The following is a 43,538-nucleotide window of genomic DNA, read 5'->3' as shown; positions in this document are numbered from 1 at the left end:
CAGGACGGTCAGCGCCTGCTGGTATGTGCGGGCGACTCGCGCATGGGTGAGCCCGATACCCAGCAGGAGCAGAACTATGGCGATGCGGGCGGAGCGCTGGTGGTCGGGACCGACGGGGTACTGGCCGAGGTGGTCGGGACGTATACCATGGGCCAGGAGTTTCTCGGCACCTGGCGCACCGAAGAGCAGGACTACCTGCGCTCCTTCCCGGGCGGGTTTGAGAACAAGTTTGGCTACAACCGTTTTGTCGCCGCCGCAGTCACGGGGGTGCTGGACAGGTGTGGGCTGAGCGCCCGGGATATCACCAGCGCGGCCATTGCCGGTCCGAGCCAGCGCGCCATGCAGGCGGCCCTGCGCAGCCTGGAACTGGATGTCAAGTCTCAGGTTCAGGATACGTTCTGGACCACGCTCGGCGATTCGGGTACGGCCCAGCCCCTGGTGTTGCTGGCCGCAGTTCTGGAACGGTCCAAGCCAGGCGATCTGATTCTGGTCGCCGGCTATGGCGACGGCGGGGACGCGGCCGTCTTCCGCGTGACCGAAGCCATGGCCGACTACCAACTGGTGCGTAGCGTCTACTCGCAGATTGAGCGCAAACGCACTATGTCGTCGTACGGCAAATACGCCCGCTTCCGCAAGCTGATGAAAAAGGATTACTCGACCCCGGACGAATCGACCCCGGTTGTTTTGCTGCGGGATAAAAACGAGATTTTGCCGCTCCACGGCGGGAAATGCCCCAACTGCGACACGATTCAGTTTCCCATCCACCGGATCTGTGTCGAGTGCGGCCATCGTGACGGTCTTGACGAGGTGAAGCTGGCCCGGACCGGCAAGCTGTTCACCTTCACCCATGACTATCTGACCGAAACGCCCGATCCGCCGACCACGCATGCGGTGGTTGACCTCGACGGCGGCGGTCGGGTCTTTGTGCAGCTGACCGACTGCGAATCCGACCGGGTGGCCATCGGCATGCCGGTTGAACTCACGTTTAGAAAGTACCACGAGGGGTCTGGCATCAAGAACTATTTCTGGAAGGCCAGACCGGTCAGCAGCTGAGCAACACACTCCAGGAAGGAGGAGACAGATGAATATTCGTGACAAGGTGTCGGTGATTGGGGCGGGCTGCAGCAAATTCGGCGAGAACTACGACATGAGCGCGGAAGATATGGTCGTCACGGCAGCCCTGGAAGCCTACGCCGACGCCGGTATTGACCCCGGCCAGATTCAGGCCGCCTGGGTCGGCACCCTGAGTTCGGCCAGCGCCGGCAACGCCCTGGCCGACCCCCTGAAGCTGTACAATATCCCGATTACCCGGGTTGAGAACTACTGTGCTTCAGGGATGGACGCCTTCCGCAACGCCTGCATGGCGGTGGCCTCGGGCATGTACGATGTGGTCCTGGCGCTCGGCTTCGAGAAGCTGCGCGACTCCGGCCAGCGCGGCCTGGGCACCTTTGGCAATCATCCCGTTGTCGGCTACGGCACGACCGCGCCGTCGCTGTTCGCGATGGCCGCCAACCGCTACTTCGAGACCTACGGCATCGACAAACACGCCCTGGCTCAGGTAGCGATCAAAAATCATCACAACGGCACCATGAGCCCCAAGGCGCACTTTCGGATGGAGGTGACCGAAGAGCAGGTCGTCAACGCGCCGCTGATCTGTAGCCCGCTGGGCCTGTTCGACTGCTGTCCGACCACGGATGGGGCGGCCGCGGTGATCATCTGCAAGTCCGAGCTGGCCACATCCTTCCGGCCCGATCCGCTGAAGGTCAAAGGCATCGGCCTGTCGGTCACCTCGGGCGAGCCGTATATGAAACCGGGTTTCGCCTATACCGGCTTCCCGGCCACGGCCCAGGCCGCGCAGTCGGCCTACGAGCAGGCCGGCATGACGGTCAAGGACATTGATCTGGTCGAGTGCCACGACTGCTTCACGATCACCGAAATCCTCAACTACGAAGACCTCGGGCTGTGCCAAAAGGGCGAGGGCTGGAAGTACGTGGAAGAGGGCCGGGCGGCAATCGGCGGCGAGATTCCGGTCAATCCGTCGGGCGGTCTCAAATCGTTCGGCCATCCCATTGGCGCGACCGGTATCCGCATGATCTACGAGGTCGGTCAGCACCTGTGGAACAAGGCCGGGGAACGCCAAGTCAAGGATGCCCAAGTCGGGCTGGCGCACAATCTAGGCGGCCCGGGTTCGGTCGGCTGCGTGTCGATTCTGGCCAATAGTTAAAGAGAAATATAGGGGAACGCTAGCGTTCCCCTCGAAAGGGAAACGATAATCTTTTCTCATCCGACTTGGGCATTATCGTTCCCCTTTTCCGGAGCACTGCATGGATTTTGGCTTCACCGAGGAGCAGGAGTTGCTGCGCCAGTCTGCGGCAGATTTCTTGAACAACGAATGTCCGATGAGCTATGTCCGCCAAATGATGGAGGACGAGCGGGGTTATGCCGATGCGTTGTGGCAGCAGATGGCCGAGCTGGGCTGGATGGGCCTCATTCTGCCCGAACAGTACGGCGGCTCAGGACTCAGCCTGATCGACATGGTCGTCGTGCTCGAAGAAATGGGCCGGGTTGTGTTGCCCGGGCCGTTTTTCTCGACGGTCGTGCTGGGCGGCGCTACCATTGCCGAGGCGGGCAGCGAGGAGCAGAAGCAGCAGCTGTTGCCCCGCATCGCCTCGGGACAGCTCAAGACAAGCCTGGCCGTCCTGGAAGACAACGCGCGTTGGGATGCCGAGGGCGTGCGTCTGAGGGCCGAACAACACGACGGTGGATATCGGCTCAGCGGGGTGAAGCTGTTTGTTCCGGACGCCCATGTGGCTGACATGATCGTGTGTGCCGCGCGGACCGCCGAGGGATTTGGGCTGTTTCTGATCGACCGCCAGCAGGCCGGCGTGAGTATCAGCCTGCTGAAAACCATGGACCAGACCCGCAAGCTGTGCGAGCTGAGGCTGGACAAGGTCGAACTTGGGCCGGACGCCCTGCTCGGCTCGCCGGGACTGGACTGGGACAGGCTCAGCCGGATGCTGGATCACAGCAAGGTCGCGCTGTGTGCCGAGATGGTCGGCGGCGCCCAGCGCGTCCTGGATATGAGCGTCGAGTACGCCAAGATCAGAGAACAGTTCGGCCGGCCGATCGGCTCCTTTCAGGCCATTCAGCATAAATGTGCCGACATGCTGGTGCAGGTCGAAAGCGCTAAGTCGGCAACCTATTATGCAGCCTGGGCGGTCTCGAACGCCACGCCTGATGCGGCTCTGGCGTCGGCCATGGCCAAAGCCTACTGTAGCGACGCGTATCGCAAGGTCAGCGCGGACGGGATTCAGGTCCACGGTGGCATCGGTTTTACCTGGGAGCACGATCTGCATATCTATTTCAAGCGGGCCAAAGGCTCAGAAGTCACCTTTGGCGACGCGACCTGGAATAGAGAGCTGGTAGCTCAGCATACGCTGGATTAAGCCTGCCGCTCCGAGATTGAGCAGCACCTCGACGGGACATTCTCGGCTCAGGCGGCAAAGCGGAAGGAGCGGACTGAGGTCACGCGCTCCGCTGTGTCGCCGTAGCGTTCACACCAGCGCTTCAGCCCACGCCGGATATAGTCGGGCTCGAGTCTCAGGACCGCACAGATATTCACGAACGAGAACGGCCAGTCCGCATCGTCGGCCGTAAACCACTCCTCGGCCTCCTGGGCCAGCCGCTGGACGCGGCGGTCTCTGCGAACAAACCGTCTTTGGAAACAGCGCCGCCTGAGTGCGACTTCTCCGTCCTGCACCTGACCTTCGGTGGAAGAAGCGTAGAACTGCTCGGGCAGAATGACCGCGTTTGGTAACAGTCGACTGACCGCGCCGATATCGTACGATAGGATGGGCTGGGCCGAACGATGAACGTCTTTTATATAACGTGACGCGGGAGATGATTTTTTCATGACACCCTCTCTCTGCTTCACAAACAACGGACCAACGGGAAGGTTGCGCTTTGGTTTTCCTCAGTCCGTGTTTCATTAAGCTGGAAAAGCCGCTCGACGAGTCTCAGTGGTGAGGGCGGCCTTGTCGGCGCTCTGTCCGACCGGTTTTATGTTCAGCGTGTAAGCCCTTAAATGTTTCGAGTTGCTGTTGCGTCAAAATCGTCGCCAACTCTTTGCGCACGGCCTCGCGTTTTGCTCGTCTACAGGTTCGGCGGGCATCAACGTCCCCACTTTGTCGACACCGGCCGTTGTGCCGCGCCCGTTGAAGAATCAGACGCACCTCTGCGGCTTGCTTCTCAGACAGATCGAGCCATTCTTGCATACGTTCGATTCTACGCGCCGTGCGGTCGCCAGGCAGCTCGGCAACGGCTGGCGTACTGAGCAGCACCACGACTGTCAGTGCTGCTCCCCCGCCTAACAGGCTTCTCAGCTTCATGCCCTTCCTCCTTGTCTCACAGTTTCATCTTTTGGTCAGACTCTTGTTTAGACTCCTGGCTGAGGCGTTTGGGTTACCGCTGCAATGGCCTGTGACTTAACTGTCGCACTCCGAGGAAGGACAATACCGGGTTTCTCTCCCAGACTGTCTCAGTTCGTGAATGTGGGAAGCATGGGCGCAGGTGGGGAACAGACCCATGACGCCGACAAAAAGATCAGGAGTGAGGCACAGAGTGAGCGTCTCGCTGAGACGCACCTGCGATCTTGTCGAGGTGGGGGGGCTAGGGAGCAACGATCAGGACGACACAGGCTAGGCCGAGCAGGCTCATGACCACAAACAAGAGCATCCCGCTCAGCAGGGCTGCCGGCTGGAAGGACAGCCAGGGCAAGCCGGGGCAGCGCCCGGTGAGGAGCAGCCACAGACTCAGGATCCAGACAATGAAGAGCGTGAGCGCGATGACCTGCACGACTCCCGACAGCTAACCGATCAGCGCCTGACAGTCAAGCCAAGGCCGGGTCCGGCGCGTTGCATTTGTCCAGAGATCATACTATATGGATGCTGTTGCGAATGGGCTGGTCCGGTGAAGATCCATATCGAAGATATCCTCACGTCCCCGACCGTCCTGGCTTTTAGCGAGGAGGCCCAGGAACTCGGCCAGTTCCTCTCCTCAGCCCAGGCCACGTCCGAGTACCGGGTTGAAGCGCTGGCGCACATTCGGCTGAGCCATTTTCGCTCGGGGCACGACCTCTTCTTTGACGGCAGCGTCCAGACGACACTCAGCGCTCAGTGCGTGCGCTGCCTGGAGACGTACACCTTTCCCCTGGATCGTTCATTCTCGGTGATTCTTCAGCCCACGCCCCGGCTCGGCCGCGAGATTGCGCTGGACCAGGACGAGCTGTCGGCGAGTTTTTATCACGGAGAACATGTTGACGTCTCAGCGCTGATCCACGAACAAGTCATGCTAGCCCTGCCTAGTGCTCCGGTGTGTTATGAAGCGTGCCAGGGCCTGTGCCCCCAGTGTGGCATCAACCTGAACCAAGACAGCTGCGCCTGCCAGCCGAGCGGCAACGCTTCGCCCCTGGCCCTCCTCTCTTCAGTCCGGACTGCTCCCCAAGGAGTCATCAAATAAGCGCCTGTCTTCCCACGCATCCCTATGTATATCGCAGTTGATGCCATGGGCGGCGACTATGCCCCAGGCGCCGTCGTCGAGGGTGCGGTCTCTGCATCCCGGGAGTACGGTATTGAGGTCTTGCTGGTCGGCAATCGAGACCGCATTTTGCACGAGCTTGAACGTGTCCGGGCCAAAGAATCCTCGCTGCTGTCCATCCAGCACGCCACCGAGACGATCAGCATGAGCGACTCGCCGACCGCGGCCATGCGCAACAAACGCGACTCGTCGCTGCACGTCGCGTTTAACCATGTCAAATCGGGCAACGCCGGAGCGGTCGTCAGTGCCGGCAACTCCGGGGCTGTGCTGGCCCTGGCCATCACCAGCCTCGGCCGTCTCAAAGGCGTCGAGCGGCCGGCCATTGTCACCGTGTTGCCGACTCTGGGCCAGCGCGCCTGTCTCATTGATTCCGGGGCAAATGTGGAGTGTAAACCGCAACACTTGGTCCAGTTCGCCATCATGGGCGAGGTCTACGCCCGTGTCGTGCGCGGCATTCGGTATCCGCGCATCGGCGTCCTGAGCAACGGTGAGGAAGACTCAAAGGGGACCGAGGCGACCCGCGTCGCGCACGAAATTCTCGGAAAGCTGTCGCTCAATTACATTGGCTATATCGAAGGCCGCGACCTCAACAGCGGGAAAGTCGATGTCATTGTTACCGACGGCTTTACCGGCAATGTCGCCCTCAAGACCATGGAGGGCTTCTACGACTTTCTGCACGCCCAGCTGCGTTCTCTGTTCACCGCCAACTGGCAGGGCAAGCTCGCCTACCTCTTGCTGCGCCGCTCTTTTGCCGATCTGCGCGCCAGTCTGGATACGGATGAGATTGGCGGCGCCCCGCTGTTGGGAACCAAGGGACTGCCGATTATCGCCCATGGCGCGTCCAGCCCCAAGGCGATCAAAAACGCGATCCGCCTGGCCGATGAGTCGGTCCGTCGGGGGGTGAACGATCAGATTATTGCAAACCTGCACGCCCTGCCGGAAACCGCGTTTTTGACCGCCGAGATCAAACGTGGCGGTCGCACCCTGTGGACGCACATTCGGGACCGCTTCCGCCACCGCGACGGCCATGGACCTGAGTCGCCGCCAGACAGACACCCGTCGGCTCGGGCCGACACACCGGAGTTCGATACCCACCGACAACCCGCACCGGCCAGCCACCAGCGGCCCAACGGACACGCCGGCCAGGAGCCGACCGGCTCGACCGACCAGACGATCGGCTTTGCCCAATCCAACTCCGGCCACACACCAGATCAGAAAGAAGAGGAACACCACAAATGAGCCACAGGCTGGCGCTGCTCTTCCCCGGCCAGGGTGCCCAGACGGTCGGGATGGGGGAGGCGCTGACACAGCAGTTCGCGGTTGCCGCCGAGGTCTTCAGCGAAGCGGACGAAGCCTTGCAGTTCAAACTGTCGGCGCTGTGCTTCGCGGGCCCGGAAGACGACCTGCGGCTGACCGCTAATGCCCAACCGGCCATCCTGGCGACCAGTATCGCCGCCCTGCGGGTGCTCGAGCACGAGACGGACCTTCGGCCGGTGTGCGTAGCGGGCCACAGTCTGGGCGAGTACACCGCGCTGGTCGCAGCCGGGGCGTTGTCGTTCGCCGATGCCCTGCGGACCGTCCGCGAACGTGGTCGGCTGATGCAAGAGGCCGTCCCGGCCGGAGTCGGCAGTATGGCGGCCCTGATGGGACTCTCACCCCAGGCTGTTGCCGAGGTGTGTCAGGAAGCCGCCCAAGGCCAGCTCGTTTCCCCGGCCAATATCAACGGCGGCGCCCAGGTGGTGGTGGCGGGCCATGCCGAGGCCGTCCGGCGGGCGGTCGAGGTCGCCAAGACGCGGGGCGCGAAGCGGGCTCTTGAGTTGGCGGTGAGCGCGCCCTTCCACTGCGACCTGATGGCCCCGGCGGCCGATGGGCTGCGCCAGGTCTTGGCCTCACTCGCGGTTCAGACCCTGTCGCTTGCCCTGATTCCAAATGTCACGGCCCAGCCCCACCAGGACCCTGACCGGGTTAAACCTCTGCTCTTCCAGCAGGTGACGGCTCCGGTCCGCTGGGAGGAGAGCATGCACCAGCTTCGCCCCCTGGGCTGCCAGGCAGCGGTCGAAATCGGCCCCGGGCGCGTGTTGAGCGGCTTGCTCAAACGGATTGACTCCGGCATCCCGTGCGCCTCTTTTGGGCAGCCCGGCCACCTCGGGGCGGTGCAAGGACTGCTCGCATGACCGCCAGGCTGGAGGGACAGGTCGCCCTTGTGACGGGCGCCTCACGCGGTATCGGCCGGGCGATTGCCGAGCGCCTGGCCGAGGACGGCGCTCAGGTCCAGGTCAATTACGTGCAAAATCAGGCAGCGGCCGAAGAGGTATGTGCCCATATTCGGGCGACCGGCGGCCGGGCTGAGCCGTGCCGCTTTAACGTCGCCGATCAGGCCGAGGTCACGACCAGCGTCCAGGATGTGGTGGCGCGACACGGCCGGATCGACATCCTGGTCAACAACGCCGGCCTGGCGCTCGACGGCCTGCTGTTGCGCCTGAAAGAAGACGAGTGGGAACGGGTCATGGGGGTCAACCTCAAGGGCGCTTTTCTGTGCAGCAAAGCCGTGGCCCGAGCCATGGTGCGCCAGCGGAGCGGCCGGATCGTGAACCTGACGTCAGTGGTGGCCCAGACCGGCAACACCGGACAGGCCGCCTACAGCGCGGCCAAAGCGGGCATTCTGGGACTGACCAGGACCCTGGCCAAAGAGCTGGCCTCACGCACCATTACCGTCAACGCGGTAGCCCCGGGCTTTATTGAAACCGACATGACCGGGTCCTTGCCAGATCAGGTCAAAACAGGATATTTGAGCCTCATTCCAGCCGGCCGATTGGGCACCCCGGCAGAGGTCGCCGAAGTGGTGGCCTTCCTGGTCAGCCCCCTAGCGGCGTATATCACCGGACAGGTCATCAACGTCAACGGCGGCATGTATGTATAAGCGCCGCCCCGGCTCTGGCATCTGGGTGAGCGATAGAGGAGGACAGCGTTATGGCAGAGAGTGCAACACAGGAACGCGTCACGGAAATCATCTGTGAACAACTCGGCGTGAGCCGCGAAGAGGTGACCCAGGAGGCGTCGTTTATCGAGGATTTAGGCGCCGACTCGCTCGATATCGTCGAGCTCGTCATGGCCCTCGAAGAAGAGTATAACACCGAGATCTCTGACGAAGACGTCGAGAAGATTCGGACCGTCAAAGACGTCATTACCTATATCGACAGTCAGCAGGCCTAGTGTCTGGCGGTGCGCCCGCCCTCGGCAGCGGGGAAACATGGCAGCGGCTGGGTCTTGCGGCAGCCCGGCGTGTCTTTTCTCCCGCGCCCGAGAGGCTGTACAGTTCGGATTCAGGCATCATCGTTACCCGAGGGAATGTGTATGAACAGCAGCTTGGCCCAGCAAGACCCCGAGGTGTATGCGGCGATCCGGCACGAAGCCCAGCGTCAAGAGGACAATCTTGAGCTGATTGCATCCGAGAACCTGGTCAGTCAGGCCGTGCTGGAAGCCCAGGGCTCGGTTCTTACCAATAAGTACGCGGAAGGCTATCCCGGCAAGCGCTATTATGGCGGCTGTGCCTACGTCGATGTCGCCGAGCAGCTTGCCATTGATCGGGCCAAAGCCCTATTCGGCGCCGAGCACGCCAATGTCCAGCCCCACTCCGGCGCGCAGGCCAATATGGCGGCGTATTTCTCCCAGCTCCAGCCGGGCGATACCATCCTGAGCATGAACCTGTCCCACGGCGGTCATCTCACCCACGGCAGTCCGGTCAACTTCTCGGGCAAATTTTTCACGGTCATTCCCTACGGCGTACGCGAGTCCGACCAGCGTATCGACTACCAGGAAATCGCCGCCCTGGCCCGCAAACACCGGCCCAAGATGCTGGTTGCCGGCCACAGCGCCTATCCGCGGCAGATTGATGCCGCGCCCTTCCGTCAGATTGCGGACGAAATCGGCGCTCTGGTCATGGTCGATATTGCCCATTTTGCCGGTCTGGTTGCGGCCGGCCTGCACCCCTCCCCGGTGCCGTACGCCGAACTAGTGACCACCACGACTCATAAAACGCTGCGCGGACCGCGCGGCGGTATGATCTTATGTCGCCAGGATTTGGCCAAAAGCGTGAACGCGTCCGTTTTTCCCGGCACACAGGGTGGCCCCCTGATGCACGTCATCGCCGCCAAGGCGGTGGCACTCAAAGAAGCCGCCAGCCCGGCCTTCAAAGCCTATCAGCGGCAAATCCTGGCCAACGCCAAAACGCTGGCCGAGGGACTGCTCAGGCGTGGCTTTCAGTTGGTCTCCGGCGGCACCGACAACCACCTCATGCTGCTCGACCTGCGCGCCACGGAGTTGACCGGCAAGCTGGCCCAGAACACGCTGGACCGAGCGCGGATTACCGTCAATAAAAACGCCATTCCGTTTGACCCCCGCTCGCCGTTTGTCACCAGCGGTGTACGTATCGGGACGCCGGCCGTCACCAGCCGGGGGATGAAAGAGCCCGAAATGGAGGTGATTGCCGAGCTGATCTGGCGCGCCCTGCAAAGAGTCGGAGACGACACGGCACTCGACGCTATCGGGGCAGAGGTGCGTGACCTGTGCCGCCAGTTCCCGGTCTACGACCCCACCAGCTCCTGACCCCGAGCGTTATGAAGTGCCCCTTTTGCTCGCACCAGGACAACCGTGTCATCGACTCACGACTGAGTCGAGACGGCGACGTCATCAGGCGCCGACGCGAGTGCGAGGGATGCGAACGCCGTTTTACGACCTATGAGCGGGTGGAGGAAATTCTGCCCCTGGTCGTCAAGAAAGACGGCCGCCGAGAAGCCTACAGTCGCCAGAAAGTGGTTGCGGGCCTGTCCAAGGCGTGCGAGAAGCGACCGATCAGCATTGAGACGATTGAAGACATTGCCGACCGTATCGAGCGTTCCCTGCAGGGCTCCGGAGAGAAAGAGCTGAGGAGTGCGCGGGTCGGTGAAGAGGTCATGCGCCAGCTGTACGATCTGGATAAAGTGGCCTATGTCCGCTTTGCGTCAGTGTATCGCTCATTCCAGGATCTGGACGCGTTCATGAATGAACTCAAAATCCTGATCCGAGAGCGCAGCCAGAGTGATCCCAAACCGGATCGGTCCCGCGCCCGCAAGAAAAAGCCGTCACCCACCCGCACCCCATGACGTCCATCACCTGTGACACAGAGATCCGCCCTCACCCTTGGGTGAGGCAGACAGGATGAACCACACTTCCGACGCCGTCTATATGCAGCGAGCCCTGGAACTCGCTGCCCGGGGTCTGGGGCGGACCAGCCCCAACCCTGCGGTCGGGGCGGTCGTCGTTCGCGAGGGGCGCGTCATCGGCGAGGGGTTTCACCGCAAGGCGGGCCGGCCGCACGCCGAAATCGAAGCCCTGCGCAGCCTGAAAGACTCCGCCGCCGGCGCCACCCTGTACGTCAATCTCGAACCCTGCTCTCACCACGGCCGCACCCCGCCGTGTGCCGATGCAGTGATACAGGCCGGCATTCAACGGGTGGTGGTCGGTACCCGCGATCCCAATCCGCTGGTTGCCGGACGCGGGCTGCGTCGCTTGCGGCGGGCCGGAATTCAGACCAAGACCGGGGTCTTGAGACAGGCGTGTGAGCGGCTGAACGAGGATTTCCGTATTTTCATCCGGACCGGTCGGCCGATGGTCACGCTCAAGCTGGCCGCGTCCTTGGACGGACGGATTGCCACCGCGACGGGCGACTCTCGCTGGATCAGCGGTCCCGCCTCGCGGCGGCTGGTACACCAGCTCAGGAATCGAGTCGATGCCGTGCTGGTCGGGGCCGAGACCGTGCGGAGCGATGACCCACAACTGACGTGCCGCATTCGGGGCGGCCGTGACCCGGTACGGGTCGTCCTGGACAGCCGCCTGTCGATCAGTCCCCAGGCTCGCATCTACACCCAAGCCTCGCAGGCACCCACGTTGATCGCCACGACCCGGGCCGGAGCAAAGCGGCGGCACGTGTTCGAGCGGCCCAATGTCGAGGTCTTGTCCCTGGCTGCGGCCAAGGGCCGGGTCTCGCTCGCCCGACTGCTCCAGGAGTTGGCATGCCGCGGGCTCAAGCACGTACTCATCGAGGGTGGGGGTCAGGTGGCGGCCACGGCCCTGCGCGAGCGACTGGTTGACAAAGTCCTCTTTTTTTACGGACCCATCTTGCTCGGCGGCGATGGACGCGCCATGATCGGAACGCTTGGCATCAGCCGGATTGCCGCCGGGCACAAGCTCCACACCATAGAGGTCAGTCAGCGGGGAGACGATGTGGTGGTGAGTGCCTACATTGACTGGGCGGCAGCCCAACGGGGGACAAAGTGAAGGCTGATAACCGAATTGATGGGAAGAGATCAGCCTTTACTTTGGCAAAGTGACTGCTGATACTGGATTAACGACAAGAGATCAGCCTTCACTTTGAAAACAAGAGGGAGGGTCTATGCCACTACCGGTCGCACCAGTTGAGAAAGTTATCGCCGACCTGCGCAAGGGCAAGATGATCATCCTGGTGGATGACGACGAAGTACATGGTGAGGCAAATCTGTGTATCGCCGCCGACAAAACCACCCCGGAGGCGGTGAATTTCATGGCCACCCACGGGCGAGGTCTGGTGTGTCTGGCCCTGACCGAAGAAAAGATCCGCCAACTCGGCATCCCGATGCTCGGCTCGGGACCGGCGCTGAACCACCAGCGCCTGTTTGGTGCCTCTATCGAAGCCCGTAAAGGCGTCACCACCGGGATCTCCGCCTATGATCGCGCGGTCACGATTACCACCGCGATAAAACCCAAGGCCGGTCCTGACGACATTGTCATGCCCGGCCACGTCCATCCCCTGCTGGCTCGCCGCGGCGGGGTGCTGGCCCGCCCCGGTCTGTCTGAAGGAGCGGTCGATTTGACCCGCCTGAGCCGCTTAACCCCGGCCGCAACCCTGTGTACGATTCTGGGCGAAGACGGCGACCTGGCCAGCGAGGCCGATCTCGAAGCCCTGGCCGATCAATACCAGCTCAAGATCGTTTGCCTGTCCAACCTGATGGCCTATCGCCTGCGGACCGAGTCGCTCGTCCACCGGGTCGCCGAGGCGGATGTCGCCAGCCCGTTCGGCGGCAAGTTTCATGCTATTGCCTACCGGACCGATATTGACGCCCATGAACACATCGCCCTGGTCAAAGGGAAAATTCATCCGCGCGACCTGGTCTCGGTCCGGGTTCACTCCCAGTGCTTGACCGGCGACGTGTTTGGTTCGGAGCGGTGTGACTGCGGCGAGCAGCTGCGCCAAGCCATGACCGATATTGCCAAAGAGGGCAAAGGCGTTATCCTGTACCTGCACCAGGAGGGTCGGGGCATTGGTCTGGCCAATAAAATCCGGGCCTACGCGCTCCAAGACCAGGGCTTTGATACGGTCGAGGCCAACCTCCACCTCGGGTTTGAAGAAGACTTGCGCGACTATGGGATCGGAGCCCAGATCCTGCACGACCTGCATATTTCGGAGGTGCGTCTGTTGACCAACAACCCGCAAAAAATCAGCGGCCTGGAGGGCTACGGGATCAAGGTGGCGGAACGGCGGGCGATTGAAACCCCGCCGCATGAGGGCAATATTCGCTACCTGCGGGTCAAGAAAGAAAAACTGGGCCATCTGTTCAGCGAACTCAAACCCCTGCTGTGAGAAGGCGAAAGAGTAGGCGAGGTATGGTACGCATTATCCAGGGCAACATGGACGCAGGCGGCCAGCGCTATGGCTTGGTTGTGTCGCAGTTCAACGGTCTGGTGACTGAGCGGCTTCAATCCGGGGCGCTCGATACCCTGTGCCGCCACGGCGTCAGCCCCGAGGCGATTGACGTCGTGCTCGTGCCCGGTGCCTACGACATTCCCCTGTTTGCCAAGAAGCTGGCCGCCAGCGGTCGCTACGACGCGCTCATCTGTCTGGGTGCCGTCATCAAGGGTGAGACGCCGCATTTCGATTATATTGCTGCGGCCATGACCCAGGGAATTAAAGAAATCATGCTCGCCCACGGACTGCCGATCACCTTTGGGGTGTTGACGACCGACTCGGTCGAGCAGGCGCTCGACCGAGCCGGAGCCAAACTGGGCAATAAGGGTGCCGAGGCCGCAGCTGCGGCAATCGAGATGGTGAATACCCTGAAAGAACTGGGCTGACCCGCCCGTCCACACCCCGATGCCATCCCACCACCCCCACGGCTCCCGACGGCAGGGCCGAGAGTTCGCCCTGCAAGTGCTGTACCAGCTTGAGATGACCGATACCGAGCCGCGCCAGGCCCTGGCCATGTTCTGGCAAAACTTCCAACCCGGAGCGCGCACGCGGGAGTTTACGACCGAGCTGGTGGAAGGAGCGTGGCGGGAACGCGAGCGTCTGGACGGGCTGATCGCCGAGGCTGCGGAACACTGGCGGCTGGGGCGCTTGCCCAAGGTTGACTGGAACTTGCTGCGCCTGGGTGCGTACGAGTTGCTGTGCTCTCCCGAGCTATCGGCCGGGGTGACGATTAACGAGGCGATTGAAATTGCGCGCCGCTATTGCAGCGATGAGGCGCCGACCTTCATCAACGGCGTGCTGGATCGGATCGCCACGCTGGTAGGGAAGAAAGCAGACCGTCATGAGTCAAGCCAACCCTCAGACCGATCAAAGTAAAGGCGGCCGGGTCCGCTATCGGCCCGAAGAGATCGAGCCAAAGTGGCAGCGTTTCTGGCTCGACAACAAGACGTTTCGGGCCGACATCGACCCCGACAAGCCCAAGTACTACATCATGGACATGTTTCCCTATCCCAGCGGCTCAGGGCTGCATGTCGGCCACCCGGAGGGCTACACGGCGACCGATATTCTGGCCCGCTACAAGCGGATGCGCGGCTTTAACGTCTTGCATCCGATGGGCTGGGACGCGTTCGGGCTACCCGCCGAGCAGTACGCCATTGAAACCGGAACCCATCCGCGCCAGACCACCCAGCGCAATATTGACACCTTCCGGCGTCAGATTCAGGCCCTTGGCTTCTCGTATGACTGGGACCGCGAGATCGCGACCTGCGATCCGGGCTACTACCGCTGGACCCAGTGGATTTTTCTCAAGCTGTACGAACGTGGTCTGGCCTATATCGCCGAAGTGCCCGTCAACTGGTGCCCCGCGCTGGGGACGGTACTGGCCAATGAAGAAGTCGTGGACGGCAAGAGCGAGCGGGGCGGACATGAGGTGATCCGGCGTCCGATGCGGCAGTGGATGCTGCGCATCACCGCCTATGCCGAGCGCCTGTTGGCCGGTCTGGACCAGCTCGACTGGCCGGATAACGTCAAAGAAATGCAGCGTAACTGGATCGGCCGGAGCGAGGGTGCCCGTATCCGCTTCGCGCTGTGTCAGCCGGACGGGACGCCGCGCGCCGACCTGCCGGCCGGACACGACACATTTTTTGACGTCTTTACCACTCGGCCAGACACCTTGTTTGGCGCGACCTATTGTGTCCTGGCCCCGGAACACCCGCTGGTTGAGGCCAGCACGACACCCGACCGACGCGCTGCGGTCGAGGCCTACCGGCGCGAGGCGGCCCGCAAATCAGACCTCGCCCGGACCGATCTGGTCAAGGAAAAAACGGGCGTGGCCACCGGCGCGTATGCGTGCAATCCGGTCAACGGCCAGGCCATTCCGATCTGGATCGCCGACTATGTGCTGATGAGCTATGGGACAGGAGCCATCATGGCCGTCCCGGGCGGCGACCAGCGCGACTGGGAGTTCGCCAGGCGGTTCGACATCCCGATTATTGAGGTCGTCCAGGGCGGCGACATGGACACCGAGGCGTATGTCGGAGACGGCCCGCACGTCAACTCGGGCTTTCTTGACGGCCTGGATATTGCCGACGCCAAGACCAGGATGACCGCCTGGCTGGAGCAGCACGGCCACGGCGAAGGGACGGTAACGTATAAATTGCGTGACTGGCTGTTCAGCCGCCAGCGCTACTGGGGTGAACCGTTTCCGATCCTGCACGTCGATGGTGAGCCCACACCGCTCGCCCCCCAGGATTTGCCGGTGTTGTTGCCCGAGGTGGAAAGTTTTCGGCCCACCGGCACCGGCGAACCACCCCTGGCGGCAGCCCGGCAGTGGGTCGAAACCCAGGACCCCGCAAGCGGCAAACCCGCCCTGCGTGAGACCAACACCATGCCCCAATGGGCGGGCAGCTGTTGGTATTATCTGCGCTATCTTGACCCGCATAATGCCGACCGGCTGTGCGACCCGGAAAAAGAGCGCTACTGGATGCCGGTCGACCTCTATGTCGGAGGTGTCGAGCACGCGGTGCTGCACCTGCTGTACGCCCGATTCTGGCATCACGTTTTATACGACTGCGGCGTGGTCTCCACCCCCGAGCCGTTCCAGCGCCTAGTCAATCAGGGCATGATTCTGGGCTTCAGCTACCGCTATTACGAGGATGGCGACGGACAACGCTACAGCTATCGGGAGGTCCACAAGCTCGACGCGAACGGGGAAGAGACCTATGGCCTGAGTTCGAATCCAGACATCAGCGCATCGGTCAAGTATGTGCCGGTCAATGAGGTGGTCTGGCGCGAGGAAACCCCGTACCATCCCCACAACCAGGACATTGAGCTTGAGCCCCAAACCGACAAAATGTCAAAGTCGCGGGGCAATGTCGTCAATCCCGACGACGTGATTGCCGAGTATGGGGCGGATGCCCTGCGCTGTTACGAGATGTTCATGGGTCCCCTGGAGCAGGTCAAACCGTGGAATACCCGCTCAGTCGCCGGGGTCTCGCGTTTCCTGGGTCGGAGCTGGTCTTTGCTCATTGACGAGGCCGGAGCGGTGCGGCCCCAGATTGTGGACCGGCCGCTCGATCCGCAGGCGAATCTGACCCGCCTGCTCCACAAAACGATCCAAAAGGTGACGGAAGATATCGATGGCTTGCGCTTTCATACGGCGCTGAGCACGCTGATGGTCCTGGTCAATGAGGCTCACAAAGCCGAGCAACTGCCCCAGCCCCTGGTCGAGCAGCTGGTCTTGTTGCTGTCCCCGTTCGCCCCCCACCTGGCCGAAGAACTCTGGCAGCGGCTCGGCCACACCGACAGCCTGGCCTATGTCGCCTGGCCGGACTACGATCCGGCCCTGCTCCGTGAGGACACCCGGACGATTCCCGTTCAGATTAACGGCAAGCTGCGGGCAAAAATCGATATCCCGGCCGATGCCGATCAGGCGACCCTGCTGGCCAGGGCGCGGGAACACGAGAAGGTCCAGGAGTATCTTGCGGGCAAAACCCTCCGCCGCGAGATCGTCGTGCCCGGACGGATGGTCAATTTTGTGGTGTCATAAAGTGAAGTCCACGGGCGACACTCGGCGGATGAGCCGGCCTGTGGCCTGGCTTGTGATCACCAGCCTGTTGGGGCTGGCCGGCTGCGGGTATCGCCTGGCCGGCGTCCCCAGTCTCCCCCAGGCGGTGACCACGATCAGCTTTGCCGAGTTTGAAAATCACACTCCGGAAGCCGGGGTCGAGCAAGAACTGCGCTGGGCCTTTGAGCGAGAATTTCGCATCTACGGCGGGCTACAGGTGTCCGACCGCGGCGAGGGCATTCTGCACGTCAGCCTGAACGAGGTTTCTTTTCGAGCGCAGACCTTTGATCGCCGCGACCAGGTCTTGGAGTATCAGGCGGCCCTGAGCTTTGACATGCGGCTCACCCACCGGGACAGCGGTGAGGTCTTGTGGCAGGCGGAGAATATTCGGGTGGTCGAAGACAGCAGTTCGGTGCCCCAGGTGGCAGTGACCACCAGCCCGGATTTTCTGCAGGGGACGCTCGACCCCCGGGATCTGTCGAGCTTTACCGATATCCAGTTTTCGGAAACCCAACGCCGGCTGTCCCTGGAGCGTCTGGTCAGAGAAGCCGCCCAGGAAGCGTATTTTCGTTTGGGAGAAGATTTTTAGGCGAGACCCAGGTCTCTGCGACTCGGGAGGCGGGGTGGCGGCAGGCTCCCGCAGAGGAGAACGATGCTGACCGCCGCCTCAAGAGACCGTCGTTCATCTCTGGACCATTTTCGACAGCCGGGCAATCCGCCGGGCGGCGGTATTGGGGTGCAGAATTTTCTTTCTGCCCGCTTTGTGGAGCGCGCTCATCGCGTCGCGCAGCTGAGTGTCAACCGCACCCGGATCATCAGACTCAAGAGCGCTCGTGACTCTCTTCATGACGGTCTTGACCCGGGATTTGGCGGCGTGATTCCGAATGCGGCGGGCTTCGCTCTGGATAAATCGTTTTTTCTCGGCAAAAGGCACAGGACGCCCTCCTTTCCGTGTACAGCGGGCACTTCCTATCATGGACCACGCCGGCGAGCAATGTCAGCCGCACGATGAGGGCCGGCCCACCCGCAGCCGGCCCGCCCAGAGGTGGTGGTGAGGGAGGAGCGCAGGATAGTCCGGGCCGCAGGCCAGATCGGTCTCCTGACCCTGCTCAGCCGAGTGACAGGGCTGATCCGCGACATGCTCATCGCCGGCCTGTTCGGAGCCGGCGCGGCCACCGATGCCTTTTTTGTCGCCTTTCGCATCCCCAACCTGTTGCGCCGCCTGGTCGGCGAAGGGGCCAGCAACGCCGCCATCATCCCGGTTGTCACCGAGTATGTGGTCCATCACTCCCGGGCCGAAACCCAAGACATGCTGCGCGCCGTGTTCGGGGTCACGAGCGGGGTCTTGCTGCTGCTGACCGGACTCGGGATCGTGTGTGCCGCCCCCCTGGTCCGCCTTTTTGCCCCAGGCTTTGACCCGGACACGTTGGTCCTGGCGGTTGCCCTGACCGAGCTCACCTTTGTCTATCTGTTCTGGGTCGGGCTGCTCGCCCTGGCGACCGGGGTGTGCCACACCCGGCGGCATTTCAGCGCCCCGGCCTTTGCCCCGGTGCTGTTGAATATGGCCATCATCGGCTGTGCCTTGGGAGTCTCGCGCTTCCTGGCCGAACCGATCTTCAGCCTGGCCTACGGCGTCGCGCTCGGCGGCGTGCTGCAAGTCGCCTGGCAGGTCCCGACCCTGGGCCGTTTGGGGCTGCTGGTCCGCCCCCAGTGGCGGCCACGTCATCCGGCTGTGATACGGATTGGGGGCCTGCTGGTTCCGGTCGTATTCGGAGCGGCGGTCTATCAGCTCGGTCTGGTGGTGAATACTGTGCTGGCGTCTCTCCTCGGTGCCGGCGGCGTCTCCGTGCTGTGGTATGCCAGCCGGCTGTTCGAGTTTCCCCAGGGGATTCTTGTAGCCGCCCTGGCCAGCGCTACACTGCCGAGCCTGGCCGCCCAGGCTCAGCGGAGCGACTTGGTCGGCCTGGCAGAAAGCCTCGGCTTCGCCCTGCGGATCACCAATACCATTGTCGTACCGACAAGCCTGGGACTGCTGGTGCTGGCCGTTCCGGTTACCGCCAGCCTCTTCTTTCGGGGCGCCTTCCCGGCCGACCAGGTCGTGCACACGGCCGGCGTACTCCAGGCATTTGTCCTTGGTCTGTGGCCGATTGCCGTCAGTCGCCTGCTGGTTTCGTGTTTATACGCTCTCGGCGATACCCGTACGCCGGTACGGACCGCCGGGCTGAGTCTGGTGGTCCATGTCGGCCTCAGTCTGGTGCTGATGGGCAGTCTCAGCGTCGCTCCCGACGCCTCCGGCTTGGCCCGGTTCTTTGGCCGCCTGAGTGCCGCGCTGGCCGTCTGCGACTATGGCCTGGTCGGGCTCGGGCTGGCCTCCTCCTTGGCCATGGTGGTCAATATGCTGCTGTTGGCCGTCGTCGTATTCCGTCGTCTGCCCCAATTTCCATGGTCTCCTTGTCTGGCCTCGCTGGCCTGGAGCCTGCTCGCCGCAGCCGTAATGGCTGGACCGGTGTGGCTGGTGGCCGGGCAGATGCAATGGCTCGACCCGGACGGGTCGGTGTTCGGACGCCTGGCCGTATTGTTGGCGGCCATCGGTGTGGGCGTGGTCAGCTTCGGCGGGCTGATGTGGTGGGGCAGGAAATCAGACCTGGCAGCCCTGCTCGGCCTGCTACCCGAGCGTCTGCTTGGCCGCCTGCCACAGCGCTTCTAGGCGTTCCAGCGGAGCGGTGTGGATGTCTTCGGCATTGTCGGCCAGTTGGGTCTCGATATACCGAAAGCGCCGACCGAAGCGGGTACTGGCCCGACGCAATGCCGACTCGGCATCCAGGTCGAGATGGCGGGCCAGGCTGGTCAGGACAAACAGCAGATCGCCCAGCTCGTGTTCCTGACGGTCGGGGTCTGGACTACGGTCGGGAGCCTGGAGCGTCTCGGCCAACTCATCCACCTCTTCACGGACTTTCTCAAACACCGCAGCCGCCGATGTCCAGTCAAAACCCACCCGTGAGGCCTTCTCACCCAGACGCTGGGCCTGAATCAGGGCCGGGGCGGCCTTGGGCACGCCGGCCAAAACCGACTGGTCGGCTTTCCCCTTTTTCTCCTGCTCCTTGATCTTGACCCAATTCTGGGCCACCTCGCGGGCATCTTTGACCTGGGTATCACCAAAGACATGGGGGTGACGGCGGACCAGCTTATCGCTGATCGCCTGAGCCACATCGTCAATGCTGAACCTGTCGCTCTCGGCCATCAGCTGGGCATGAAACACAATCTGGAGCAGTAGGTCACCGAGTTCTTCCTTGAATTCCGGCCAGTTCCTGTCCTCCAAAGCTTCCAGGACTTCGTAGGTTTCTTCGAGCAGATAGGGGGTTAAGGAATCCGGCGTCTGCTCCCGGTCCCAGGGACATCCCCCGGGGCTGCGCAGACGGGCCATGATCTCGACCAGACGGGCGAAGGCGGGGTGTGTTTCGTGTGCCATGGCAGTCGGGATAGAGGAAAAGTGAACGGCAAGCAAGGGCAGAGACCGGGGGCAGTAGGGACGGCAGACCAGCTGCGTACAACAGACAGGGCGAAGTCGTCGGTTCTCGCAGACGGACGGGTACGCCAAAGCGGTGATGCATTCAACGCAGGATCTTCTCGGTGGTCCGAAAATGCAGTTTGGCCACCCGGCCGAGGGCGTCCGGGCCGTGCTTACGTACAAATTCTTTCCCAGCCGCAATGACTACGCTGGCCCCTTTGGGCAGGTTCATGCCGTACTCACGGCTCAAGTCCTGCAAGCGGTGCAGAAATTCCGCCCGGGCCACAATCGACGCCGCGGCCACAGCGACCTCGACCTCGGCCCGGGGTTTCTGAACGACCTGAGCCCGGCGGCCTTTGTCCATCAGCGCCGTGTTGAGAAAACGCGCGGCGCCAAACTGGTCGACGACCACCTGCTCACACGCCACCTGCTCAAGCAGATTCTCGATTGCTCGGGCATGGCCCCACGCCAGAAGCTTGTTGAGATTGTTGAAGGACGCATACATTCTGTTGTAGCGTTCGGGTCCGATCACCACGATGTCATGTGGGCAGGACTGTCGAATGTGCCGCGATAAGGCACCGGCCCGCGTGTCGGAGAGGCTCTTGCTGTCCCGGACCCCGGCGTCCCGCAGTGGTCCTTCCAGTTCGGGCGAGACATGCACGCCGGCAATGACCAGCGGACCGAAGTAGTCGCCCTTTCCCGACTCGTCAAGACCGAGGTGTCCAAGCCCAGCCGCCATCGAAGATGAGCGATGAGTTCTTCCCGATGAGGAAGTCATCCTCGTTCGCCTTTCGGCTCAGGAACCGCCAACAACCCGTCCGAGAGGCACACTTCGTCACGGACCACAACGGAACGACCCCGAACTTCCAGGCGGCCTTCGGCAAACAGCCGAATCGCATGCGGATAGATCCGGTGTTCCTGGGTCAGAATGCGCGCGCTCAGGCTGTCCTCCGTATCGTCAGGATACACCGGCACCGCAGCCTGGCAGATAATCGGGCCATGGTCCATCTCTTCATCCACAAAATGGACGGTGGCTCCGGCAATCCGGACTCCACGTTCGAGGGCCTGGCGCTGGGCGTGCAGCCCGGGAAAGGCCGGCAGAAGGCCGGGATGAATGTTCACGATGCGTTGAGGAAAAGCGCGAATGAAAAAGGGTGACAGCAATCGCATGAAACCGGCCAGCACGACCAGATTAACCCCCCGCTCGCGCAGGGTGCTTATCAGCGCAGCCTCAAACGCCCGACGTGACGGGTAGCCGCGATGCGGCAACACCGCGCTCGGTATGCCGTGCCGCTCGGCCCGGCTGAGGCCGTAGGCGTCGTGGCGGTTGCTCACCACCAGCCGAATCTCGGCCGGCAGCTGGCCGTCCGCAATCGCGTCGATAATCGCTTGCAGATTCGTGCCTCCACCTGAAATGAGCACGCCCAGCGGCAGAGGATTCTGTCCGGCCCGCATATCATTCTGCTCCACGCTAACGCACAACCGCCCGTGTCAGGGTAAAGACATCGACGGTCCGTGCTCCCCCCTGATACAGCGTCCGAGCGCACTCCTCAACCGTGGCACCCGAGGTATACACGTCGTCAACCAGCAGCAGGTGTTTGCCGCGCAGACCTTCCGGGTCGGACACGGCAAACGCGCCCCGCACATTGGCCCGGCGCCGGGGTTGGGTGAGCTGGGTCTGGGGCAGGGTCGGCCTGATGCGCTGGAGCACAAACGGCTCAACCCAAATCTTGTGTCGCTCGCCAATCGCCCGGGCCAGCAGGAGGGACTGGTTGAAACCCCGCCAGCGCAAACGGTCGATGTGCAGCGGAACGGGCAGAATCCAGTCATAGCCCCCGGCGGCCAGCCTGCAGTGCTCGGCCGCCAGCTCGGCCAAGGCCGCGCCATTATCCAGCCGGCGTTGATATTTACAGCGCTGAATCGCCGCACTGAGCGGCTGGATGCTTTTTCCCGGGCTGTCGTAATAGGCCCACGCCCGCGCCTGGCGAAAGGCGGGTTGGCGCCGAAAACAGCGGCTACACACGGGCAGCGAACCTGCGCCAAACGGCAGGCCGCAGCGTTGACAGAACGGCGCAATGATCGGCTCGACCGCCCTGGAACACGCCGGACAGAAAAACCGCCCGTCATCAAGCAGCACCTCACACCCGAGACAACGGTGGGGGTAGAGAAAGGAGACGGCCACACGCCTGATGGAGCGCACTATGTCGCGGGCTCTCATGCAGGGGCTTGTATACCGCCTGCGGCCGGACAAGCAAGGCTCGGACCCGCTCTCCCTCCCCGGCTGAACTCAGGCTGAGGGCTTGTTTTCGGGGCTGTGCTCAGGTATTGGTGGCGGCGAAAGTTTGGAGACACACCACAGGCTCACGGAAGGAGATCTGGTTATGGCGGCAGAAGCAACAGACAATACACAACGGGCAATCGCCCCCATGCTGCGCTTGCCGACCTCCCCCGATACAAAACCCTATCTGGTCGGCTACCGCTGCACCGCGTGCGGCGCCCACTTCATCGGGGCCGGTCGGGTGGGCTGTAGTAAATGTACGGCCACCGACCCGCTCAGCGAGGTCGCACTCAGCGACCACGGCACCCTGTATGTCTACTCCATCGTCCACCAGTCGGTCCCCGGCGTGCCGGTGCCGTATGTATCGGCCATTGTTGACCTGCCCGAGGGAGTCAGCGTGCGCTGCAATCTGGTCGATGTTGAGCCCGACCCGGCCAAGCTCCAGTTTGGCATGCCGGTTGAAATGGTGACCCGAAAAGTCCGCGAACGCAAAGAGAAAAATGCCCAGGGCGGAGAAGAAACTATTGATATCATTGCTTTTTTCTTCAAGCCCAGCCAGAATTGAACATCGGCTCGGATACGCCGAGCCACACACCCGACACCGCGCTGCAGAAAGGGAGGCACAATCATGAAAGACGTATACGTACTCGGCGTAGGAATGATTAAATTTGGTCGCTATCCGGACAAGGATGTTTCCCAGCTCGGTGCCGAAGCCGCTCTCGGCGCCCTCACAGATGCCGGCATGTCGATCAAGGATATCGAGATGTTCGTGTGCGGCAACCTGTTTCAGGCCAACGCCATGAACGGCCAGAAGATTCTGCAGCAGATCGGGCAGACCGGCATCCCCGTCTTTAACGTCTCCAACGCCTGCGCGACCGGTTCGACCGCCTTCCGCGAAGCCTATGTCGGCGTTGCCTCCGGCATGTACGATGTCACCATGGCGGTCGGCGTTGAGCAGATGGGCAAAATGGGCCTGCTCGGCGGCGGCGCACGGAGCGGCGGCGAGAGTGTCGAGGGCGTCCTGGGCAGTGGTCTGATGCCGGCGGTGTTTGGCCAGGCCGGGGTTGAACACATGCGCAAGTATGGCACCACGGCGGAACAGTTTGCCAAGATCTCGGTCAAAAATCACAAACACTCGGTCCATAACCCTCTGTCTCAGTACCAGGTTGAGGTGTCTCTGGGCGACGTGATGAAAGCCCGGATGGTCGCCTACCCGAACACCCTGTATATGTGCTGCCCGACCGGCGACGGGGCGGCCGCAACCATTCTGGTCTCTGAAGAAAAGCTCAAGCAGTTCACCACCAAGCCGATCAAGGTGGCGGCTTCGGTCCTGACGTCCGATCCGTATACCGACCGTGACCTGACCATGCCCGACGTCAACACCCTGACCCAAAATGCGGCCAAACAGGCCTATGAAAAATCCGGTCTCGGTCCCCAGGACCTTGATCTGGTCGAACTGCACGACTGCTTTGCCACGGCCGAGCTGCTGCACTATGAAAACCTCGGTCTGTGTGGCGAGGGGGAAGCCGGTCAGTTGATTGACCAGGGTGAGACCGCCCTGGGCGGCAAAATCCCGGTCAACGTCAGCGGCGGACTGCTGTCAAAAGGCCATCCGCTCGGCGCAACCGGAGTGGCCAATATCTATGAGCTGGTCAACCAGCTGCGCGGCAACGGCGGAGCGCGGCAGGTCGAAGGGGCCAAGGCCGGTCTGGCCCACGTCATTGGCCTGGGCTCGGCGTGTACGGTCCACATTCTCACCGCCTGATCTTCTCTCCCCGGTCCGCTTTTCCGGCAGGGGTTGGTTGTGTAACCAACCCCTGCTGCCTTTGTGCACATCCCACGCCGCAGGAGCACGACGCATGGAACTGCCTATTACAAAACGGCTCAGACAAGAGCTCGAAGAACTCTACCACGAGCTGAACGTGAAGATTCCAAAAGATCTCCAGGAGGCGGCCGCCCATGGTGATCTGAGTGAGAATGCCGAGTATGAGGCCGCCCGGGCGCGCCAGGACTTTGTCCGGGCGCGCATTGCTCAACATGAAGAGCGGATAAGCCAGTTGTCCCTGTACGACTTATCGAGCATTCCCAAAGATGTGGTCGCGTATGGGAGCCAAGTCAAACTCGAAGACATCGACAGCGGAGAGATTGTCGAGTACCGCATCGTCTTTCCAGAGGAAGTCGATCCTGCCAGCGGCAAGATCTCCCTCCACTCACCGATTGGCCAAGCGCTGCTGCATAAATCGGTTGACGACGAGGCCGAGGTGTTGACCCCTCAGGGCAAACGGATCTACGAAATCATCGAGCTGACTACCCTGCACGAGAGAAACAACGATCTGAACAGCTGAAGAGCGTCTATGAGAACGAATTTTGCGATCTGCGGCTCTTGCACAACCGCCGCAGATCGTCTAGTGTGCGGGCAGGGGTAAGAGGGAAAGTGGGCTGGTGCCCACTTTTTTTTTGGAGATGCAGTCTGGAGACCGAGACATTGTCCGGCAAGTCGAGCGCATCGCGGCCGAGGTGGTAGAAGCGACGGGCTGTGAAATCTGGGAGGTTGTCTTTCGATCAGAAGCCAGACAGTGGATACTCCGCATCACGCTTGATCGACAAGACGGCGTTCCGCTTGACGATTTGACGCAGATCCACCGGGAACTGAGCGACGTGCTCGACGCCCATGACCTCATACCCCGACGCTATACGCTTGAGGTGTCTTCGCCTGGCATTAACCGCCCGCTGCTCCGCCCGAGTCACTACACCCGCTATCTCGGCCAGCGAATTCGTCTCCAGACAACAAGCGTCAGGCACGGCCAGCGGACGTTTAGCGGTCCGCTGAGAGAAACGGATGAGCGTCAGGTCAGTATTGAGGACGGAGAGCTTGGCCTAGTGCATATTCCCTGGCAGGCGATAGCCAGAGCGCATGTCGATTATGAGTTTCCGGTCGGCGGCCAGAAGAAAAAACACGTGGGACGACGGAAAACGGCCCACTAGGGAGAACACGACTCATGCAGCCAGATCTCAATCGGGTGATCGAACAGGTCAGCAAAGAAAAAGGCATGGATCGTCAGGTCATCATTGAAGCCATTGAGAGCGCCATGCTGTCCGCCGCCAGACGCACCTTTGGTCAGAAACAGATCGAGGCCAAATTCAATCACGAGATCGGTGAGGTGGAACTGTTTGAAATCAAGACCGTGGTGCAGACCGTGACCGACCCGGAAACCGAGATCACGCTTGCCGACGCCCGGGCCAATATGGATCCCGAAGCCCAGGAGGGCGATGAGTTGCTCAGTAAGTTGCCGGCCACCTCGTTCGGCCGGATCGCCGCCCAGGTGGCCAAGCAAAGCGTGATTCAGAAGGTACGGGAAGCCGAGCGCGAGCTGATCTACAACGAATTTCGGGATCGCAAAGGCGAAATCTTCTCCGGCATCGTGCAGCGTATCGAGCGCAAGAACATTATCGTCAACCTCGGCCGTACCGACGCTGTCCTGCCCGAAAAAGAACAGATTCCCTGGGAACGGTATCGGCAGGGAGACCGCATTCGCGCCTTTGTGCTGGATGTCGAGATGTCCCATAAAGGTCCCCAGATTGTCCTGTCTCGCACCCATCCCGGTTTCCTGATCAAACTCTTTGAGCAGGAAGCGCCCGAGGTCTACGAAGGGATTATTGAAATCAAAGGGGCGGCCCGTGAGCCGGGCAGCCGGGCCAAGATTGCCGTCCATTCCACCGACCCGGATGTCGACCCGGTTGGTGCCTGCGTGGGCATGAAGGGCACCCGAGTCCAGGCCGTCGTGCAGGAACTCCGTGGCGAACGGGTCGATATCGTACCCTGGACACCCGATCCGGCCGAGTACGTCTGCCGAGCCATCTTGCCAGCCAAGGTGTCCAAGATTATTCTCGACGAAGATGACCACGCGATGGAAATCATCGTTCCCGACGATCAGCTGTCCTTGGCCATTGGCAAAAAAGGCCAGAACGTCCGTCTGGCTTCTCGTTTGACAGCCTGGCGGCTCGATGTCCGCTCAGAATCCGAGATCGAGCTGGAACGCACGCGCGCGCTGGAGTCGTTGACCGGCATGACGGGCATTGGCGATCTGACCGCAGAACTCTTATACCAACAGGGCTATAAATCGGCCGCCGACGTGGCTGAAGCCGATGAGGCCACCCTGGCCGAACTGGAGGGCATAGAAGCGGATAAGGCCCAAGCCATCCTCCAGGCCGCCCAGGACTATGTCGACGAGCAGGCCGCAGCAGAAGCCGACCCTCAGGAACCGGTCGACACGCCAGACGGGCCAGCGGGGCAGACGGGCAGCCCCCAGTCAGCCCTCGTGGGCCAAGCCGCCACCGGGGTAGACGGTGCACAGGCGGCATCGGAAGAAGTATGAAGCGGGCCAAGCCTCTACGTCGCTGTGTCGGCTGTGGGCAGCGTGAGCGGCAGGGACGCCTGTTCCGCTTTGCCCTGGGCCAAGACGGACTCTTGCAGCCCGGCCCCGGCCCCGGCCGAGGAGCCTATCTCCATCCGCGTCGCGCGTGTCTGGATGCCTTTAGGAAGGCCCGTGCAAGCTTTGTCCGCTCGCTCAAGACAACGGTTTCGCGAGAAGTCCGAGAACGCTACGCCAGCCTGATTGAGAACAGCCTGACACTGTGACCGGAGGGAATGCGGTTCTATGCCACGAAAGCGCGTCCACGAATTGGCCAAGGAATTGGGGCTGGAGACCCGTCAGCTCATCGCCAAGCTTGAGCTTGTGGGGGTACAGGGGAAAAAGCCCCAGAGCACGCTGACCGACGACGAGTTCGCCTTGGTCCGTGCCGGAGATGCTCCGCAGCCGACCCCAGACTTCGTGCTGGGAGAGGAAAAACTCGTCGCAGAACGCGTGGTGACCGAGGTTGACCAAAATGAGCATCTCGTGACTGCCCGGGAGGAAGTGCGTGAGAGCCGCATCAAGCCCAACGTCATCCGGCGTCGGACCAAACGGGTTGAGGTCCATGAGGAAGCGGCTCCACCCTCAGAGCCGGTCTTCACCGCCCCGTCTCTCAACGAGTCCTTCAGCGCACCGCCACCAATCGCTTTTGGTTCGCCCGACCCGGTTCCGCCGCCTCTTCCGCAACAACCTGCCGTCCTCCCTCCGGCGCCCCAGGAGCCAAGCGAAACGCCAGCCCTGATTCCGGCTTTACCCCAGGACACACCCGAGCCGCCCGTCCCGGCTGGCCTGGCGACCGAAGCCCGACACGCGTTGTCCACCGACGCTCCCAGCCTAGCGGAGCCCGTCTCGGAAGAGCCGCCGGCTGCCGTTCAGCCGCCCGTCGACGTGTCCGCCGCAGAGCCTCCGCCTGCCCAAGACCTGCCGGATGAAGACCTGCCGGCCGACATACCGGATGCAGGGGTAGCTATCGAGGTGCGGAAAGTGCCCCACCCCGAGGTCGCCCCCGGCCCCCCGGAACAAGCCGAGCCAGCCGAGCCGGGCCAAGTGACACCGCTTGCAGCCCGCTCCCCGGCCGACGACCCCTTGCCGCCCGAACCCGCTCCGTCGGCCGAGACAGGCACGCCGCCCCAGGCAGCAGGTCCAGCCGACGCTGGCCAGAAACAGCCGAGCGGCCTCCGCTCGGCCCGGGTCCTGGGCCGTATCGATCTCGGTAAGCTGCAAGAGGCCAAGCCCAGCCGTCCGGAGGTCAAGGTTTCTGCCCCCTCGTCCGCCCCCCAGCCGGTCGCCTTTCGTGAATCGCTACGGAACGGCGGTGATGGGCTGCCCGCCAGCCTGCCCAAAAAAGGCAAAAAGCGGAAAGTCATCCGCAAGCCCGAGTTTCAGAATGCTCCCGAGCACGACGTTCGCCAGGCCCGCGGCCCGGCCAAAAAGCGCCGCATCCAACCCGGCAAAGAGCAACGCCAGACCGAGATCACCGTTCCCAGAGCCAGTAAGCGCGTGATCCGCATTTCCGAGGTCATTACGGTCGGCGACTTATCCAAACAGATGGGTGTCAAGGCCGGGGAGGTCATTAAAAAGCTCATGGGCCTGGGTCTGATGGCAACCATCAACCAAGTCCTGGATATGGATACCGCGGCCCTGATCGCCGGTGAGTTCGAGCATACGATTGAGAACGTTGCCTTTAACGTCGATTCGGTCCTGGAAGACAGCCATGAGGCGCTTGAGGACGACGGCCAGCTCGCAGGCCGCCCGCCGGTCGTCACCATCATGGGTCATGTCGATCACGGCAAAACGTCTCTTCTCGATACGATCCGTCAGACCAATGTCACCGCCCACGAGCACGGTGGCATTACCCAGCATATCGGTGCCTACAGTGTCGAGGTGGACGGCCGTCGCCTGACCTTTCTGGACACGCCGGGCCACGAAGCCTTCACCGCCATGCGGGCGCGTGGGGCCGAGGTCACCGATATCGTGACCCTCATTGTTGCCGCCGACGACGGCGTGATGCCACAGACCGTCGAGGCGATTAACCATGCCAGGGCGGCGGACGTGCCGATCATTGTAGCGGTCAATAAAATCGACAAACCCGGCGCCGATCCGGATCGTGTCAAACGTGGACTGATGAATCATGGACTGCTGGCCGAGGATCTTGGCGGCGATATCATCATGGCGCCGGTGTCGGCCCTGACCGGGGAGGGCATTCCTGAACTGCTGGAGCTGATTCTGCTCCAAGCAGATATCATGGAGCTGCGTTCTCATCCCGACAAACTTGCCCGGGGCATCATCGTCGAGGCCAAACTCGACCGTGGCCGCGGCCCGGTTGCCACCGTCCTCGTCCAGGAGGGCGAACTCAAAATCGGCGACCCGTTCGTGTGCGGCATCCAGCACGGACGGGTTCGCGCCATGCTCGACAGCTGGGGCCACAAGGTCGAAAAAGCGTCGTCGTCCATGCCGGTCGAGATTCTGGGATTGACCGGGGTGCCGGCAGCCGGCGACTCTTTTGTCGTGCTCAACGATGAGGCCAAAGCGCGTCAAGTCACCGACCATCGGCGTTCCAAACGCCGCGAGACCGAGTTGGCCAAAAATACGACCCGCACCTCGCTCGAAGACTTTCACCAGCAGGTCCAGGCCGGCGCGGTGAAAGACATCCGGGTCATCATCAAGGGAGACGTACAAGGCTCGATCGAAGCCATCAGCGACGCCCTCAACCGTTTGTCTACCGACGAAGTCAAGGTCTCCATCCTGCACGCTTCGCCTGGCGGCATCACCGAGTCAGACGTTCTGCTGGCAACCGCCTCCAGGGGTGTCATCATCGGTTTCAACGTCCGCGCCGAGAGCAAAGCCGCCCAGATGGCCGAACGGGAAGGCATTGAGCTCCGGCTGTACAATGTCATCTACGAGCTAATTGAAGACATCCGCGCCGCCCTCGAAGGCTTGCTTGAACCGGTCTACGAGGAAAAACTGCTGGGTCAGGCTGAGGTTCGCCAGGTCTTCTCAATCTCTCGCCTGGGCATGATCGCCGGCTGCTATATCAATGAGGGCCGCGTCCAGCGTGGCGTCCAGGCCCGACTTCGGCGCGATAACAAAGTCATCTACGAGGGAAAAGTCGCTACCCTGAAGCGCTTCAAGGACGATGTCCGAGAGGTCGCGGCCGGAACCGAGTGTGGGGTCGGGCTCGAGAGCTGTAAAGACATTCAGCCCGGAGACGCCCTCGAGATTTACGAGCTTGAACAGGTGCTGCGCCGCCTCGAACCCAAACCGCGCCCCGAAGAGCAACAACGCGCCTGAGTCGGTGGTACGACGAGGTGGAGTGTGGTCGTTGGGGTCTTACAGCTGGCCGTGTATATCAATGGCAGCCACTCGCTCAAAGAGAAACGGGGGGTGCTGCGCCGGATCAAGAACCGGGTGCGCAACGAGTTCAACGTATCCATTGCCGAGTGTGGTGGACAGGACTTATGGCAAAAAGCCGTCCTCGGCATCTGCCAGGTCGGCACGGACCAGGCCTATATTGACGGGGGCCTGCGAGCCGTCGTGCGCTTTATCGAAAAACTTCACTTGGCCGAGGTCGGCGAGGAAGCCGTCGAGTTCCTGCATTACTAGTATGGCCTCTCGAAGATCCGAACGTGTCAGCGGTCTCCTGCTGGAGACGGTGGCCGCCATACTGCTCCGGGAAGTCAAAGACCCGCGGGTGAGAGGCGTCATCCTGACCGCCGCCTCTATCAGCCCGGACCTGGGTGACGCCAGGATTTTCTTCCGTACGCTCGGCTCTGCCGAGCGCCAGCCGAACCGGGCCGAGGTCGAAGCCGGCCTGAAAAGCGCCGGTCCGTACATCCGTCGCCAGATCGCCGGACGCCTGCAACTGCGCCGGATTCCCCAACTGCGTTTCGTGTACGACACGAGTATTGATCAGGCGAATCATATGGAGTCACTGTTGCAGCAGGCCCGGACCAAGGCCGCCGCTCCAACCCCCTCGGCATCTCAAGAGAACAAACCACCGTGTCCGAAGTAAATGGTCTGCTGCTGGTTGACAAGCCAGTCGGGATGACGTCCGCCGATGTCATCCGCCGCCTGAAAAAAGTCCTTGATAAGAAGACAAAAATCGGCCATCTGGGAACGCTTGATCCGTTTGCCAGCGGGGTGTTGCCGGTATGTATCGGTACCGGCACCAAAATCGCCCAGTTCCTGATGGCCGAAAACAAGGCGTATAGCGGAACCATTCGGCTCGGCGTGCAAACCGATACCCAGGACGTGACGGGCACCATCAGCCAGACGGCTCCAGTCCCCAGCTATAGCTCCGATGTCCTGCGCGAGCTTGAGCGACGCTTCTGCGGAGACATTGTCCAGACTCCGCCCATGTATTCGGCCATCAAGAAAAACGGCGTTCCGCTCTACAAGCTCGCCCGCCAGGGTCTCGTGGTCGAGCGCCAGCCCCGGCCGGCGGTGATTCATCGCCTCAGCCTCGAAGCCCAGGCCCCGGATACCCTCGGCTTCTCGGTCAGCTGCTCCAAGGGCACCTATGTGCGGACCCTGGCCGCCGACCTCGGCGCGGTCCTCGGCTGTGGGGCCTGTCTGCTGAGCCTGAGACGGACCACCTTTGGGCCGTTCGGACTTGATGACAGCCTGCCCCTGAATACGCTCCTGGAAGAGCCGGACTGGCTCAGGACCGGCCTGCTTTCCCTCTCTCGGGCCCTCGGCCACTACCGCGGGGTCGAGATTGCTCCGTCAGCGGTCCACCTGCTGCGCCACGGCCAACAAGCCCCCCTGTCTGAGCTGCCGCCGGCCTCGGCCCCAGACGAACTCATCCGGCTCGTCACCCCGGACGGAACCCTGGTCGCCCTGGCCCGACACCACCCCGAGCGATGGCGGCTGGCCCGGGTCTTGTGAGCTTTACAGTGTGAAAACAGCGTGTTAGAACCTGTACCAGCCATATTACGCCAGAAAAGGAGAGCGTATGAGCGTGCAGACCGCCGCCCAAAAACTTGAGACAATCGAAGAATACCGGACCCATGAGCAGGATACCGGTTCCCCGGAAGTCCAGATTGCGCTGTTGACCAAACGGATCAGCTATCTGACCGAGCATTTCAAAACCCACGCCAAAGATCACCACTCGCGTCGCGGCCTACTCCTGCTGGTTGGCCGGCGCCGGCGCTTGCTCGACTATCTGCGCGATATTGACCCACGGCGCTACCGAACGATCGTCACCCGCCTCGGGTTACGCCGCTAGACGACCTACACCCCGCTTCGCCGGGCCCTCCAGGCCTGTCACTACAAGGAGTCCCATGTATAAGAAGATAGAGATGGAATTTTACGGACGGCCGCTGTCGATTGAGACCGGTCGCTGGGCCAAACAGGCCAGCGGTGCGGCCGTGGTATCGTACGGCGAAACCGTTGTGCTGGTCACCGCTGTCGCGTCCACATCTGCGCGGGAAGGCATCGATTTTTTCCCCCTGACCGTCGATTATCAGGAGCGGACCTATGCGGCCGGCAAGATCCCGGGCGGCTTCATCAAACGCGAAGGGCGACCGTCCAACCATGAAATCCTGATCTCTCGGATGACGGACCGCGCCATCCGTCCGTTGTTCCCCAAGGGGTTCGGGTGTGAAACCCAGCTGGTCGCGTCTGTGTTGTCGGTTGATCGGGAAAACGACGCCGACAGCCTGTCCCTGATTGGCGCCTCGGCGGCCCTGCACGTCTCGGACATTCCGTTTCGGGGACCGATCGCCGGGGTGCGTATCGGCCGGCTGAACGGCACGCTGGTGGTCAACCCGACCCTCAGCCAGATCGAAGACAGCGATATCAATCTGTTTGTCGCGGCCGGACGGGATGCCATCATCATGGTCGAGGGTGGCGCCCGGGTCGTCCCCGAAGAGGAGATGCTCGAAGCCCTGTTCTTAGCCCAGGAAGCGGTCGCCCCGGTCCTTGATGAGCCGGCAAACCGAAACGCAGCTTTGAGACGCCGCCGCCCGATACCGGCCTGATTGACCGTGTCAATCAAGTGGCCACCCCCAAGCTGGAGCAGGCGCTGTTCGTCCCGGCCAAACATGAGCGCGCCGACGCGATTCAGGCGGCCGAAGGCGAGGTGGTGAGCGCCTTGGCAGACGAGTATCAAGGCCGCGAAAAGGACCTGGCCGGGGCATTTGAAGATCTGACCAGCACCCTACTGCGCACCGCAGTCGTTCAGGACAACCGCCGGGTGGACGGGCGGGGACTGGCCGATATCCGTCCCATTACCTGTGAGGTCGGCGTACTGCCGCGCACCCACGGCTCGGCCGTTTTCACCCGGGGTGAAACCCAGGCGCTGGTTGTCACGACCCTGGGCACGGCTTCGGATGAGCAACGGGTTGACAGCCTGACCGGCGAACACTCGAAACGCTTCATGCTGCACTACAACTTCCCGCCCTTCAGCGTGGGCGAGGCCCGACCCATGCGGAACCCCGGTCGGCGGGAGATTGGCCACGGCACCCTGGCCGAACGCGCCCTGTCGGCCGTCCAACCACCGGCGACCGAGTTTCCGTACACCGTGCGCATCGTGTCAGAAATCCTCGAGTCGAACGGTTCGTCGTCAATGGCCAGCGTGTGTGGCGGCACCCTGGCGCTGATGGACGCTGGCGTGCCCATCACGGCTCCGGTTGCCGGGATTGCCATGGGGCTGATCAAAGAGGGCGAAGAGGTGCGGATCCTGAGCGATATCCTGGGCGATGAAGACCACCTGGGTGATATGGACTTCAAAGTGACCGGCACGACCGAAGGCATTACCGCCCTGCAGATGGATATTAAAATCTCGGGGGTCACCCGCGAGATCATGCGCCAAGCCCTGTATCAGGCCCGGGAGGGCCGCCTGCATATCCTGAACGAGATGGTCCGCGCCCTCGAAGCGCCCCGGACAGTGGTGGCCGCCTCTGCCCCACGCATCCACCTGATCAAAGTCAACCCGGACAAAATCCGCGACATCATTGGCCCCGGCGGCAAGATGATTCGCTCAATTGTCGAGGAGACTGGGGCAAAGATCGACGTTGAAGACGACGGGACGGTGTGTATCGCCTCGCCCGATACCGAGTCCCTGGAAAAGGCCCTGTCCAAGATCGAGCGTATCACGGCCGAGGCCGTGATCGGCCAAGTCTATACCGGTCTGGTTAAGAAAGTCGTTGACTTTGGCGCCTTTGTGGAGATTTTGCCCGGCCGCGATGGCTTGGTGCATATTTCTCAACTCAGCGACGAGCGCGTGCGGCGGGTCACCGATGTAGTCCAGGAGGGCGATGAAATCCTGGTCAAAGTCCTGGAGGTTGACCGTCAGGGAAAAATCCGGCTCAGCCACAAAGACGCGCTTGACGAACAGCAACGGGCGGGTGGAAACAGCTAGATGGTCCACCGCACAGTTCTCGACAACGGGCTGCGCCTGGTCTCCCAGGAAGTCCCGAGCATGCCCACGGTCACCGTGGGTGTGTGGGTCGAGAGCGGCTCGCGCGATGAACCTCGCCACCAGAATGGTATCTCCCACTTTCTTGAGCACCTCTTCTTCAAAGGCACGGCCCGACGCACCGCCTCCCAGATAGCCCAGGAGATCGACGCGGTCGGCGGTACGCTCGACGCCTTCACCGGCAAAGAATATACCTGCTACTATACGCGCACCCTGAACGAACACCTGCCGCTGGCCCTCGATCTGCTGGCCGATATCCTCCTCCACTCAAGCTTCCCGGACGAAGAGATCGAACGCGAACGCTCGGTCATCGGCCAAGAGATGGCCCAGAGCGAAGACCAGCCGGATGAGCTGATCGGCGACCTGTTTCACCTCGACTTCTGGCCCGATCATCCCCTGAGCTGGCCGATCACCGGCACCCTGGAGTCGGTCTCACAGCTGCGACGCGAGGATCTCCTGGGCTATCGTCACGACCACTACTGCCCCCAGCGGATCGTCGTCAGCATGGCCGGCGGGGCTTCCCATACCATGCTGCTTGAAGCGCTGGGGCCGGTGCTGTCGAGCCTGACGGGAACGGCCCAGGCCCGACAGGACACTCCGCCAGTCGCCCGTCCCGGTGTTTCAATCCACCCCCGCGGACTCGAACAAACCCACCTCAGTCTGGGCGTGCCGTGTGTGTCGCAGACTGCCCCCGAGTGGTATGCGGCTCACCTGCTCAACAGTGTCCTGGGTGGCGGGATGAGTTCCCGCCTGTTTCAGGAAATTCGGGAGCAACACGGCCTGGTCTACGATGTCAGCTCGTTTCTGTTCTCAGCCCGGGACGCGGGCTATCTGGGCATCTATCTGTCGACCAGCCCCGCCTCGGTACCTGAGGCCATGCACCTGACCTGTCGCAGCCTGGCCGAAATCGCCCGGTCTGGCATTTCCGCCAGCGAGCTGCAGCGCGCCAAAAGTCAGACCAAAGGCAGCCTCCTGCTTGAACTTGAAACGAGTGAAGCCTGGATGCATCGGCTGGCGCGGTGTGAAATGTGTTTTCAGCGCGACGTGCCAATTGCCGAGGTCTTGACAGACATTGAACGCGTCAGTCTTGAGGATGTCCAGGCGGTGGCGGCCGCGTGTTTTCGGCCCGACAGGCTGACCCTGACCGTGTTGGGCGAGCCGCCTTCAATGAGCGACTCCCAGGCCCTGATCGCCCTCTGATGCGGCAGGTCTCCGATGAACAAGACCGTGCGTGTCCCCATCACCCGGCTGCGCCGTCAGCCCGACCCCCTGCCTCTGCCCCGCTATATGACGGCGGGCGCCGCAGGCATGGACATCTATGCCGACCTGCCGGCCGAACTCAGCCTCGGTCCGCTGGAGCGCTCCCTGATCCCGACCGGTTTTGCGCTGGCCCTGCCAGACGGCTATGAAGCGCAAATCCGGCCACGCAGCGGTCTGGCCCTGCGCAGCGGTCTGACGGTCCTGAACAGTCCCGGCACAATTGACGCCGACTATCGCGACGAGGTCAAGATCCTGGTCATTAACCTGGGCCGGCAGCCGGTTCGCATCAAGCGCGGGGAGCGCATCGCCCAGCTCGTTGTCGCGCCGGTGGCGCGGGTCGACTGGCACGAGGTTGAAGCGCTGGCCGCCAGCAGCCGAGGCGGCGGCTTTGGCCACACCGACCGCTAACGCGTTCACCCCCCGACATGCACCAGCTTCACATCACGGTTCAGGGCCGGATGCAGGGCGTGTTTTTCCGGGCTGCAACACACAGGCTGGCACGCCGACTGGGCCTCACCGGCTGGGTCTGCAACTGTCCTGACGGCAGCGTTGAAGTGCTGGCAGAGGGTCGCCGGGACACGCTGGAGCAGCTACTCGACTGGTGCTGGCGTGGGCCTTCGGGGGCGCGTGTCACCGACGTCAGGGCAACGTGGCGGGAGGCGAGCGGGCGGTGGGTCGATTTCGTGATTAGCCATGACACGCCTCATTCGTAAGCCTGTTGCCTGTAGCTGCCATGAGGAGGCATAATCTGGACACTGCGATACTTAAGGAGGCGAGCTATGGGACGACTCGACGGAAAAGTGGTGTTCATTACCGGTGCGGGTTCGGGCATTGCCCGGGCGGCCTCGCAGATTTTTACCCGGGAAGGAGCCAAGGTAATGATTGCCGAGTTACGACCCGAACTGGGCCAGGCGGCCGAAAAGCTGGTCCGCGAGGGGGGCGGTGAGGCAACCTTTGTGGAAACCGATGTCACCAAGGAAGACAGCGTGAAAAACGCGATTGACACCACGCTTGAGGTGTACGGCAAGCTCGACGTGTTGTACAACAGCGCCGGCGGCTCAATTGTCGAAGACGGCAAGGTCACCGAGGTCGATATGTCGGTCTGGAACCACACTATCTCGCTCGACCTGCTCGGCACCTTTCTGTGCTGTCGCCACGGCATTCCCAAACTGATTGAAAACGGCGGCGGCTCGATCATCAACATGTCGTCGGTTGTCGCCCTGCGCGGCTCGTTCCCAATCCACGTCTATACCTCGGCCAAGGGCGCCATCCTGTCCTTCACCCAGGTCCTGGCCGGCACCTATGCCAGAAACAACATCCGCGCCAACGCGATCTGCCCCGGGGTGATTATGACCGACCGGGTCAAGCAACGCTTTGGCGAGAGCCTGGATATCCCCGCCCCCAACGCTCAGGCGGCTGCTATCAACCTCAAAGCCCAAATAGAAAAGTATCCCTTCTCAGTCGGCGAGCCGGAAGACATCGCCCGCATTGCCCTGTTCCTGGCCTCGGACGAGTCGCGCATGGTCAATGGCGTGGCAATTCCCGGCGACGGCGGTTTGTCAGCCTACTGAGCGCCTTCCTCAGACAGCGGAGTCTCGCATGCAAAAAGAACCGTTTACGATTGCTGTTGCCGAGCAGACCCTGACCGACCTGCGTACACGCCTGAGCCGGGTGCGCTGGCCGCACGATTTCAACAATGCCGATTGGGCCTACGGCACGAACAAAGCTTATCTGATGGAGCTGGTCGAGTACTGGCTGGACGGCTACGACTGGCGCGCCACCGAGCGCGAGATCAACGCCTTTGCCAACTACACGACCACCATCGAGGACGTTCCCATCCACTTTATTCATGAGCCGGGCAAAGGTCCCAAGCCCATACCGCTGATCCTGACCCACGGCTGGCCGTGGACCTTCTGGGATCTCAAACACATCATCCGGCCGCTGTCCGACCCGGCCGCGTTTGGCGGCGATCCCCAGGACGCCTTTGATGTAGTCGTCCCGTCGCTGCCCGGCTTTGGGTTTTCCTCGCCCCTGACCACCCCGGGCATCAACTTTGTCCGCACCGCCGATCTGTGGCTGAGACTGATGCAGGAGGTGCTGGGATATGAGAAATTCGGCGCCCAGGGCGGTGACTGGGGAGCGCTGGTAACCATGCAGCTGGGTCACAAACACGCCCAACACCTGATCGGCACGCATATCAACCTAGCGATTCCGCTGGGATTTTTTGCCGGCGAACAGATTGATCCCAAGGACTACGGGCCGGACGAGGAGGGCTGGTATGAGCGCATGCAAACCCGCATGCAGGGCGCAACCAGCCATGTCGTGGTGCAAACCACCGACCCGCAAACCCTGGCCTATGGCATGCACGACTCGCCGGTCGCGCTGTGCGCCTGGATTCTGGAACGGCGACGGAACTGGAGTGACTGCGGAGGCGAGGTCGAGCGGCGGTTTTCAAAAGACGACCTGCTGAACACGATGATGATCTACTGGGTGACCGAAACCTTTGTCACCTCGGTGCGCTACTACTACGAGGCCAAACACCGCCTGTGGAGCCCGTCACACGACCGTAGCCCGGTGGTCGAGTCGCCGACCGGCATCGCCGTTTTTCCCCAGGAACTGGCGCTCATGCCGCGTCGCTGGGCCGAGCGCTATTACAACCTCAGGCACTGGTCGCTGATGACCGCCGGCGGACACTTTGCCCACGCCGAAGAGCCGCAGCAACTCGTCGAGGATATCCGCACCTTCTTCCGGGCCTTGCGCTAGCAACGGAGCGGGGGCGAGCCCGCCCCCGCCCGTCTCCTATACGTTCAGGCTGTAAATGCGGGCGACATTCCCGCCCACCACCTTCTGGATGTCCTCCTCGGGCATATCCCTGAAGGCCTCGTCGATGAACTCACGCGAGTGCGGCCAGGTCGAGTCGGTGTGAGGATAATCCGACGACCACATGATGCGTTCGGCGCCAAACAGCTGACGGGTGAAATCGGCCGTGGCCTGCTCGAACTGAAAGGTGCCAACCACGTTGCGCTTCATGTACTCGCTGGGCAGCATGGACAGATTCACCCCCTCGAAATGCCGGAAGCGGTCATAGGCGTGGTCGAGCCGGTACAGAAAGTGCGGAATCCAGGACACGTCATTCTCGGCCGAGACGATCTGAAGTTTGGGGAAGCGTTCAAACACTCCACCAAATATCATGATTGACAGGGTGCGCTGAATCTCAGCCGGCAGAGACATATACGAGGTCAGGAATTTGTTGAAGTTGATCCCGGTTCCTCCCCGTCCGGTCAGAATGTGGAGCGACAGGGGCATATTCAGGTCCTGGGAGGCAGCCCAGAACGGATCGTAGTCGGGGTGGCCATAGGGCCGTTCATCCGGTGGCGAGGCCCAGATCATCGCTCCCCGCAGGCCCTTGTCGGCACACCGTTTGAGCTCGGCCACGCCGGCGTCGACATCTTCGAGCGTCACCAGCCCGACGCCGACCAGCCGGTCGGTATTATAGCTGCAATACTCGGCCACGAAGTCGTTATAGGCCCGAAAGCAGGCGGCCCGCAGGCCGGCGTCGTCCAGGCCGTACAGCATCATGCCAAACGTGGTGTACAGCACCTCGGCCGCCACCCCATCCCGGTCCTGTTCCTTGAGGCGTTCGGCCGGATCCCACACACTGGCCGGTGCGGCGGCAAAGCCCTTTTTGTTATGGTTGGGCAGCTCTTCGGCCGTGACCCCGGCGCCGAAGGCCCCAGCCATGGGAATCGGGGTGATATTCTCACAGGTGAAGAACTCGCCCTCTTTACCCTCGTGGCCGTGAATCGAGTGCGGAGCCCGGTCCCGATACTGCTTATCGATCCGTTCGGCCCACATGTCGGGCGGCTCGCACATGTGCGAGTCAGCGGAAATGAGCGTATAGTGTGCCATACAACCCTCCTCTTATGGATGACGGTAGAATCTCCAGACCCTGGATCATACTGCGGCCCAGCCCTGCTCAACAAGACTTGGCGTCAAGGCTGCTCAGCCGTCTGGGCTCTCGTCCGGCCAGATCTTGCCCGGGTTCAGGATGTGTTTGGGATCAAACACCTGCTTGATGTGCTTCATCAGCTCGAGGCTGGAGCCGTGCTCTTGGGCAACATACTTCTGACTGCCCAACCCGATGCCGTGCTCACCCGAGGCCGTCCCGCCGACCGACAACACAAACCCGACCATCTCATCCTTGGCCCGCTGGGCCGCCGCCCAGCGCTGCGTATCGGTCGGATCCTCGCGCAGCAGGGCGTGGAGAATACCGAGCCCGGCGTGGCCAAAGGTGTGCAGCACAACCCCGTGGCGCTCGGCAATCGCATAGCTGTGCTCAACCACCTCGGGCAGACGCGACAGAGGAAAACCCATATCGGTGCGGATCGTTTTGCCCTCGGGTTTCAGCGCCTGAATCGCCCGGGTAGTGAAATGCCGCACGTCCCACGGATTCTGTCCGTCGGGCAGGACGATCACCCGCCCGGCCTGCTCTTCGCACACGGTTTGGGCGGTCTCAAAGACCCCGTCAACCGAGTCTGGAGTACCGTGGACCTCAAGAAACAGCGACGGCTGCTCCTCCAAGCCAAACCCTCGGTAACGGTTGAGGGCAACGAGAGAACGCCGATCAAGAAATTCGACCGCAGCCAGATCCACGCCATAGCGCATCATCGTCGCAATAGCCGTCGCCGCAGCCTTTTCGGTCGGAAACGTCAGGGCGCCCTGTTTGCGACCCTGGGGCAGGCCGGCCAGGGACAGCGTCAGCTGGGTGGCAATCGCCAGCGTGCCTTCCGAACCAACCACCAAGCCCAGCAGATGATAGCCGGAGGAGGTTTTGCGACTCCGGGTGCCGAGTTCCAGGACTTGTCCGGTCCCGGTGACAACCGTGGCAGCCTTCACATGCTCGCGCGTGCCACCGTATTTGACCGAATAGATGCCGCTGGCATTATTGGCGACCATCCCGCCAATCGTCGCCACATCCGAGCTGCCACCGGGCGACGGCGGGAAAAACAGGCCCCACGGTTTGAGCTGCTCATTCAGCGTGTTATACACAATGCCGGGCTGGACGCTGACCTGCAGATCCTCCTGATGTACCTCGACAACCGCGTCCATGCGGGACAGGTCCAACACAATCCCGCCCCGGACCGGAATCGGATTGCCCTCCAGACTCGACCCCGCCCCGCGGGCGGTAACCGGTACTCCGTGGGTCCAGGCATAGCCGACCACACGGCTGACCTCGTCGGTAGACAGCGGCCAGACAACCACCTCGGGGCTGACCGGCTGGCACGCCGATTCATCCCGAGCCGCCAGATCCAGATCTGCGGCTCGGGTTGAGACGCGATCTGCGGGCAGCAAGGCTGTCAGCTGTTTGGCCACCGCCATGAAAACCCCCTAGCTCCTCAGCATCACGGCCTGGTCACTATTGGTGCGTTTCGGCCGCACGTTACGGGCCAGGACCTTCTTGCGCAAACGAATGGACTGGGGTGTCACTTCAACCAGCTCATCATCGGCGATCCACTCAAGCGCATCTTCCAGGCCCATTTCCCGGTGGGGGGTCAGTCGGACTGCCTCATCGTGGCCGGCCGCCCGCATATTGGTCAGCTTTTTTTCACGGCAGGCGTTCACATCCAGATCGCTCTGGCGCGAATATTCCCCGATCACCATGCCTTCATATACCCGCGTGCCAGCCGGCACGAACAGCATGCCCCGTTCCTGCAAATGAAACAATGCATACGGAGCCGCCACTCCTTGCCGGTCGGCCACCAGGGCTCCATTCACCCGACCGTGCAGGGCTCCCTGCCATGGAGCATAGCCATTAAACAAGAGGTGCATAATACCTGTTCCCCGCGTATCAGTCAGAAAATGGGACCGAAAACCGATCAAGCCTCGGGAGGGAACCGAAAACTCCAAGCGCACCCGTCCAGAGCCGGTATGTTCCATTTGAGTCAGCGTTCCGCGCCGAACCGACAGGAGTTGCGAGACCACACCAATGTAGTCTTCAGGGATATCAACAACGAGCAGTTCGGTCGGCTCGTGACGCTGGCCGTTGATCTCTTTGACCACAACGGTTGGTCGGGACACTTCCAGCTCGTAGCCCTCGCGGCGCATCGTCTCAATAAAGATCGCCAGCTGCAGTTCACCCCGGCCTATGACTCGAAAGGTATCGGGCGAATCGGTCTCTGTTATGCGCAGACTCACATTTTTACGCAGTTCCACCCACAGCCGCTCTCGTAATTTCCGCGAGGTGACATACTGGCCTTCGCGGCCCGCCCAGGGCGCTTTGTTGACACCAAACAGCATAGCAATCGTTGGCTCGTCGACGCGTAGCGCGGGCAGGGGCTTGGGCGTTTCTCGGTCGGTAATCGTCTCGCCAATATCGATTTCTTCAATGCCGGCGATCGCAACGATATCGCCGGCGTGGGCTTGGGCAACTGCAACCCGCGTCACGCCTTGCCAGCTGTATATTTGGCTGAGTTTGCACGGGAGCTGCGAGCCATCAAGCCGACACAGGGTATACCAACTCGCAGTCCGCATGCTGCCGCCAACAATCCGGCCAATCGCCAGGCGTCCCACGTAGTCATGGTAGTCAAGATTGTTGACCTGAAACTGCACCGTTGCCAGGTGGTCGCTGAGCGGACCCGGCAGGGCCGAGATAATGAGAGCAAATAAGGGCTGCAGGTCTCCCGAGGTAACAGCTTGTCCGGCTTCGACAGCATTCAAGGTCGCAATCCCAGCCCGGGCATTGGTATAGACAACGGGAAAATCCAGCTGCTCGTCGTTTGCGTCCAGGTCGATGAACAGGTCGTAGATTTCGGCCAGGACCTCAGCAGTACGCGCGTCCGGTCGATCGATCTTGTTGATGCACACAATCGACGGCAGGCCTGCTTCGAGCGCCTTTTTTAAGACAAAACGGGTCTGCGGTAAGGGACCTTCAGAGGCATCAACCAGCAGCATGACTCCATCGACCATGGCCAACGAGCGTTCCACCTCGCCACCGAAATCGGCGTGGCCGGGTGTATCCACAAAATTGATTTTCATGCCCTGATACTCCAGAGCCGCATTTTTGGCCAGAATGGTGATGCCCCGCTCCCGCTCCAGCTCATGGGAGTCCATGATCCGGTCGACCATCTGATCCTGAGTTCGGCACACACCGCTCTGCCTCAGTAAGGCATCAATCAGGGTTGTTTTCCCATGGTCAACATGAGCAATAATGGCAACGTTTCGGATATCGTCGCGTCGGGGTATGGTGTCCCGCACCGGGCAATCCTCCTGAGATATCAATCTACACGCTTCGCAAGTGCCCAGGACACGGGCAATGGACCTGCGGTCTTTGGCTTTTGATACGCAGCCGGACGAGCATAGCATGCAGGAGACGAAAGCCATATGCCTACAGGCGAATCCAAGCCCGCTCAGCCCCAGAGTCTCCGCTCGATGATTGCACGAGCTGGCGATAAAGAGCACAATGGCGTGCAGTCTCAAGACAGGCCCGCACTGTTTCCCATTGCCTCATGCTGACAGCGATTTTCTTTGATTTTGACGGAACGCTGGCCGATGACGGCGACTCCATTCAGGAAGCGCTCGATCACGCTTGCGCGATCATACGCCGGCGATGGCCCGACATTCCCACCCCAGACCTCATCCAGACCTACCGCCAGGCCTCAGAAACGGCCTGGGGCGACTATGATCGCTACCTGCGCCACCTGTCCTCGCCCGAGGCCATGCTCATGGCCGTGTGGCAAGAAGC

The 43,538-nt window shown here is 61.9% G+C and carries 47 protein-coding genes; 36 read left to right on the top strand and 11 right to left on the bottom strand.

Annotated features, from left to right (window positions below):
• The 3 genes from J4F42_08585 to J4F42_08575 all read left to right on the top strand — a co-directional run.
• The coding region (locus tag J4F42_08585; protein ID MCE2485554.1) for an OB-fold domain-containing protein at positions 1-1,053 on the top strand (1,053 nt) is incomplete at its 5' end.
• Between the two features lie 28 nt (positions 1,054-1,081).
• Positions 1,082-2,224: a hypothetical protein gene (locus J4F42_08580; protein ID MCE2485553.1), complete on the top strand. Its 1,143-nt coding sequence runs from the start codon at positions 1,082-1,084 to the stop codon at positions 2,222-2,224.
• Positions 2,225-2,324: 100 nt separating this feature from the next.
• Positions 2,325-3,446, top strand: coding sequence for an acyl-CoA/acyl-ACP dehydrogenase (locus tag J4F42_08575; protein MCE2485552.1), 1,122 nt, complete (start codon positions 2,325-2,327; stop codon positions 3,444-3,446).
• Between the two features lie 47 nt (positions 3,447-3,493).
• Here the strand turns inward: J4F42_08575 and J4F42_08570 are convergent, their stop codons facing one another.
• From J4F42_08570 to J4F42_08560, 3 genes are all read right to left on the bottom strand, one after another.
• Complete coding sequence (locus J4F42_08570) at positions 3,494-3,913, bottom strand: hypothetical protein (protein ID MCE2485551.1); 420 nt, start codon at positions 3,911-3,913, stop codon at positions 3,494-3,496.
• A 103-nt stretch (positions 3,914-4,016) separates the two neighbouring features.
• Positions 4,017-4,388, bottom strand: a complete 372-nt coding sequence (locus J4F42_08565) for a hypothetical protein (GenBank protein ID MCE2485550.1) — start codon at positions 4,386-4,388, stop codon at positions 4,017-4,019.
• A gap of 280 nt (positions 4,389-4,668) precedes the next feature.
• Positions 4,669-4,854, bottom strand: a complete 186-nt coding sequence (locus J4F42_08560) for a hypothetical protein (GenBank protein MCE2485549.1) — start codon at positions 4,852-4,854, stop codon at positions 4,669-4,671.
• Between the two features lie 114 nt (positions 4,855-4,968).
• Between J4F42_08560 and J4F42_08555 the strand changes: the two genes are divergently transcribed.
• The 13 genes from J4F42_08555 to J4F42_08495 all read left to right on the top strand — a co-directional run bounded on the left by J4F42_08555 (position 4,969) and on the right by J4F42_08495 (position 17,508).
• The gene (locus tag J4F42_08555) at positions 4,969-5,517 is read left to right on the top strand and encodes a DUF177 domain-containing protein (protein ID MCE2485548.1); all 549 of its coding nucleotides are present in this window, start codon (positions 4,969-4,971) and stop codon (positions 5,515-5,517) included.
• A gap of 24 nt (positions 5,518-5,541) precedes the next feature.
• The gene (gene plsX / locus J4F42_08550) at positions 5,542-6,834 is read left to right on the top strand and encodes a phosphate acyltransferase PlsX (protein MCE2485547.1); all 1,293 of its coding nucleotides are present in this window, start codon (positions 5,542-5,544) and stop codon (positions 6,832-6,834) included.
• The gene (fabD, locus tag J4F42_08545) at positions 6,831-7,769 is read left to right on the top strand and encodes an ACP S-malonyltransferase (GenBank protein ID MCE2485546.1); all 939 of its coding nucleotides are present in this window, start codon (positions 6,831-6,833) and stop codon (positions 7,767-7,769) included. The genes plsX and fabD overlap by 4 nt, the downstream gene beginning before the upstream one ends.
• Positions 7,766-8,515, top strand: a complete 750-nt coding sequence (fabG, locus tag J4F42_08540; GenBank protein MCE2485545.1) for a 3-oxoacyl-[acyl-carrier-protein] reductase — start codon at positions 7,766-7,768, stop codon at positions 8,513-8,515. The genes fabD and fabG overlap by 4 nt, the downstream gene beginning before the upstream one ends.
• A 50-nt stretch (positions 8,516-8,565) precedes the next feature.
• On the top strand, positions 8,566-8,808 hold the full coding sequence (gene acpP, locus J4F42_08535; protein MCE2485544.1) for an acyl carrier protein: 243 nt from the start codon (positions 8,566-8,568) through the stop codon (positions 8,806-8,808).
• A gap of 141 nt (positions 8,809-8,949) precedes the next feature.
• A complete protein-coding gene (locus J4F42_08530; protein MCE2485543.1) occupies positions 8,950-10,200 on the top strand; it encodes a serine hydroxymethyltransferase in 1,251 nt (416 codons plus the stop codon).
• Between the two features lie 11 nt (positions 10,201-10,211).
• A complete protein-coding gene (gene nrdR / locus J4F42_08525) occupies positions 10,212-10,736 on the top strand; it encodes a transcriptional regulator NrdR (protein MCE2485542.1) in 525 nt (174 codons plus the stop codon).
• A 55-nt stretch (positions 10,737-10,791) separates the two neighbouring features.
• On the top strand, positions 10,792-11,910 hold the full coding sequence (ribD, locus tag J4F42_08520) for a bifunctional diaminohydroxyphosphoribosylaminopyrimidine deaminase/5-amino-6-(5-phosphoribosylamino)uracil reductase RibD (protein ID MCE2485541.1): 1,119 nt from the start codon (positions 10,792-10,794) through the stop codon (positions 11,908-11,910).
• Between the two features lie 115 nt (positions 11,911-12,025).
• Positions 12,026-13,249 carry a GTP cyclohydrolase II gene (ribA, locus tag J4F42_08515; GenBank protein MCE2485540.1) on the top strand — a complete coding sequence of 408 codons (1,224 nt, stop codon included), beginning with the start codon at positions 12,026-12,028 and terminating at the stop codon, positions 13,247-13,249.
• A 23-nt stretch (positions 13,250-13,272) separates the two neighbouring features.
• Positions 13,273-13,740, top strand: a complete 468-nt coding sequence (locus J4F42_08510) for a 6,7-dimethyl-8-ribityllumazine synthase (protein MCE2485539.1) — start codon at positions 13,273-13,275, stop codon at positions 13,738-13,740.
• Between the two features lie 19 nt (positions 13,741-13,759).
• Entirely contained in the window at positions 13,760-14,230 is a 471-nt protein-coding gene (gene nusB, locus J4F42_08505; protein MCE2485538.1) for a transcription antitermination factor NusB, read from the top strand.
• Positions 14,196-16,901, top strand: coding sequence for a leucine--tRNA ligase (gene leuS / locus J4F42_08500; protein MCE2485537.1), 2,706 nt, complete (start codon positions 14,196-14,198; stop codon positions 16,899-16,901). Before nusB ends, leuS begins: the two co-directional genes overlap by 35 nt.
• A 40-nt stretch (positions 16,902-16,941) precedes the next feature.
• A complete protein-coding gene (locus tag J4F42_08495; protein MCE2485536.1) occupies positions 16,942-17,508 on the top strand; it encodes a hypothetical protein in 567 nt (188 codons plus the stop codon).
• A gap of 93 nt (positions 17,509-17,601) precedes the next feature.
• On the opposite strand, the gene rpsT is transcribed toward J4F42_08495, so the two are convergent.
• On the bottom strand, positions 17,602-17,853 hold the full coding sequence (gene rpsT, locus J4F42_08490) for a 30S ribosomal protein S20 (GenBank protein MCE2485535.1): 252 nt from the start codon (positions 17,851-17,853) through the stop codon (positions 17,602-17,604).
• Between the two features lie 117 nt (positions 17,854-17,970).
• Between rpsT and murJ the strand changes: the two genes are divergently transcribed.
• On the top strand, positions 17,971-19,626 hold the full coding sequence (gene murJ / locus J4F42_08485) for a murein biosynthesis integral membrane protein MurJ (protein ID MCE2485534.1): 1,656 nt from the start codon (positions 17,971-17,973) through the stop codon (positions 19,624-19,626).
• Here murJ and mazG read toward each other — a convergent pair.
• The 4 genes from mazG to J4F42_08465 all read right to left on the bottom strand — a co-directional run bounded on the left by mazG (position 19,585) and on the right by J4F42_08465 (position 22,609).
• A complete protein-coding gene (mazG, locus tag J4F42_08480; protein MCE2485533.1) occupies positions 19,585-20,388 on the bottom strand; it encodes a nucleoside triphosphate pyrophosphohydrolase in 804 nt (267 codons plus the stop codon). The two genes, murJ and mazG, sit on opposite strands and share 42 nt — an antisense overlap.
• A 142-nt stretch (positions 20,389-20,530) precedes the next feature.
• Positions 20,531-21,166, bottom strand: coding sequence for a ribonuclease HIII (rnhC, locus tag J4F42_08475; protein MCE2485532.1), 636 nt, complete (start codon positions 21,164-21,166; stop codon positions 20,531-20,533).
• 35 nt (positions 21,167-21,201) lie between these two features.
• The gene (locus J4F42_08470; GenBank protein ID MCE2485531.1) at positions 21,202-21,882 is read right to left on the bottom strand and encodes a phosphoribosylglycinamide formyltransferase; all 681 of its coding nucleotides are present in this window, start codon (positions 21,880-21,882) and stop codon (positions 21,202-21,204) included.
• A 16-nt stretch (positions 21,883-21,898) separates the two neighbouring features.
• Positions 21,899-22,609, bottom strand: coding sequence for a ComF family protein (locus tag J4F42_08465; protein MCE2485530.1), 711 nt, complete (start codon positions 22,607-22,609; stop codon positions 21,899-21,901).
• 199 nt (positions 22,610-22,808) lie between these two features.
• On the opposite strand from J4F42_08465, the gene J4F42_08460 reads away from it, so the two are divergent.
• The 18 genes from J4F42_08460 (at position 22,809) to J4F42_08375 (ending at position 38,560) form a co-directional block, all read left to right on the top strand.
• Complete coding sequence (locus J4F42_08460; GenBank protein MCE2485529.1) at positions 22,809-23,270, top strand: OB-fold domain-containing protein; 462 nt, start codon at positions 22,809-22,811, stop codon at positions 23,268-23,270.
• Between the two features lie 63 nt (positions 23,271-23,333).
• Positions 23,334-24,470 carry a thiolase family protein gene (locus J4F42_08455; protein ID MCE2485528.1) on the top strand — a complete coding sequence of 379 codons (1,137 nt, stop codon included), beginning with the start codon at positions 23,334-23,336 and terminating at the stop codon, positions 24,468-24,470.
• Positions 24,471-24,564: 94 nt separating this feature from the next.
• Positions 24,565-25,050 (top strand): transcription elongation factor GreA, encoded by a 486-nt coding sequence (locus tag J4F42_08450; GenBank protein MCE2485527.1) that lies wholly within the window; start codon positions 24,565-24,567, stop codon positions 25,048-25,050.
• 97 nt (positions 25,051-25,147) lie between these two features.
• Positions 25,148-25,690, top strand: coding sequence for a ribosome maturation factor RimP (locus tag J4F42_08445; GenBank protein ID MCE2485526.1), 543 nt, complete (start codon positions 25,148-25,150; stop codon positions 25,688-25,690).
• A gap of 14 nt (positions 25,691-25,704) precedes the next feature.
• Positions 25,705-27,081, top strand: coding sequence for a transcription termination/antitermination protein NusA (nusA, locus tag J4F42_08440; protein ID MCE2485525.1), 1,377 nt, complete (start codon positions 25,705-25,707; stop codon positions 27,079-27,081).
• Complete coding sequence (locus J4F42_08435) at positions 27,078-27,344, top strand: YlxR family protein (protein ID MCE2485524.1); 267 nt, start codon at positions 27,078-27,080, stop codon at positions 27,342-27,344. Before nusA ends, J4F42_08435 begins: the two co-directional genes overlap by 4 nt.
• A 19-nt stretch (positions 27,345-27,363) precedes the next feature.
• A complete protein-coding gene (gene infB, locus J4F42_08430) occupies positions 27,364-30,408 on the top strand; it encodes a translation initiation factor IF-2 (GenBank protein ID MCE2485523.1) in 3,045 nt (1,014 codons plus the stop codon).
• A 24-nt stretch (positions 30,409-30,432) separates the two neighbouring features.
• A complete protein-coding gene (locus J4F42_08425) occupies positions 30,433-30,720 on the top strand; it encodes a DUF503 domain-containing protein (GenBank protein MCE2485522.1) in 288 nt (95 codons plus the stop codon).
• 1 nt (position 30,721) lies between these two features.
• Complete coding sequence (gene rbfA, locus J4F42_08420; protein MCE2485521.1) at positions 30,722-31,129, top strand: 30S ribosome-binding factor RbfA; 408 nt, start codon at positions 30,722-30,724, stop codon at positions 31,127-31,129.
• Positions 31,117-32,004, top strand: coding sequence for a tRNA pseudouridine(55) synthase TruB (gene truB / locus J4F42_08415; protein ID MCE2485520.1), 888 nt, complete (start codon positions 31,117-31,119; stop codon positions 32,002-32,004). Before rbfA ends, truB begins: the two co-directional genes overlap by 13 nt.
• Positions 32,005-32,071: 67 nt before the next feature.
• The gene (gene rpsO / locus J4F42_08410; GenBank protein ID MCE2485519.1) at positions 32,072-32,344 is read left to right on the top strand and encodes a 30S ribosomal protein S15; all 273 of its coding nucleotides are present in this window, start codon (positions 32,072-32,074) and stop codon (positions 32,342-32,344) included.
• Positions 32,345-32,417: 73 nt separating this feature from the next.
• A complete protein-coding gene (locus J4F42_08405) occupies positions 32,418-33,098 on the top strand; it encodes a hypothetical protein (protein ID MCE2485518.1) in 681 nt (226 codons plus the stop codon).
• Positions 33,095-34,480 carry a polyribonucleotide nucleotidyltransferase gene (gene pnp / locus J4F42_08400; GenBank protein ID MCE2485517.1) on the top strand — a complete coding sequence of 462 codons (1,386 nt, stop codon included), beginning with the start codon at positions 33,095-33,097 and terminating at the stop codon, positions 34,478-34,480. The genes J4F42_08405 and pnp overlap by 4 nt, the downstream gene beginning before the upstream one ends.
• A complete protein-coding gene (locus J4F42_08395) occupies positions 34,481-35,737 on the top strand; it encodes an insulinase family protein (protein MCE2485516.1) in 1,257 nt (418 codons plus the stop codon).
• A 15-nt stretch (positions 35,738-35,752) separates the two neighbouring features.
• The gene (gene dut, locus J4F42_08390) at positions 35,753-36,205 is read left to right on the top strand and encodes a dUTP diphosphatase (GenBank protein ID MCE2485515.1); all 453 of its coding nucleotides are present in this window, start codon (positions 35,753-35,755) and stop codon (positions 36,203-36,205) included.
• Between the two features lie 17 nt (positions 36,206-36,222).
• Positions 36,223-36,510: an acylphosphatase gene (locus J4F42_08385; GenBank protein MCE2485514.1), complete on the top strand. Its 288-nt coding sequence runs from the start codon at positions 36,223-36,225 to the stop codon at positions 36,508-36,510.
• A gap of 66 nt (positions 36,511-36,576) precedes the next feature.
• Entirely contained in the window at positions 36,577-37,368 is a 792-nt protein-coding gene (locus J4F42_08380) for an SDR family oxidoreductase (protein MCE2485513.1), read from the top strand.
• A 28-nt stretch (positions 37,369-37,396) separates the two neighbouring features.
• A complete protein-coding gene (locus J4F42_08375; protein MCE2485512.1) occupies positions 37,397-38,560 on the top strand; it encodes an epoxide hydrolase in 1,164 nt (387 codons plus the stop codon).
• A 36-nt stretch (positions 38,561-38,596) separates the two neighbouring features.
• Here the strand turns inward: J4F42_08375 and J4F42_08370 are convergent, their stop codons facing one another.
• The 3 genes from J4F42_08370 to typA all read right to left on the bottom strand — a co-directional run bounded on the left by J4F42_08370 (position 38,597) and on the right by typA (position 43,159).
• Positions 38,597-39,706: an amidohydrolase gene (locus tag J4F42_08370; GenBank protein MCE2485511.1), complete on the bottom strand. Its 1,110-nt coding sequence runs from the start codon at positions 39,704-39,706 to the stop codon at positions 38,597-38,599.
• A 93-nt stretch (positions 39,707-39,799) separates the two neighbouring features.
• The gene (locus J4F42_08365) at positions 39,800-41,176 is read right to left on the bottom strand and encodes an FAD-binding oxidoreductase (GenBank protein ID MCE2485510.1); all 1,377 of its coding nucleotides are present in this window, start codon (positions 41,174-41,176) and stop codon (positions 39,800-39,802) included.
• 9 nt (positions 41,177-41,185) lie between these two features.
• Positions 41,186-43,159 (bottom strand): translational GTPase TypA, encoded by a 1,974-nt coding sequence (gene typA / locus J4F42_08360; protein MCE2485509.1) that lies wholly within the window; start codon positions 43,157-43,159, stop codon positions 41,186-41,188.
• Between the two features lie 143 nt (positions 43,160-43,302).
• Here typA and J4F42_08355 point away from each other — a divergent pair.
• A partial coding sequence (locus tag J4F42_08355) for a hypothetical protein (GenBank protein ID MCE2485508.1) occupies positions 43,303-43,538 on the top strand: 236 nt, incomplete at its 3' end.

It is taken from the genome of Desulfurellaceae bacterium (assembly GCA_021296095.1).
In the GTDB taxonomy this organism is placed as follows: domain Bacteria; phylum Desulfobacterota; class Binatia; order Bin18; family Bin18; genus JAAXHF01.
The sequence above is the reverse complement of the archived record's forward strand: the minus strand, read 5'-3'. Positions and strand labels throughout refer to the sequence as shown.

Coding starts and splice junctions, on each gene's coding strand:
- J4F42_08435 (MCE2485524.1), top strand. CDS start 27,078: ATGAAGCGGGCCAAGCCTCTACGTCGCTGTGTCGGCTGTGGGCAGCGT.
- J4F42_08370 (MCE2485511.1), bottom strand. CDS start 39,706: ATGGCACACTATACGCTCATTTCCGCTGACTCGCACATGTGCGAGCCG.
- J4F42_08375 (MCE2485512.1), top strand. CDS start 37,397: ATGCAAAAAGAACCGTTTACGATTGCTGTTGCCGAGCAGACCCTGACC.
- J4F42_08470 (MCE2485531.1), bottom strand. CDS start 21,882: ATGCGGGCCGGACAGAATCCTCTGCCGCTGGGCGTGCTCATTTCAGGT.
- nrdR (MCE2485542.1), top strand. CDS start 10,212: ATGAAGTGCCCCTTTTGCTCGCACCAGGACAACCGTGTCATCGACTCA.
- rpsO (MCE2485519.1), top strand. CDS start 32,072: ATGAGCGTGCAGACCGCCGCCCAAAAACTTGAGACAATCGAAGAATAC.
- J4F42_08510 (MCE2485539.1), top strand. CDS start 13,273: ATGGTACGCATTATCCAGGGCAACATGGACGCAGGCGGCCAGCGCTAT.
- nusA (MCE2485525.1), top strand. CDS start 25,705: ATGCAGCCAGATCTCAATCGGGTGATCGAACAGGTCAGCAAAGAAAAA.
- fabG (MCE2485545.1), top strand. CDS start 7,766: ATGACCGCCAGGCTGGAGGGACAGGTCGCCCTTGTGACGGGCGCCTCA.
- J4F42_08565 (MCE2485550.1), bottom strand. CDS start 4,388: ATGAAGCTGAGAAGCCTGTTAGGCGGGGGAGCAGCACTGACAGTCGTG.
- J4F42_08380 (MCE2485513.1), top strand. CDS start 36,577: ATGGGACGACTCGACGGAAAAGTGGTGTTCATTACCGGTGCGGGTTCG.
- rnhC (MCE2485532.1), bottom strand. CDS start 21,166: ATGGCGGCTGGGCTTGGACACCTCGGTCTTGACGAGTCGGGAAAGGGC.
- infB (MCE2485523.1), top strand. CDS start 27,364: ATGCCACGAAAGCGCGTCCACGAATTGGCCAAGGAATTGGGGCTGGAG.
- fabD (MCE2485546.1), top strand. CDS start 6,831: ATGAGCCACAGGCTGGCGCTGCTCTTCCCCGGCCAGGGTGCCCAGACG.
- ribD (MCE2485541.1), top strand. CDS start 10,792: ATGAACCACACTTCCGACGCCGTCTATATGCAGCGAGCCCTGGAACTC.
- leuS (MCE2485537.1), top strand. CDS start 14,196: ATGAGTCAAGCCAACCCTCAGACCGATCAAAGTAAAGGCGGCCGGGTC.
- J4F42_08405 (MCE2485518.1), top strand. CDS start 32,418: ATGGAATTTTACGGACGGCCGCTGTCGATTGAGACCGGTCGCTGGGCC.
- mazG (MCE2485533.1), bottom strand. CDS start 20,388: ATGGCACACGAAACACACCCCGCCTTCGCCCGTCTGGTCGAGATCATG.
- rbfA (MCE2485521.1), top strand. CDS start 30,722: ATGGCCTCTCGAAGATCCGAACGTGTCAGCGGTCTCCTGCTGGAGACG.
- acpP (MCE2485544.1), top strand. CDS start 8,566: ATGGCAGAGAGTGCAACACAGGAACGCGTCACGGAAATCATCTGTGAA.
- J4F42_08450 (MCE2485527.1), top strand. CDS start 24,565: ATGGAACTGCCTATTACAAAACGGCTCAGACAAGAGCTCGAAGAACTC.
- plsX (MCE2485547.1), top strand. CDS start 5,542: ATGTATATCGCAGTTGATGCCATGGGCGGCGACTATGCCCCAGGCGCC.
- J4F42_08575 (MCE2485552.1), top strand. CDS start 2,325: ATGGATTTTGGCTTCACCGAGGAGCAGGAGTTGCTGCGCCAGTCTGCG.
- typA (MCE2485509.1), bottom strand. CDS start 43,159: ATGCTATGCTCGTCCGGCTGCGTATCAAAAGCCAAAGACCGCAGGTCC.
- J4F42_08570 (MCE2485551.1), bottom strand. CDS start 3,913: ATGAAAAAATCATCTCCCGCGTCACGTTATATAAAAGACGTTCATCGT.
- ribA (MCE2485540.1), top strand. CDS start 12,026: ATGCCACTACCGGTCGCACCAGTTGAGAAAGTTATCGCCGACCTGCGC.
- dut (MCE2485515.1), top strand. CDS start 35,753: ATGAACAAGACCGTGCGTGTCCCCATCACCCGGCTGCGCCGTCAGCCC.
- J4F42_08365 (MCE2485510.1), bottom strand. CDS start 41,176: ATGGCGGTGGCCAAACAGCTGACAGCCTTGCTGCCCGCAGATCGCGTC.
- J4F42_08395 (MCE2485516.1), top strand. CDS start 34,481: ATGGTCCACCGCACAGTTCTCGACAACGGGCTGCGCCTGGTCTCCCAG.
- J4F42_08580 (MCE2485553.1), top strand. CDS start 1,082: ATGAATATTCGTGACAAGGTGTCGGTGATTGGGGCGGGCTGCAGCAAA.
- J4F42_08385 (MCE2485514.1), top strand. CDS start 36,223: ATGCACCAGCTTCACATCACGGTTCAGGGCCGGATGCAGGGCGTGTTT.
- J4F42_08530 (MCE2485543.1), top strand. CDS start 8,950: ATGAACAGCAGCTTGGCCCAGCAAGACCCCGAGGTGTATGCGGCGATC.
- J4F42_08455 (MCE2485528.1), top strand. CDS start 23,334: ATGAAAGACGTATACGTACTCGGCGTAGGAATGATTAAATTTGGTCGC.
- J4F42_08460 (MCE2485529.1), top strand. CDS start 22,809: ATGGCGGCAGAAGCAACAGACAATACACAACGGGCAATCGCCCCCATG.
- nusB (MCE2485538.1), top strand. CDS start 13,760: ATGCCATCCCACCACCCCCACGGCTCCCGACGGCAGGGCCGAGAGTTC.